This is a genomic window from Kitasatospora sp. NPDC114501, from assembly GCF_055633695.1.
On the sequence record NZ_JBVKDS010000007.1, the window covers coordinates 56,173 to 113,843 of the forward strand.

A 57,671-nucleotide genomic window follows, 5' to 3' on the forward strand; every position below is an offset into this window, starting at 1 on the left:
GCGACCCGATCGCGCCGCAACGGCGGCTTCGACGAGGAGGGCCTGGAGTCCCTGCGGCGGGTGTGGCAGCGGATGGCCGAGCCGGGCCACGAGCCGTACTCGTCCGAGCGGGAGTGGCTGACCGACAACGGGCTGACCAAGGCCGAGCTCGGCGCGCGGCTGAGCCTGGCCCACGTCGAGGCGCTCAACATCTACACCGGCACGGCGTACCCGCTGATCAACGTGCTGCTGAAGTTCGACGGACCGCTGCTGCACACCGCGCTGGGCAAGCAGATCGACGCGCTGCTGGCCGGGCCGGTCAAGGGGGTGCCGTCGGTGCTCCTGGGCCACCCGGTGCTCGGCGGGCTCATCACCCGTCCCGAGCGGGAGCTCCGCACGCCCGAGCACTCCGCGGAGATCTCCCGGATGGCTCGGGAACTGCTGCCCGAGATCGAGAAGGAGCTGCGGATCCACGCCGAGATGATCATCGAGGCGCTGGACCGGCTCCCGGCCGTCACCGGGGTCGTCTACCGGGGCGAGTGGGGGCTGGGCCGCCTGGACGGACCGGAGGCCGTGTTCACGGCGGCCAGGCCGGGCAGGACGCAGAGCAGCACGGGGCTGCTCAGCACCAGCCGACTGGAGGAGACGGCCGAGGGCTTCCTGGCGCCCGACGCCAAGCTGGCCCAGTACAAGCTGGCCCACCGGGTCCTGGCCCGGATCCGTCTGGCGGGCGAGAACGGGGTCGACATCACGCCGTTCTCCCGCTACCGGGACGGGGAACGGGAGATCCTGATCAAGCCCGGTGCCCTCCTCACGGTCACGGGCAGCGGCACCGGCAGCACCGAGACCGGACCGTACGAGCGGATCGACTACATCGAGAGCGGAGCCGCGCGGCCGTTCGAGTGGCGGAACGACTCGCCCCAGTGGCCCCAGCCGCTCCACGAGCAGCTCAGGCACCAACTGGCCCACCTCGCGAACACCTCCGACGTGCGGTTCCACCGGGACCTCTGGCCGCTCGCCAAGGCCGTGGGCGCCCATGCCGGGCTGCCGGACGCGCACCGGGCCCACGCGGACGCTCCGGACGAGGTCCTGGTCCGCCGGGCGACCGAGCACCTGTGGGACGCCGCGCGGATCGCCGCCACCCTGCACGACGCCGTCGGGCACACCCTCGCCGAGCTCACCGGAGTGTCCCTGGTCGCGACCCTGGCCCGGACCGAGCTCGGCCTGCCGCCGGACCACCGGATCACCCAGGACGACCTGCGGCGGTTCACCGCACAGGTGACCGGCGGGACCGGGACGGGCGACCACGACCTGCGCCGGCTCCTGGCCGTCGCCCAGGACGTGGAGCACACCGGCCACGCCTCGACCCTGGACGACCTGCGGACGGCCTGGGCGGCCGTCGGACGGGCCGACGCCGAGCCGGTGGTCCCGGGCGAACCGAACCTCTACCTGTTGGGGGACCGGCCCGCGGACTACGACGCGCTGGTACCGCTCCTGAGGACGCTGCAGTTCCGGGACGACTTCCTCACCGTGGTGCTGGACACCGTCGGCGGACGCCCCGGCCTGAACGGCACCGCCCTCACCCCGGCCGAGGCCGCGCACGCCCTGTTCAAGCTCGTGCAGGACGGCAGCTGGGACGTCCGCAGGCCACTGCGCCTGCTGGCCACCGGCCTGGCGTCGGACGCCCACCGGTCGTACGCCGACCAGATGCTGAGCCACCTGTGGCGGATGAACCGGAAGGTCCTGGCACTCGCGGCGGCGGGGAACGTCTGGATCGTCGCCTCGCCGCTCGGCACCACGCACCTCCTGGTCGCCGAGAAGGTCGGCCTGTCCATGATCGGGGACCAGGTGCACCTGGGCCCCGGAGACTGGCTCTGGCTGGAGCACGGGAGCCGGCCGGAGAAGCTCGGGCCGTACTTCCTGGACGAGCGCACCGAGTTCAGGGTGGGCAACGGCGAGGGCATGCCCTTCGTCGGCCCGTCCCCGCACGCCGTCGGGCTCGGCGTGGACGTCTCCTCCTGGGGTGCGCACCCCGGTCCGGACCCGGCCGAGGACCAGCCGGGGCACGAGCCGGGGCAGGACTCCGAGGGGAGGATCATCGAGCTGGACGACCTGCTCGAGGTCGGCGGCCCTGCCGCGCACGTGCCGCAGACGGGGGACGGGAGCACCGCGGCGGGGCAGCAGCCGGGGCCGGTCGCCCAGGTGCCGCATACCGTTCCGCCGGCGTCCGGCCCGGTCGTGCACCAACTGCCGGGTGCCGGCTGGGTCCAGCAGGGCCGGCCGCTCACCGACACCTCGGGACGGTTCCACGGCTGGGTGCTGGACGGCACGGTGCTGCCGGAGTTCGGGTACGTCGAGGGCACGTACCTGACGTTCGAGATCGTGGGCCGCACCGACGCGGACGGCCTCCCGGTGGTCGACGGGCACCAGGTCACCGCCTGGGAGATGGCCAGGCTGATCGCCGATCTCAGGACGCACCGGTACTGGAACGGGCTGACAGGGCTCGAGTTCGCCATCCCGCGCCTGGGTGCGACGCAGAACGGCTTGTACCTGGCCATGGTCCAGGTCTACCTCTCCATGGCGAACGTGAGCGTCACCGTCCGGGCGCCCAAGGAGGACCTCTGGTTCATACCGTTCCCGGGCCGGCACCTCGACGATCCCGCGCATCCCGGCGGCGGCCGGACCTTCGTCGCCTCGACCTCGGTCGGCTACGACGCCCACGGCTTCCCGGTGGTCGCCACGGGCGGCACGTGGATGGTCGCCCAACCCTACGAGGGGCAGGGCGGCACCAGCGTCTCGATGGCGCCCGCGGTCATCGAGACGCCGGCCGGCTACTCGGGGGTCCCCGCCGAGCGGGTCGTCACGGAACTCCCCTCGGAACTGCGGCTCACCGGACCGGCCCCCACCTCGCCCCCGCCGGCCGAGGCGACGCCGCCGTCGTCGCCGATCCTCCCGCCGTCGTCGCCGGTCCTCCCGGCCCCGGCGGCGACCGGGCAGGACGGGCAGGCCGTGGCGGGCCGGCCGCCGGTGGGCCTGGGCGGCGGCGAGATGCCGGTGCCGGGGCCGCTGCACGAGTGGGTGCAGGCGCTGGACTACCTGTCGCCGGAGGAGCGGCGGCAGCTGGCCTCGGAGGAGGCGTACCTGACGGGTCTGCGGGAGGAGTTGGAGCCGCAGGACTTCGCGCAGGCGGCGGTGAGGCTGCTGATCGAGGTCGATCCGCGGACCCACCAGCCGGTGGCGGCGCGGCGGACGGCCGAGGAGCTGCTGGCGCGGATGCTGGCGGACAAGGTCGTCGCGGAGCGGTTGGTGGCGTCCGGCGCCCGGGTCGTGGTGGTGCCGCGCGACGTCCCGATGACGGACGTCCCGGGGTTCGTGGCGTCCGGGCACGGTACGGGCGACGGCCGGGACTGGTCGGTGGTCCGGGGTGCCAGCGGTCGCGGGCTGGTGCTGATCACGGAGGAGAACCTGCTGGGTGCCCGGACGTCGGTGGGGCCGGACCCGGCGCATGCCGAGGGCTACTCCACGTCGGTGCACGAACTGGCGCACGCGATCCACGAGTTCGGCCTCACCGAGGCGCAGCGGGGGCTGGTCGAGGAGGCGTTCCGGGAGCGGAGCGACGCCGACGCGCTGACCGCGCTGTTCGGTGCGGAGGACGTCACGGCCTGGCCGGACGGCGGTCTGCGGGACGGGAACGGCGACCGGGTGGGGAACTACTCGGCGCGCGACGAGCACGAGTTCTTCGCGCAGCTGGTCACCGCGTACTTCGGGTACAACCACGGGAACGACCCGGCCACGGGGCTGGCGCGCAACAACGGCGCCGAGTGGGTGCGGGAGAACGTGCCCGAGCTGGTGCCGCTGCTGGAGGACCTCTTCGGGCCGGACCCGCGCGCGGACCACCCGGAGCCGGCCAACCAGGTCAGCCGCACCGCGGCCGAGGAGCAACTGTTCGACGGTTTCCGGGAGTTCATGAGCTCGGCCGAGCGGGGCAGCCGGTCGGTCGTGCGGCCGAACGAGGAGGAGCTGTTCGGGCGGTTCCGGGCGTTCATGGAGTCGGTGGAGGGGGAGGGCCGGCCGGTGGTGCGGCCGGGCGAGGAGGAGCTGTTCGGGCGGTTCCGGGCGTTCATGGAGTCGGTGGAGGGGGGGAGCCGGCCGGTGGTGCGGCCGGGCGAGGACGACCTGCTCGACGGGTACCGGGCGTTCATGGAATCCGCGACGCGGACCGAGGGGCCGCACGAGGACGACGGCGCGGTCCTCCAGCCGGGCGACGTCGTCACCGAGGCGAACGGCACGCAGCACACCGTCCTCGGCCCGGTGCTGCCCACCCGTCCGACGCGGATCGACGAGCACGGCCTGGCGGCCTCGGACGTGCTGATCGGCCTCGGCAGCGCCCGCACCCAGCTCCTGGAGCACTTCACCGACCGGTTCGCCCGGGTCCTGCACGGCGAGGAGGCGGCGGCCAGGACGCTCGCCGAGAGCCTGTTCGGCGCGGAGACCCTCCAGGCCAAGCTCACGGCCCTGTCCCGGGGCGAGGTCTGGGACGTCCCCTTCTCGATCGGCACCTGGAGCGGCACCGTCCGGGTCGCGGCCGACCTCGGCCGCAGCACCTTCGTCAGGTCGGCCGACGACTTCGAGTTCGAGTACGGCTCGGAGCGGCAGACCTCGGTCGGGGTGACCGGCGACCGGCTGCTCCAGCTGAACGCCGGTGTCCAGGCGAAGTTCAAGTTCGGCAAGCCGGCCGACCTGACCGAGACCGTCGGCTACCAGCGCGACTGGCAGCACGGCAAGGCCGACGCCCAGGCGAGCCGGATGGTGGCCCGCGGCAAGACCTCGGAGACCGCCGCCCTGTTCGACACCGTCTTCCAGCTGAGGGCGGAGTTCGTCGGCCTCGGCCGGCGCACCCTCGGCGTGTTCGGCGAGGTCGCCTCGGAACCGGTCCCGCCGGTCGACGTGCGGGCGCAGGTGGCCGTCCCGCTCCGGGAGACCGGCGCTCCGCGGCCGGCCGTCCCTCCGCTGCTGCCCCCGCCGGGGGCGGGTCCGGGCGGCGGAAGGCTGTCCGGTTCGCACATCGTGACGGACGTGTGGGCGCTGCCGCACACGCCGGAGGCGACCGTGGGGCCCGAGGGCGTCCAGCTCGTCGACCTGAACGCGGCCGGGGGCGCCAAGGGCATGTCCGGGTTCGTCGCGGGCTTCGAGGCCCAGGCGAGGGAGCACTTCGGCAGTACCTGGCCCGCGCTGAAGGCCAGGCTGCTGGAGCAGGTCGACCTGGGCGCGCTCCACCAGGACCTCAAGGCCCTGATGTCGGGCGAGACCAGGACGATCGAGGTGGACAGCCTGACCGGCCCGAAGGCCGTCATCACCCTGCGGAACGCCCGGATCCACACGATCGGGCCGACGGCGGAGCTGCCGCCCACCGAGTTCAACATCGCCACCGGGACGTCCCGCTCGCACGTGGAGCAGGACACCACCGGCAAGGGGTGGCAGTTCCCGCTGGTGGGCACCGGGACCGGATCGGCGAAGAACGGCGGCGGAGGCCTCGGCGGCGGTGTCAGGACGGGTCGGGACCGGGTCGTGCTGACCGGCGGCGGCGACGAACTGTCCCTGGGCACCAAGGTGAAGACGGCGGGAGTGGTGTTCGAGGGCGAGGCCCGGATCGAGGTCGAGTTCGGGGCCTTCGGCACGGTGCGGCGCGTCCAGGCCCGCTCGGTCGACGCCGGGCTCGGCTTCCGGGTGGTCATCGACCGGTCGGAGACCAGCCCGGCCGCCCCGGACCAGGTCGCCCCCGCTCCGCACCCGGACCACGCCGCGCTGCCGCCCGGCGCGCTGGTCCCGCACCCGCCCGCCGGGATCTGGCACGGCTCGGCCGCCTACACCGGCCTGCCCGAGACCACGGTCGTCCGCGACGTGCGCAGCGTCGCGCCGCTGCACGCCAGGCTGGACGAGATCGGCCGCGCCCAGCTGGGGGCGAAGGCCTGGGCCGGGGTGCGGGAGGACGTCCTGCGGGCGTTCTCGCAGTCGGCCGTCGCCGCCCACCTGGTCGGCATGACGCAGGAGGTCCCGCTGCGCAGCCCCGCGGTCGCGCTCGGCCCGCTGAGCAAGCTCGGCATCGGCGTCACCGCGCACGTCACCGCGTTGACGTACCGGCGGGAGCAGGCGTCCGCGGACCTCAACCCGGTGCGGGAGAGCACGACCACCGAGTCGAAGCGGCTCCTCGACTCCGACACCTGGAACGTCTCGGGCCAGGGCTTCGGCAAGGGGCCGGTGCACACCCGCGAGGACGTGCTGGACGAGAGCGGCAAGCCGTTCACGGACACCCTCCAGGGCACCGCCACGGTCACCCGCGAGGTGCGCGACCGGGACGGCTGGCGGGGCGGTACCTCGGCCAAGAGCTACGCGAGCGGCAAGTACCGCAGCGCGCAGGTGCTGTACGACGCCCGGTTCGAGCTCCAGCTGACGGTGAACGGCAGGCCGCACGGCGAACCGGTCGCGCTGGACGCCGCGCTGAGCATGGAGCAGGCGCACACCCGGCCCGTGGCCCGGAACAGCCGGGTCATCGGCAACCCGTTCGACGGGGCGGCGCCGCCGCGCTCCGACGTCCCGCGGCCGCAGCCGGAGAACGCCGGGCAGGCCCCCGCGAACCTGCGGGTCCCGGACCGGCTCGGCCACTCCGACGTGGTGCTCGGCGTCGGCCGGCGCGGCCGGTCCGTGCTGGACGCGGTCCAGCACGCCCTCGGCACGGCGGGCCCGGTGTCCGCCCAGGCGTCCGTCCGCCTGGCCGCCCGGTTGGACGGGGCCGGCCTGACCGCCTCGCTGTCCCGGCTCAGCCGGGGCGGCACGCTCCGGGTGCCGGTGGACACCGGGCACTGGAAGGGGACGGTGGAGGTCACCGTCGCCCCGCTGGCCCTGCGGCACCAGCGGACGGTGGAGGGCTTCGAGTTCGAACTCGGGAGCCAGCAGCGCACGATGGTCGGCTACAGCTGGGACCGGCTGAACCGGTGGCGGATCGGGGCCGCGCTCAAGGGCACCGTCCCGCACGTGACCGTCACCGGCGAGTACGCCCACACCAGGGACAGCGTGCGGGGCCTGACCATCGAGCGCACCGGCGGTACCGGAAGCCGCGGCAAGAGCGTGGAGACGGCCGAACTGTTCGACGGGGACGCCGTGTTCAGCATCCGGTTCGTGCCGGACCGGTTCCAGCGTGCGCTGGCCGGGACGACCGCGCAGGCCCCGGTCCTGGTGGCCGCGCCGCACCGCGAGGTGGTGCGGCCCCCGGCCGACCACAACCCGGCGGCCCGCCAGCTCCCGGACAAGCGGCTCGGCTCCTCCGACATCGTCACCCGGGTCCACCTGGAGGGCGCGGACGGAACCGTGCACACCGGGCCGGAGGCGGTGGCCACGGTGGTCGCCGCGCTCCAGCCCAAGGGCAGGGCGGCGCTCGGCCGGGACTGGGAGGGGATGAAGGCCAAGCTCCTCGACGCCCTCGACTTCGACGCCCTGCACCCGCTGCTGAAGCCGATGACCTCGGGCCACGAGATCGTGCTGACGCACGGCCGCAGCACGGTGCGGATCACCGCCTCGGTGGACCGGGTGACCAGGTCGGGCGACGCGCCCCAGGTCGAGTTCAACATCGGTGCCAGTACCCAGACCGCCTTCACCAGCTCCGACGCCGGCGGCAACGCCGGCAGCGGGCACGCCGACGCGCTCGGGCTCAACGTGCTGGGGAACCTGGGCACCGGTGTGTCCCCCGTGGTCGGCGGCGGTGTCACCCACACCCGGCGGCAGGACACGCTGGAGTACCGCCGGGACGTCGTGACCACCGGAACGGCCGTCAAGACCAAGCTCGCGGCCGAGGCGCACCGCGCCGTGATCCGGCTCTCGGTGGTGATGGAGCGGCGTCCCGCCGTCCCGCTGCCGCTGGAGACCCGGCCGGTGGTGCCCGCCGCCGAACCCCCGCGGTCCGGACTGCCCAGGGTCGCCCACCGCCTGGCCGGGGCCGGTGACGCCGTCGTCCCGCAGTGGCGGCTGCGCCGTACCGTCGCCGAGACCGTCATCCACGCCGACGTGCTGACCGAGCCCGGCCGCACCACACCGGACGCCACCGTGCCGGGGCGCCGGCGCGGCCCGGCACTGCCGCGGGAGCTGCGGGTGCCGCCGGCCGAGGTCTTCACCTCCGGCCTGCGCCCGGGGGACGTGCTGCGATGGCTCGGCGACACGGCCGGCCTGCGCAGCCTCCTGCGGACCGAGGGCCCGCGCTTCTTCGGCGAGGGCACCTGGAAGCGGCTGGAGCCCGTCGTCTCCGGCGGGCTGAGCCACGCCCAGCTCTCCGCCCTGCTGACCCCGGCGGTCGGAACCCACCACGGGGCCGGCGCGGCGGCCGGCCCGCAGCGGGCGGTCGGCACCCCGTCGGTGAGCCGGCGCTGGTTCGTCGACGACGTCGAGGTGACGGTCAAGGCCTCGCTCGTCCAGCTGGAGTACCTCGGGGACAGCACCAAGGCCGCGCTGAGCCCGGCGAACGAGTCGGGCGGCGGCAGCCGGAGCACGCGGCTGACCGGCCGGCAGTGGAACGTCCGGGGCCAGGTCGGCGTCCAGGGCGACGTCGGCGGCCCGGTCGAGGCCACCGGTTCGGTGCTGCTCGGCGGTGCCCACCGGCAGCGGCTGGGCACCGTCACCGACGCGGGCGGCCGGTTGGTGGCCAACGCCAAGGCGAACACCCCGATGGCCCGCTACACCGGCCACGTCCAGCTCGAACTGACCTTCCACAAGGGCGGCGACCCGACCGGGCAGACCCCCGGCACCGAACGCTCGCTGTCCGGACTGGTGCCCCTCGAACTGGAGATCCCGCACGCCGACACCAAGCCGGGCGTCTCGCCCGAGGACCACTGGACGCAGTTCACGCCCGAGCACCCGGACGGCCAGGCGGTGTCCCGGCGCCCGGTCGGCGTCCAGGTGGCCCGCGCGCTCGCCCCGCACCACGATGGCGGCGTCCACGTCCTGCGGGACCCCCTCGCGGACCGGGCCACGAGCGAGAACCTCGAACGGAGCGTGGGCCGGATCCAGGACGACCCGCGCTACTTCACCGTCGCCTACCACTCCGTCACGGAGAACGGGGCGCCGGGCTGGAACGGCCGGCCGCTGCACCCGGACGACATGGCCGACTCGCTGGCGGAACTCCACGCGGCCGGAACGTGGGACGGCAGGCCGCTGCGGTTCGTCGCCTGCGACGCCCAGGAGTACGTCACCCAGGTGCTGCGGGCGCTGCGCGAGCGGCTGCCCGGCGTGGAACTGGAGGCGTACGCCGCCGGCGGCAAGCTCTGGGTGGTCCAGGACCAGGGCCGCACCCACCTGGTGGTCGCCGGGCGGGTCGGCTGGGACGCCTCCGGCCGGCCCCGGCTGGAGCCGGGCGGGCAGTGGCAGCACCTGAGGCTGCCCGTGGAGGAGGCCGGGGGCCAGGTGCCGCCCGTCGACGACGGGGCGGGCGTCCAGGCACCGCGGCCGGGCGACGCACCGGTCGTCCAGGTCGTCGGGACGCACGGCGCGCAGCTGCACGACCCGAACCCGCTCCCCGAGGCCACGCAGCAGCACCCGATCACCGACCAGCGGGACCTCCAGCCGCTCGGAGTCCCCAAGCAGGCGCTCCACTCGACTCCCGAACACCGGCGGCGCGCCGAGGAGTTCGAGGCCAGGCTGGGCGCCTACGCCTTCGCGCACCCCCGGGCGCAGGCCGCGGCCCGCAACGCCGTGCAGCGGCTCTACGACGCCCTGGTGGCCGCCAACCCGGGTACCCCGGAGGGTGAGCTCTACAAGGTCTTCCTGAACAACGACAGGAAGCCCCAGGAGGGCGCCGCCGGGCAGGTCGGCGAACAGCTCGGCCTGGAGGAGTTCCGCACCATGATGCGGACCGGCAACACCAGGGAGCTGCTGACCGCCTTCTACAACGCGGCCTACGTCAAGGACTCCGCGCTCGGACTCAAGCAGGTGCTCCAGCGCCTGCTGGACTCCCCCGACGCCGCGGCGCGGGCCGAGGCGATGGGGCTGGACCAGCGCGAGCTGAAGAGCCAGGCGGACTTCATCAGGAGCGGGACGCGCTCCGTGCTGGCGGTCGTGCCGGGCCTCAACACGATGTTCGCCAAGGACCACTTCGGCACGGGCACCGTCATCAAGCAGGGCGCGGAGCCGCTCAAGGCCGGCGCGGAGTACCTGGCGAGCCTGAAGGCCCGTCAGGAACGCGACCCGGCGCCGCCCAACGACCTGACGGCGCAGGGCCTCCAGGACCGCGGCATGCCGCTGAGCCCCCGGGAACTGGCGTACCAGCAGACCGTCGGCGACGGAGCGGCGCTGACCTGGAAGCCCGGGCGGGCGCACTTCGTGCTCAACGAGAAGTCCGCCTGGTTCGGCGAGGCCCACCACGACAAGGGCATGCCGCTCAGCACCGGCATCTCGGCCACCACGGCGAAGATGCTGAACGCCTTCCGGCTGCTCAAGGTCGGGGACAGCACCCCGCAGGACATGCTGCTGGCCCTCGTCGGCTGGATGCTCCCGCTGGGCGACCACTCGCTGTACGAGATCCTCAAGGGCGCCCAGCTGCTGGACGAACTGCCGCCGATCCCGTCGAACGCGCTGTCCGACGTGTCGGCGCTGTACCAGCACATCCCCGGCATCCCGCAGCAGGAGGTGCGCACGCGGCTGGGCGAGGACGGCATGCTGCCGCACGAGGCCGCGTACCACGAACTGCTGCACAAGCCGCGCTCCGAGGGCGGCTGGCGGGACGAGGTGGTGGTGAACGCCCAGCGCAACCGCGACGGCTTCACCACGGCCGCGAACGACCTCGCGCAGGCCCCGAAGGTGGTGGCCGACTGGCTGGCCCGCAACCCGCTGACCGCCCGGCAGGTGCTCGACCTGCTGACCCCCGCGCACTTCGACGCGCTGGCGGTCTACACCGGCCCCGCCTACCCGCTGATCAACGTGGCCCTGCGGTTCGGGCCGCTCACCCGGCGCAGGGCACTGGAGTTCCAGATCTCGGAACTGCTGGTCATGCCGGACCCGAACCGCCTGCCGTCGATCCTCAGGCGCGACCCGCTGCTCGACCCGCTGCTCGGCAAGCTGCCCCGCGACCGGACCGCCCAGGACCGCAAGGACCTGGCGAACGCGGTCAAGGAGCGGCTCCCGCAGATCGAGCGCGAGCTCCTGGCCCACGCCGAACTGATCTCCGAGGCGCTGGCCAAGCTCCCCCCGTACTCCGGCGAGCTCTGGCGCGGGGACCGGGTGGTGGGCCGGCCGGGAGGCGTCGGCCGGCGGCTGTCGCCCTCCTACGGAGGGGAGACCTTCGAGAACCCCGACTTCGTCAGCACCACGACGGAGCGCCGGACCGCGATGATGTTCATGGAGACCCGCAAGGAACTCCCGTTCACCTACCGGGCCCTGCTGCACTTCTCGCTGAGCGGCGGCGGCAGCGCGTTCGACATCCAGCCGTTCTCGGACAAGCAGGGCGAGGCCGAGGTCCTGATCCGGCCCGGCAGCACCTTCGACCTCGGCGGGCGTCAGATCCGCGAGTCGGCGATGCGGGAGCCGTACGTCCAGATCGAGGCCACCGAGCGGGTCACGCCCTCGCCGTTCCCGAAGACCGACGAGGCCGACCGGCGCCTGCACGAGGTCCTGGCCGGGCTCGCCAACGTCCCCGAGCTGCGCACCCACGACGACCTGTGGCCGCTGGCCCAGTACATCGGGGCGGACCACGGGCGACCGCTCGCCGACCGGGTCGCCGACCTGGTCTCGGGGGAGGCGGCCCGGCGCGAGGCGAGCATGAACGCCTGGCGCACCGCCAAGCTCGCCCAGGAGCTGCAGCAGGGCACCGACCGGATCACCCTCGCGCGGCTCACCGAGCTGCGGCGGACCGCCGACCTCGTCCGCGAGGCCCTGCGCCTGCCGGCCGACCACCAGGTGACCAGGGCGGACCTGGTCGACTACGTCCGGAGGCTGAAGGGACCGGACGGCGGCGAGGTCGAAGCGGCCGACCTGCGGGCCCTGGTCGACACGGTCGACCAGCTCAAGCGCCCCGGCCGCCCGGTGACCCCGACCGAGGTGGAGCGGCGCTGGCGCGACCCCGGGTACGAGCCCGGCTCGGACCTGACCGAGCTGGAGACCGCGGCGCTGTACTGGGTCGGCGACCGGCACGCCGACTGGCGGACGCTCACCGAGTCGGTGTTCCCGAACCTCCCGCACGCGAACGACTACCTCACCCTGGCCATGCACACCTCCGAGGGCGTGCCCGTGCTGGGCCACGTCGTGGTCGCCCCGGCCGACATCGCGAGCGGTCTGCTCAGGCTCTACGACGAGGGCGGCTGGGACGGCGTCAAGCCGGTGCGCTTCGTCGCCTGCGACCTCAACGCGGTCCAGCCGGACCGCACGTACGTGCACGAGGTCATGGAGCACGTGTGGGCCCGGCTGCCGCAGGCCGTGGCCTACGCCGCCGACGGCCGGGTCTGGTTCGTCCCGCCGGTCGCCGCGGCGGGCGGCACGTCGGGCCACCTGGTGGTCACCTCCGCCGTCGGGATGGACGTACACGGCCGTCCGGTGATCGTCCGGGGCGGCAACTGGTACCGCATCACCGAGCACGCGACCGAACCGCTCGGCCCCTACCTGGGCGGCGGCGACACGTCGTACCCGCAGGCGGACCAGGGCGACGTCCACGGCGAGATCGCCGGAGCGGTGAAGTTCGCCACCGACACACCGCTCGACCAGCCGGTCCACGACGGCGACGGGCCCTCGTCCGCCGCGCGGCCGTCAGCGGCGGCGGCCGTCCGGCACGCGGCCTTCGACGAACCCCGGTACCGGCAGCACGCGGAGGACTTCGAACGCGACCTGGGAGCCTGGACGGCGAGCGACCCCCGGGTGGTCGCCCGGGCCCGCGAGGCGCTGCGCCTGATCGCCGAGGAGACCGGGGCGGAGGGCGCCGCCGGCCTCGTCGCGGGCGGGAGCCTGCACGAGGTGATGCGGGAGTTCCACCGGCTGGCCGGTGACGAGCGGTTCGGGGCCGGCAGGCCCGAGGTCCCGGAGGGCGACGCCGCCCGCCACGCGGCCCTGCGGGAGCAGGGCATCCGTACGGTCGGCGGAGCGGCCTCGCACGCCGCGGCCGTGGCCGTGCACGCGTACCGGCTCCTCGGCCAGGGCGACCACGACCTGTTCGCGCGGGCGCTGTACGGCTGGCTGCTGCCGGACGGCGAGCACTCGCTGCACGAGGTGGTGGCGGGCATGCGGCTCGCCGGCGCCTTCCCCGGACACCGGTACGCCGACGGCGCCGAGCTGTACCGGAACGTGCCGGGAGTCCCGCCGGCGGAGCTGCGCCCGCCGGTGGAGGGCTGGGACGGGCCGGTAAGGCCGGCGTTCGACCACCCCGCGCCGGAGTCGCTGACGGCCGGGCTGCCGCACGAGCGCACCTACCTGGAGTGGGCCCGCACCTCGCGGGAGCTGACCGGACCGGCCCTCCAGGAGGCGCACGACCGCTGGGAGGCGCTGACCGGGACGGACCCGCAGGAGGGACTCGGGGCGCCCCCGTACCTGGAGTGGATGGCCCGCAACGGCGTCGCGAAGGCGACGGACGTGACCGACCTGCTGGGCCCCGCGCACTTCGCGGCCCTGCACACCTACACCGGCCCGGCCTACTCGCTGATCAACGTGCTGCTGGAGCACCGGGGCCCCGATCCCGTCCCCGCGCTGCGCGGGAAGATCGCGGCGCTGATCGCCAAGAGCTACCGCGACCCGGGCACCGCCCTGCCGAGGTCGGTCACCGAGCTGCCCGAGCTGCGCGAGGGCATGCTGGCGAAGGCCCAGCCGTGGAGCCTCGCCGAAGCCCTGACGGCCGACCAACTGGCGGGCATCCGGCACGAGATGGCATTGCACAGCCATCTGCTGGCGGACGCGCTGGCGCTGCTGCCCGCGGCGCGGGGGACGCTGTACCGCGGTGACGGCACCCTGGAGGACCCGATGCGGCCGGCCGGCCGCCCCGCCGGTCCGGGGTACGGCGGCGACGTCATCCTGACCCGGACCTTCGCGAGCTTCAGCAGCAACGAGAACACCTCGCTGGGCTTCATGCGGAGGTACGACGGCCAGGACGAGCACCGGGTCCTGCTGGAGCTGGAGGCCACCGGCCTGCACGGCCGCGACATCGCGCCCTTCTCCTCGCACATGGAGGAGGAAGAGGTCCTCTTCCTGCCCGGTGCCCGGATGCAGGTCGTCGAGCGGACGCTGACGCGGACCGACGACGGCGTCACGTACGTCCGGCTCCGGGCCCGGGAGTCGGCGTCCGACCACACGTCCGACCACACGGACAACACGGCTCCGGTGACCGCGCTCCGGCGAGCCGGGGACGACACGGACGGCACGGAGCTCGCCGAGCGGCTGCTCAGCCACACCATCACGGACGGCACGGGCCGGGAGACCGGGCAGGCGCTCTTCGACGAGGCCGACTGGTCGACCCGCTCGGCGCTGTACCCCGAGCTGAGCGGGATCACCACCTTCGTGCCGCGCTCCGCGGACGGCTTCGCGACCGGGGCGCCGCAGCGGGTGCCGTGGGACGGGAAGCACACCTACTTCTTCGCCGCGCACGCCGGTCCCGAAGGGTTCGTCCTCCCGCTGGCCGACGGCACCGAGGCCCACGGGGTCACCGGCACCGAGGTCGGTGCCCTGCTCAGGCGCCGGCTCGCCGACCTCGCGCTGAAGGCGGTCGACGCGCACGCCGACGCGCCCGGCGGCCCGCACGACGAGGCGGAGGCGGACGGCGACGGCGCCCCGGCCCGCAGGCCCGCCTCGATCACGCTGCTCAGCTGCGAGTCCGCCGAGCACGCCCAGGCCGTCGCCCGGCAGACCGGGCTGCCGGTCCACGCGCCGACCGGCCGCACCGGCGTCAGCGGGAGGCCCGGCGGCCCCGAGGGGCCGTCGACCGCGAGCCTGTACGTCAAGCCGGGACCGGACGGGTCGGCGGGGCTGTTCCGGACCTTCTACCCGGACGGCGCCGGCGACACCCGGGGCGGGACGCCGCCGCCCGCCCCGGGCACCGGCCGCCCCGACGGGCCCGCGCCGACGGCGCACGCGCTGGACAACACGGGCGACGGCGAGGGGTCCTCCCCGACCGGCCCGGAGATCCTCCACTACGAGACCGGAGAGGTGGTCCACCGCTTCCCGGGCGGCACGGAGGTCCACTACCTGGCGGACCGCGAGGTGCACTACCTCGCGGACCACAGGGTGGTCGAGCGCTACCCGGACGGCACGGAGATCCACCTCCACCCGGACAGCACGGAGCTCCACTACCTCCCGGACGGGACGGAGGTCCACCGCTTCCCGGACGGCCGGGTGGACACCTACGACGGCGCCGGACGGCTCGTCGAGCGGTACCGCGCGCCGGAGGCCCACCACCACGGGCCCGGCCTCCGCCCGCTCGACACCGTGCTCGACGAGCGGAACGTCCTCCTGGACCCCGACGCCGGCGAGTCCGGGTTCCCGCTCGTCCCGGGGGATGGAGTGCCGCACGCCGCCCGGTGGCTGCCGGAGCGTCCGGTGGCGACGGACCGGGTCGTCGACCTGGACGCGCTGGGCGAAGCCCAGTCGGTGCCGCTGCTGTGGCGGCAGGACACCGGCCACCTCTACCGCTGGGAGCGGCAGCGCTCCGGCCTGGTCGACTACCCGGACGTCTTCGCGACCGGGCTGCGGCCGCGGCAGGAGGACCGCCACCCCGACCTCCAGGACTACGTGGGGAGCAACGACGCGTCCTCGCTGGTGAGCACGACCCGCTCGCGCACGGCCCAGCACGAGGACTGGGGGACCTGGTACCGCTACGTCATCGACGCTCCGGGCGGCATCGACGTCAGGGAGACCCTGAACCGTCCGGGCCTCTCGGAGGAGGAGCAGGAGGTCGCGTTCCCCGGGGGCATCGACGGCCGGTACATCGTCGGCGTCGAACTGGTGCGGGGCACCGTGCTGGACCAGGAGAGCGGCCGGTACGCGGAGACGGTCGAGTTCGTCCCGAACGAGGACTACTGGCCGGACCACCGGGCCGTGGAGGAGATCGAGGCGATGCGGGCGACGGCGCCCGGCGCGGAAGCGGAGGAGCACCCGGGCGGCCACCCGGCCGACCACTCGGCCGACGACATCGAGAGCGTCCTGAACGGCCTGGGCGGCCTGAGCGTCCAGAACGCCGACGACTCCTCCGTGGGGTCCGACTCCGACAACAGCGCGGTGCCGCCGGGAGGCGGCCACCCGCTGACGCTGGACCAGTCGGACCCGGCCGTCTGGGCCGATCCGGCCAACTGGGCCCACTTCGGCATCGGCGGCACCCAGGCCGCCGACCTGTTCTGGCACTACGGGGGCTGGACCATGGACACCGCGGAGTTCGACGCCATGCCGCGGGCGTTCCGGGAGCGCCTCGCACAGCTGGAGCTGTTCGGGACCGACCAGGAGAGGCTCGGCCGCGACGCGTACTACGACGACCAGGGGCTCGAGCCGATGGCGCAGCTCGTGCGCGAGCTCAGCGAGGCGGAGCAGCAGGCGCTGGAGTTCTACACGGCTCCGAGCGAGACCGGGGACGGCGAGGTCGCCGAGGACTTCTCGTACTTCGAGGTCAAGCAGGCCCGGTGGTGGCTGACCGCCCAGGGCCTGGACCACACCGGACTGCCGCCGGGCCCGATGAGGGACGTCATCGAGCGCCTCGACAACGCCATCGAGCAGAGCCCGGTGACGGGGGACCTCGTGGTCAGCCGCGGAGCGCCGTACGTCGGGCAGGGGCTGCACCCGGACACCCTGCGGGTGGACCAGGTCGTCACCGAGCCCACCTACGTCTCGGTCTCGGCGGGGAGCCGGCTGCACGGGGCGTTCGGCCAACGGCTCATCCGGCTGTACCTGATGCTGCCCGACCGGACCCCGGGGGCCTTCCTCCGCGAGGTCTCGCACAGCCCGGCGGAGAACGAGATCCTGCTCGGCGCCGGACTGCGCTGGCGGCCGGTCCGGATCATCCCCCCGGAGCGCCCCCTGACGGGACCCCTGGACGGCGGGGAGGCGGACGTCCCGCCGGAGAGCCAGTGGATCGTCTACGGCAGGGTGGAGCCGCCGGACGACGGCGACGAGGACTTCGACCCGATGGAGGACGTGGCGGGCGCGCCGTTCGCCCCGAACCCCGACTACGGCCTGACCGACGACTGACCGCCACCCCTCAGGAAGGACCGCCATGACAGCTCCGGGACAGGACAAGGACGAACCGTCGCCCGCCGCGCCCCCGCCGGCCCCCGAGCCGGTGCCCGACCGGATCCTGGCCGCCGCCAGGGCCGCGCCGGGACAGTGGATCGGCCTGGTCGACCCGCACTGGCAGGGGGCGGGGGAGCCGCCGGACTGGGCGGTGATCGGCCGCTGGCGCGCGGGGGAGGACGGCTCCGTCGAGGAGTTCGCGCCGAACCCGGAGTACCGCCCGTCGCCGCTGGCGCTCGAGTGGCCCGCGCCGACCGATCCGGTCGACGCCGCCGTCCGGCTGGCCGCGACCGGGTACGGGCCGAGCGAGGACGTGTACCGCGCGCTCGCCGCGGCGCGGGTCGCCGTGCTGCTGGACGAGTCCGGTACCGTCGGCGGCTTCGGCCTCCCGGACGGCGAACCGGCGGTGGTCGTGTTCTCCGCGCGGTCCTGGCTGGAGGCCGCGGGAAGCCCCGGGCACGCCGTCATCGCTCCCGGCACGCTGCTGGAGCGGCTGCCCCCCGGCCTCGGGCTCGTCGTCAACCCGGGCGCCCCGGCGGCGATGCGGCTGGAGCCCGGCGCCCTGTGGGAGGCCCTCGACGAGCGGGAACGGGCCGGTGACCGGGGCGGCCCGCTCCGTCCGTTCGGCTGAGGCCGGGCCGGCCCGCACGGGGGTGGTCGGCACGAGGGCCCGTCACCGGGGGACGGTGACGGGCCCGGGGACCTGCGCCCGGCTCAGCCGGCCAGGCCGCGCAGGGAGTGGTACACGCCGCAGGCCTGGAGGGCCAGTGGCAGCAGGGACAGCGCGCACAGGGTGTGCAGGATGTCCGCGAGGCGGCCCCAGTAGGGGAGCAGCCGGCGGCCGGGGACGGTCCAGGCGGCGACGAGGAGGGCGGCGGTCACCGTCAGCACGGCGCCGAGCAGGAGCAGCCGGTCGGCGGTGGTGACGCCGGTGGCGGCGCGGGAGAGCAGGGCCAGGCCGCCGAGGACGCCGGGCAGCAGGAGCGCCAGCCGCTGGCGGATGCTGCCGACGGCCCGGGCGTGCAGCAGCAGGAGCACGCTCATCGCACCGGCCTGGGCCGGACCGGCCCACCCGGCCGACCAGGAGAGCACGGCCAGGCAGGCCGCGCAGACGGCGCCGATCGCGGTGTACAGGGCCATCAGGTAGTCGTCGGCGACCAGGGCGCGGGGCAGCACGGAGGAGGCCGGAACGGGATCGATGTTCTCCTGGAGCTCGTCGGCGTTGCGCGGCAGCATCGGCAGGCGCAGCCCGGACAGCCGGAAGGCCAGCGAGGGCACGAACGCGCCGACCAGGACGGCCACCACCGCGACCACCGCGACCAGCTGGTCGAGCGTCATCCCGGCGAGCACCAGCACCCCCGACAGCACCCCGAGCAGCGCGACCAGCGCCACCCCGAGGAACAGCGGCGCGGCCGCGCCGACCGCCGCCAGGGCCAGGACCGCCGCCCCGGCCCCGGCCGAGGAGGCCGACAGGATCCGGGCACCGAGCAGTTCACCGCCGTCCGGCCCGTTCGGCAGCAGCAGGGCGGCGAGCGCCAGGTACGGCACGGCGGCGGCGCCCAGCGCGGCGCCCGCGCCGGCGTCGGCCATCGCCCGCGAGGCACTGGCCGCGCCGAGCAGCAGCAGGACGGCGACCGCCGCGGCGGCGGCCTGGCGCGGGACGGTGGCGCCGGGCAGGGCGAGCAGCACCCACCCGGCCGCCAGCGCGGTCAGTGCCAGGGCCAGCGCGAGGACGCGGGTGAGCGCGGGGCGCCAGGTGTCGCCGCGCTCGTCCATGCCGGTGGCGACACCGTCCACCAGGTCGTCGAAGTGCACCGTCGGCAGAGCGTCGTGGCGGGCCCGCAGGTACAGCGCGTCGCCGTCGTGCAGGCCGAGCGCCTCGGGGGTGCGCTCCTCGTCCAGCGGCTCCTCGCCGAGCCGCTGGAGCACCCAGCCGCCGTGCTCCAGGCCCTCCTCGGCGAGCTCGGGGCCGGCGTGCCCGAGGACGGCGGGCAGCAGGTCGGCCAGCGGCACGTCGGCGGGGACGGCCAGCTCGAAGGCCGTCCCCGGTGCGTGGAACCTCAATCGGCACAGTCCTGCCACGACACTGCTGCTCACGCCGGTCCTCCGGTTGCTGGGATTGGTCCGTTGCTCCGCCCGGATGAACGGACTGCCCGGCGCGCCGCGTTCAAACCGCGCGAGCGGGCCGGGCGAACCGCGCCGCCGCTGAACCTCCGGTGCCGTGCCGTCCGTGAGCCAGAGGGGAACGGCCGTGGTGAGAAGGAGTCCTGAGTGAGCGTGGAGCTGATCAACCGGACGCCCCGGCGTCCGGGGCCCGAGATGCCGGACGGCGAGATCCAGCTCCAGGAGCCGCCGGGCCTGCCGGAGAAGCAGAGCGGCATGGCCAGCATGATCAGCATGGCCCCGATGGCGCTCGGCTCGCTGTCGATGGTGTTCATGTTCCTGCACCCCGGCGGGAGCGGCGAGGGCGGCGGCGGCATGCTCAGCTACGTCGCGATGGGCATGATGGCGCTGTCCGCCGTCGGCATGCTGGTCACCCAGCTGATCCGCGGCTCCAGCGACCGCAAGCAGCAGCTGAGCGCCGAGCGCCGCGACTACCTGCGCTATCTCTCCCAGATGCGCCGCCAGGTGCGCCGCTCGATCGACGCCCAGCGCAAGGCCCTGGCCTGGCGGCACCCGGAGCCGACCGAACTGGGGGCACTGGTCGGCACCACCCGGCTGTGGGAACGGCGCGCAGCCCACCCCGACTTCAGCGACGTCCGGATCGCGCTCGGCGCCCAGCGCCTGGCCACCCCGCTCGCACCGCTGGCCACCAAGCCGGTCGAGGACCTGGAGCCGCTCTGCGCCCACGCGCTGCGCCGCTTCATCCACGCCTACGGCACCCTCGCCGACCAGCCGATGGCGATCCACCTGCGCGGCTTCGCCCACCTGCTGCTGCGCTCCGACGACCCCGAGGCCGCCCGCTCGCTGGTGCGGGCCGTGCTCGCCCAGCTCGCCGTGGTGCACGGCCCGGACGAGCTGCGGGTCGCCGTCGTCACCGACACCGAGCGGCGGGCCGAGTGGGAGTGGGCCAAGTGGCTGCCGCACGCCCTGCACCCCACCGACACCGACGGCGCGGGCCCGGTCCGGCTGGTCGCCGGCAGCCTCGGCGAGGTCGAGCAGCTGCTCGGCGAGGAGTTCACCGGCCGCCCCGGCTTCGAACCGGACGCCGTACCCGACCGGGACGAGCCGTTCACCGTCCTGGTGCTGGACGGCCCCGGCGCGCACACCGGCAGCCGCGCCGCGCTGACCGGCTACCGCAACGCCGTCCTGATCGACCTCTCCGACTCCCTGGAGTGGCGCCCGGCCCGCACCACCCTGCGGCTGCGGATCGAGGACGGCCGGCTCGCCATGGTCGGCTCCGACCGCAACCGCAAGGACGTGGTCACCGAGCTCGGCCGGCCCGACGCGCTCCCGCTGCCCGCGACGACCCGGCTGGCCGCCCGGCTCGCCCGCTACCGGATCGCCGACGGCGTCGACGCCGCCGAGCCGCTCGCCACCGACTTCGACCTGACCGCCCTGCTCGGCATCCCCGACCTGCACGCCCACGACGTCGAGGCGCTCTGGGCCCAGCGCGGCATCCCGCAGCGGCTGCGCGTGCCGCTCGGCCTCGGCCCGGACGGCCGGCCCGTGGACCTGGACCTCAAGGAGTCCGCCCAGGGCGGCATGGGCCCGCACGGCATGCTGATCGGCGCCACCGGCTCCGGCAAGTCCGAGCTGCTGCGCACCCTGGTGCTGGCGCTCGCCGTCACCCACTCCTCCGAGGTGCTCAACTTCGTCCTGGTCGACTTCAAGGGCGGCGCGACCTTCCTCGGCCTGGACACCCTGCCGCACACCTCCGCCGTGATCACCAACCTGGCCGACGAGGCCGCCCTGGTCGACCGGATGCGCGACGCCCTGCACGGCGAACTCGTCCGCCGCCAGGAGGTGCTGCGCGAGGCCGGCTACGCCTCGCTGCTGGACTACGAGACCGCGCGCGCCGCCGGCACCGCGCTGCGGCCGTTGCCCACGCTCTTCGTGGTGGTCGACGAGTTCTCCGAACTGCTCTCCGCGCACCGGGACTTCATGGAGCTCTTCGTGATGATCGGCCGGCTCGGCCGCTCCCTCGGGGTGCACCTGCTGCTCGCCTCGCAGCGCCTCGACGAGGGCCGGATGAGCGCACTGGAGTCCCACCTGTCCTACCGGATCGGTCTGCGGACCTTCTCCGCCATGGAGAGCCGCGGCGTGCTCGGCGTCCCGGACGCCTACCAGCTGCCCTCCCAGCCCGGCAACGGCTTCCTGCGCAGCGACATCTCCACCCTCACCCGGTTCAAGGCCGCCTACGTCTCCGGCCCGTACCGCCCCAAGCGGCGCGCCGCCCAGCAGGCCGCCATCGCCGGGCAGGTCGTCGCGTACGGCACCGACTACGTGATGCCCCGGCAGCGGCCGGTGGCGGAGACCGAGACGGAGGAGGAGCCGACCTCGGCCGGCTCGCTGCTGGAGGTCGCGGCCGGCCGGCTGCGCGACGCCGGACCGCCCGCCCACCGGGTCTGGCTGCCGCCGCTGGACGTCCCGCCCACCCTCGACGAGCTGCTGCCGCCGCTCGTCCCGCATCCCGAGCGCGGCCTCACCACCGAGGACGAGGCCCGCCACGGCGCCCTCGGCCTGCCCGTCGGCGTGGTCGACCGCCCGTTCCACCAGCTGCGCGACCTGCTCACCGCCGACCTCTCCGGCGCCGGCGGCCACATCGGCATCGCCGGTGCCCCGCAGAGCGGCAAGAGCACCCTGCTGCGCACCCTGATCACCGGCCTGGCGCTCACCCACACCCCGCGCGAAGTCCAGTTCTACTGCCTGGACTTCGGCGGCGGCACGCTGTCCGCGCTGCGCGGCCTGCCGCACGTCGGCGGGGTCACCGGCCGGCACGACGGCGAGCGGGTGCTGCGCACGGTGGCCGAGGTCAACGGGATCATCTCCCGGCGGGAGCAGTACTTCGCCGAGCTGGGCATCGACTCCGTCGCGGCCTTCCGCCGCCGCCGGGCCGCGGGCGGCCTGCCCGACGAGGCGCACGGCGACGTCTTCCTGGTGATCGACGGCTGGAACACCCTGCGCCAGGAGTTCAACGACCTCGTCCAGCTGCTCACCCTGATCTCCCAGCGCGGCCTCAACTACGGCGTCCACCTGGTCATCGCCACCACCCGCTGGGGCGAGGTCAGCAGCGGCCTGCGCGACCAGCTCCAGACCCGCTTCGAGCTGCGCCTCGGCGACTCCGTCGACTCCGTGATCAACATGCGGGCCGCCGCCAAGGTGCCCAAGCTGCCCGGCCGCGGCCTCACCGACGAGCAGCTGCACTTCCTCACCGCGCTGCCCCGGATCGACGGCTCCGGGCGCACCGACGACCTCGGCGAGGGCGTCGCCGACCTGGTCGACGCGGTCGCCGCGCACTGGACCGGGCCGCGCGCCCCCGAGGTCCGGATGCTCCCGCTCACCCTGGACGCGGCCCGGCTGCCCGCCCCCGAGGGGCGGCTGCGGGTGCCGATCGGCCTGGAGGAGACCGAGGTCTCGCCGCTCTGGCACGACTTCGAGGAGAGCCCGCACCTGCTGGTCGTCGGCGACAGCGAAGCCGGCAAGACCAACCTGCTGCGGCTGATGATCAACGCCATCACCACCGCCTACACCCCGGCGGAGGCGAGGATCATGCTCGTCGACTACCGGCGCGGCCTGTACGACGCGGTTCCGGAGGATTACCGGCTCGGCTACGCGGTGGCCGTCGACAAGCTCCGCCAGATCGTGGACGGCGCCTCCCGGGCGATGAAGAACCGCATCCCGCCCGCCGACATCACCCCCGCCCGGCTCCGGCTGCGCGACTGGTGGACCGGCCCCGAGCTCTTCGTCCTCGTCGACGACTACGACCTGGTCGGCTCCAGCAGCGGCGCCCACCCCTTCGCCGCCCTGCTGGAGGACCTCTCCCAGGGCGCCGAGATCGGCCTCCACCTGGTCGTCGCCCGCGGCGCCAACGGCATCGGCCGGTCGCTCGGCGACCCGCTGATCCGCAAGCTCCAGGAGGTCAACTCGCCTACCCTGCTGATGTCCTGCCCGCCGTCCGAGGGCTACCTGTTCGGCAACCTCAAGCCCCGCCAGTACCCGGCCGGCCGCGGCCTGTACATCACCCGGCGGCGGTCCGTGCTGGTGCAGACCGGGCAGCTGGCGGAGGAGGCGTGATGGGCGCCGCGACGCTGCGGGCGCTCGGCCCGCACTACGTGATCGCACCGCCCGGCGCGGAGGCGGACGGACTGGCCGAGGCGCTGGCGCCGGTGCGGGCGCAGCCGCGGGCGCTGCTGCTGCTCGCCGCCGCCGCGGACGCGGCGCCCGTCCTGCTCGGCTCGCTGGACGAACTCGCCCGAGCGGCGCGCGAGCGGGACGCCGAGGTGCTGGTGCTGGCCGCCTCCGGGCTGGCGGCGGTCGGCCCGGACGGCCGGCGGCCCGCCGAACTCCTCGCCCGGCGCAGCGGGTTGACGGTCGTCGCGCCGGACACCGTGGTCAGCGTCGAGGCGGACGGCACCCTGCCCGCCGTGGACGGCACGTGGTGGCGCTGCCGTCCCGGCGGGGGAGCGGAGCCGCTCGGCGGCCGCTGGCCCGCCGCCGCGACCGTCACCCCGCTGGCCGGCGGGGCGTACTGGATCACCGAGGCGGCGGTCGGGCCGGTCCGACCCGCCGTGCTGGACCGGGCCGTCGCCCCGGCGGACGGGCTGCTGCTGATCATCGGCGAGCCGGCCGGGCCGCTGCCCAGCGGAGCCCAACTGGCCAACGCGGCGGTGCTGTTGCAGGAGACGGCCGGGCGGCGGGAACGCCTCGTACTGAGCGCGCCGTGGGCCGCTCCGGTCGAACTCATCGAACTGGCGGCGGTGCTGGCGGCCTCGCTCGGGCAGGAGGTGCGGGCGGCGGTCGGCGTGCCGGTCGGCACGGTGGGGGCGTCCGGGTTCGGCGTGCGGCACGTCCACCCGGCGGCGGACGGCGGCGAGGGCTGGGAGCCGTACCTCACCGAGCTGGTCGCCCGCCCGCGCGAGCGCACCGTCACCGCCGTCGGCTGGCGCACCCGCCCCGACCTGCCCGCGGCCCCCGGGGCGGCGCGCTACCCGGCCTTCCCCGGCTGGGAGCTGGAGGCGGTGGCGGCCGGCCTGTGGCTGCGCCCGGCCGCCACCCCGGACCGCGGGCCCCGGCTGCGCCGGCCGGACCCGGCGCAGCCGGTGCTGGTCGTGGGCACGCCGGGCCGGCCGGTGCCGGAGACGGTCTGGGACCACCTCGGTGCGGTGCTGGGCTCGCTCCCGACCGGGCCGGTACGGCTCGCGCTCGCGGTGGCGGGGGTGCTGGACGCGGGGTCGACGGCGGTGGGGCGGTTCTGCGCGCGGCTGTACGGGCTGGACTGGATCGGGGCGGAGGCGGGGGACGGGGCTGCGGTGGAGCCGGAGCCGGCGCTGGAGCCGATGGCGGTTTCCGAGCCCGAGCTGGTCACGGTTCCGGAGCCCGAGCCGGTGACGGTTCCCGAGTCCGAGCCCGAGTCCGAGCCCGAGTCCGAGCCCGAGCCGGTGACGATTCCGGAGCCCGCCACGATGGTGGCGACGTCGGGAGGGGCGTTCGTGGCGGAGGCTCCAGGGGAGGTCGACGAAGGGCCAATCTTGGCCCCTGAGACCCTGCCGGAGGAGCCCGAGGCGGAGGAACCGGTCACCGAGACCCCGGCCGTCGAGCCTGAGCCGGCCACCGAGCCTGGGCCGGCCGTCGAGCCCGAGCCGGTCCCGGAACCCGAGCCGGTCCGCGAGCCCGAGCCCGTGGCGCCGGTCGTCACGCCCCCGCCCCCGGCACCGTCGGTGCCCACCGAGCCCACCACGCCCTCCACCCCCGCCGCGGACGGCGCGGCCCTGGCCGCCCAACTCGGCCCCGCCTACCAGCGCCTGGCCCGGCGGGCCGAGGATGTCGCCACCCGGCTGCCCGCCCTGCGCGCCCGGGCGGAGGAGGGCGAACAGGGCCCCGAGCTGGTCGCCGTCCTGTTGCAGCACGGCGATCCCGGCCCGCTGGCCCCGCGGGCCGAACTGCTCGCGGCGGCCCGGTCCGGCGCGCCCGGCCCCTACGGTCCGTACCTGCGCTGCCTGGCCGCCGGGCTGCGGCGGTTGCCCAGCCACTACGGCGGCGTCCTGGTCGCCGGCCCGGCGCAGGCGTGCGACCTCGCCGCGTACGCCCCGGGCACGGTGCTGACCGAGGCGGCCCCGGTGACCGGCCTGGCGGCGCCCGGCGTGGACCTGGGGGAGGACGTCGGGATCGAGTTCGCCATCTGGTCCGTCGGCGGCCGCCGCAGCTCGGCCTTCGGCGAGCCGGGCGACCAGCCGACGGTGATCTTCGCCCCGGGCACGGCGTTCGAGGTGGTCGAGGTCGAGCCCGCCGACCCGGAAGAGGGCCGCCCGCCCCGGGTGCTGCTCCACGAGATCGGCGGCGTCCGCCCGGGCCCCGACCGGCTGCGCACCTGGCTCGCCCGCCGCGACGCCGTCGCCCCCGCCGACCGCGTCCGTCCCGCCGACCCCTCCCGTTACACCCTCGCCCTGGGCGCGGGTACCACCGGCACCGGCACCGAGTGACGGTCGAAACGACGGGGCCTGGTGCCGGACATGTCCGAGGTCGGTGTTCGTCGCCGGGCGGACGGGCCGACCGTACGGGTGGTCAGGAGGCGGCGCGGTCCTGTGCGTTGGGGGGCATCCTCCCGTGCGCGTAGCGGCAACCACGGTGACCACGATGGACGAGACTCCTCACCCGAACGCCACGTACGGAACACCGGACGTCGCAGGTGAACGGCAGGGAGGTCGTTGTGTCCTTGGTTCGTCAGCGTATGGCCCGCGGCTGGCACGTGGTGCCGGCCGCGTTCGCCGGGCTGGTCCTGGTACTGGCCGGCACGCCGAGTCCGGCGCAGGCCGCGGAGACGGAGTGGATCAGCTTGGACGGGGGTCAGTCCCGGGTGCTGTCGGCGGTGTACTCGGTGACGATCGCCGGCGCCACGTACGACGTCACCCGGGGCACGGACAACAACGTCTGGTTCCGCCACAACGGTGGGAGCTGGCACCCCCTCGGCGGCGACAACGCGTCCCGGACCACATCGCCGCCGCGGATCGTCGAGTACCCTCCGGGGCGCGCGATGGTCGTCATCCGAGGCCTGGACGGGGAGATCTGGTACAGCCAGGCGAACAACGGATCCCTGAACTTCTGGACGAACTGGGTCCGGCTCCCGGCCGGTGCCAACGCGATCGGCAGCCCGATCCTCACCATCAGCTCGGCCACCCGGGACCTCATGATCGAGGTGCCGAACACCTACCGGCGCATCAACATCACGTTCCTGAGGAACTACAACGGGACACTGACGGCCGACGGTTGGGGGGTGACCTCGCACGCGCTCCTCGGCACCAATGCCACGGACATCGAGGGTGACAGCCAGATCGCCGTCTACGGCACCGAGTACTACGAGTCGGTGCTGCGCAGCTTCTTCACGGGAACCGACCACCGTGTGTGGCGCGAGACGACGAATCCCACGACCGGTGCGGTCCTGGGCCTGTCCGAGGTGAACGGCGGTGGCGAGTGCGCCAGCGGCGTGGGGGCGGCGCGACTCGGAAACCAGACCACCGTGGTCAGGCCCGGTCAGACGGGCTACTCCGACCAGCAGCGCGTCATGATCTCCTGCATCGGAAACGACGGATACGTGTGGGAGACCACGTCGAACGACGGCGGCCGAACCTTCGACGGCTGGCGCCGCCCGGCCGGCGCGCAGGCCCCGTCGCTCTCGACGCCGGCGGTGTACCCGACACCCGTGGGGAACCTTTCATGGACCGTCACGATCAGGTGGAACGGCGCCAGGGGCACCCTGTTCCCTGACAACGCGGCGGTCGCGAAGCGTATCTGGTAGATCTGCCGGAGGCGCTTCCGGCCGTGGTCACGGAACCCCGACGGCGGTCCGCCGCTCCCCGGTGAACCCGGTGCCGCCGTCCGTCCGTCGGACGGAACGTAGGGATGTGGCCGACTGGAGGAGTACGGGGATGAGCGAGACGGTGCGGGGCGGGTTCCGGCTCGCGGCGGTGTTCGACGCGGTGGATCCGGTGACCGGGCCCGGGTTCGCGCCGGACCGGCCGCGGCTGGCGGCGGGGGCGGAGCGCGAGGCCGTCGCCCGGTACCTGCGGGCCGGGACGGCGGTGCTGCTGACGCCGATGCTGATGGACGACGTGGTCGACCCCGGCCGGCGCGGTGTCGTACCGATGGGCTTCCGCACCGACGGCCGGTGGGTCTGGACCGACACCGTCACGTACTACCTGGAGGAGTACGGGCTGGCGCCCGACCCCGAGCTGCTCGCGCACGTGCGCGAGCAGGGTGACGGGCCGTGGGCGGAGCCGTCGGCGGAGGTGCTGGAGCAGGCCGTGTCCTTCGTGCTGACCCCGCCGGAGGCGGCCGCGGAGCCGGTCTGGACGGTCGGCTCCTGAACCGCGCCGATCCGGCTGAACCGGTTCGGGCACGCCGTCCGTACCTCCCCACAGGAGTGTCGTCGAACGCAGGGGATGCATGGTGGGCGAGGAGCAGCGCGGCGAGCCGGAGCGGAGGTCGGGCGGCTTCCGGCTCCCGGCGGTGAACTGGGCGTTGGCGGCCGAGGCGGCGCCCGAGGAGGAGTCCGCGAGCGCCGCGACGGCGGTGCTGCCCGCGCCGCCGGCCGCCGGGGCCGCGGGCGGCGCGACGACGGGGGCGCGGACCGCGCCGGAACCCGAGCCCGGGCCGGAGGCCGAGTCCGAGGCGAAGCCGGAGGCCAGGGCCGGGATCGGCCCGGCGACCGTGCCGTCCCCCGCCGCGAGCCGGGCCGCCTCGGCACCCGCCGCGCCCGAGGCGGTGGCGCTCGCCGCCGTCACGACCGCCGAGCCGGGCGGTGAGGGAGCCGCGGACCAGGGGCCGCGCCCGGGCCGGGTCTCCCGTCCGATGATCGCCGCGGCCGTCGCCGTCGGCCTGGTGCTGGTCGGCACCTCCGTGGTGGTGACCCAGCTCGGCGGCAACGACCCCAAGCACGGGCCCGCCCAGGCCGACGTCCCGCCCGGCTACGGGCAGGGCGGCGACGGCGGCAACGGCTACGTCCCCGGCTTCGACGCGCACGGCGGCAGCATCGATCCGGCGAACCCCACACCCGACGGTCAGCCGGGCGCGATGGTCCCGCCGGTCGACGGTTCGGGCTCCCCGACTCCGGGCGACCAGCCGGCCGCGGCCCCGAACGGAACCGGCGGTGCGGCGAACGCCCCCAGGCCCGGCGGTGCGGCCAACCCCGCCGGGAGCGCCGGTGGTTCCGCCGGCGGGGCGGACCGGCCCCAGGGCGGATCGGGCTCCGCCTCGGGCGGTTCGGGCGGCTCCGGCGGCGCGATCCCGGCCCCCAACCAGCCGGCCCCGAACCAGCCGGCCCCGAACCAGCCCGCGCCGAACCCGCCGGCGCCCCAGCAGCCCGCGCCCCCGGCCGCCAAGCCGCCCGCGCCGGTCACCATGGTCGCGGGCCCGTACTGCAAGCCCGGCGGCACGTACAAGGCCAACGGCTGGTTCGACCAGGGTGACAAGGGCTGGCGCACCAACTCCGGTGGCTACAGCGGGGACGGCTGCACCGGCAACTTCGTCTCGATGCCGATGTCCGGTGACGCCGACAAGGACGACAGCGGCAACTCGGTGGTCTGGACCTTCACCGTGGACAAGGTCACCAGCTGCACCCTGTCCGTCTACATCCCGGCCAGCGGCGACGTGAAGCAGGTCGGCGGCAACCCGAGCTACTACACGGTGCAGAGCGGCGGCGGCCAGATCGGCTCGTTCTCCGTCAACCAGACAGCCAGTCGCGGCAGTTGGGTGAACCAGGGGCCCTTCACCTACCGTGGCCCGATCTCGCTGACGCTGCACAGCCGCGGCCTGGACTTCAAGGGCAGCACCGATACCTACGCCCACCACGCCGCCAGCGCCGTCCGGGCCACCTGCACGGGCTGACCCACGCCCCGGACCCGCCGTGCCGACCTGAACCGAACCACCGAACCACCGAACCCCACCGAACCACCGAACCACCGAACCACAACGCCCCACGACGAAGGGAACCCCAGGCAATGTCGCGCCCGGTGCTGACGGTCTGCGCGGAGCAGCGGGAGCCCGGCTCCTACCGCACGATCGGCGAAGCCCTCCAGGCTGCCCGCAGCGGCGCGGTGATCTCGGTCCGCCCCGGCCGGTACGACGAGAACCTGGTGCTCACCAAGGTGGTGAGCATCACCGCCGAGGACGTCCGGGGCAGTGTGCGGATCAGCCCGCGGCGCGGCTCGGTGGTCCAGGTGCTCACCGAGGCCGTCCAGCTCACCGGCCTGGTGCTCCAGGGGCAGGACGACGACCTGCCCGCCGTGGACGTCCCGCGCGGCCAACTCGCCATGCAGGACTGCGAGGTGATCGGCAACGCGTGGACCGCCGTGCTCACCCGCCAGCAGGGCGAACTCGCCATGCGCGGCAGCCGGGTGACCAACCCGGCCGGCGCCGGGCTGGTCGAGACCTCCACCGGTGCCAGCGTGATCGAGGACAGCGTCATCGAACACCTCGGCACCTCGGCCGTGGTCATCGGCGAGCGGGCCAACCCGACCGTACGGCGCTGCGTGCTGCGCGACGCGCGCGGCAACGGCCTGTGCGCCAACGGCGAGTCCCGCGGCCTGGTGGAGGACTGCGAGATCTCCGCCACCGACAAGCCCGCCGTCGCCCTGGAGGAGCAGAGCACCACCCGCCTGCTGCGCACCGAGATCCGGGACAGCGCGCTCGGCGTCTTCGTCGGCTCCACCGCCCGGGTCGTCCTGGAGGACTGCACCGTCACCGCCGTGCGCGGCCACGGCTACGTCCTCACCAACGGGACCGACCCGCTGCTGCGCCGCTGCCGGGCGGTCCGCCCGCAGGGCCACGGCCTGCACATCGCCGGCCGGGCCCGGGGCACCCTGGAGGACTGCGAGGTCACCGCCCCCGCCCAGGCCGGCATCCACGTCGGCGAGTCGGCCGGGCCCAGCCTGGTGCGGGCGGTGGTGCGCGACGCCGGGACCGAGGGCGTCGAACTCACCGGGGAGAGCTCCGCCGAGTTCGACCGGCTGGAGGTCCGCGACGCGGCCGGCGTCGGCATCGTGGTGCGCGAGGGCGCCAACCCGCTGCTGCGCCGCAGCACCGTCACCGCCGCCGGCGGCCACGGGATCGAGGCGCTGCACGACGGGCGCGGCCGGCTGGAGGACGTCACCGTCATCGACGCCGGCCGGCACGGCGTGCGGATCGCCGACGGCGCCAACACCTACCTCGGCGGCAGCCTGGTGCGCGGCAGTGGATCCTGCGGGATCTCGGTCGGCCCGGAGGGCGTCGCCACCCTGCGCGACGTCGAGTCCACCGACAACGCCCTCGACGGCGCGAGCGTCGAGGACGGCGGCGAACTGACCGCCACCCGCACCCGGCTGCGGACCAACCGGCGGCACGGGCTGCACCTGCTGCCCGGCGCCCGCGCCACCCTGACCTCCTGCCAGCTCGTCGACAACACCGTGGACGGGCTGCGCTCCGAGTCCACCGAGCCGGTCCGGCTCACCGACTGCGTGGCCGCCGAGAACCAGGGCGCCGGGCTGCGGCAGACCGAGCCGACCGAGCGCCTCGCGCTGGAGAACCTCGACAGCCGCGACAACCGCTCGCCCGACGCCCACGGCACCGCGGCCGTCGCCGCCACCGAGCCCGGCGCCGTCCCCGCCGTCGACGGCGCGGACGCCCCGGCCGAGGGGACCGCCGGGTCCGGCGCGGCTCCCGCCGCACCGCAGGGCCCGCAGGCCGTCCTCCAGACCCTGGTCGGCCTGAAGGGCGTCAAGGAGCAGGTCGCCACCCTGGTCAACCTCAACAAGCTGGCCCGCCGCCGCGAACAGGCCGGGCTGCCCGCCCTGCCGATGAGCCGGCACCTCGTCTTCGCCGGCCCGCCCGGCACCGGCAAGACCACCGTCGCCCGGCTCTACGGCGCGATCCTCGCCGAACTCGGCGTGCTGCGCAGCGGCCACCTGGTCGAGGTCGCCCGGGCAGACCTGGTCGCCTCGATCATCGGCGGGACGGCCATGAAGACCACCGAGGTGGTCAAGGAGGCGCTCGGCGGGGTGCTGTTCATCGACGAGGCGTACACCCTGTCGGCGGGCTCCGGCGGCACCGGGCCGGACTTCGGCCGGGAGGCCATCGACACCCTGGTCAAGCTGATGGAGGACCACCGCGACGACCTGGTCGTGATCGTCGCCGGGTACGAGGCCGAGATCCGCGAGTTCCTGGCCTCCAACCCGGGCCTGGCCTCCCGGTTCAGCCGCACCGTCGAGTTCCAGAACTACAGCGTCGACGAGCTCACCACGATCGTCGAACACGCTGCCGGCGGCCACGGCTACGAACTCTCCGAGGGCACCCGGGAGGCGCTCGCCGCGCACTTCGACCGGATGCCCAAGGGCGCCGACTTCGGCAACGGCCGGGCCGCCCGCAAGGTGTTCGAGGAGATGGTCGACCGGCAGGCCTCCCGGCTCGCCGAACTGGAGCACTTCGACAACGACGCGCTCACCCGGCTGCTGCCCGCCGACGTCGGCGAACAGGCCGCCGCGGCCGCCGCCGGCGAGGAACGGGCCGAGGAGCCCGGCCTGCTCGACCGGCTGCGCGCCATGGTCGGCCTCGCCGCCGCCAAGGAGCAGGTCGAGGACCTGGTCAACCTGACCAAGCAGACCAGGCGCCGGATCGAGGCCGGACTGCCCGCCGCCACCATCAGCCACCACCTGGTGTTCTCGGGCCCGCCCGGCACCGGCAAGACCACCGTCGCCCGGCTCTACGGCGAACTCCTCGCCGAACTCGACGTGCTGCCCTCCGGCCAGCTGATCGAGACCGCGCGCGCCGACCTGGTCGGCCGTTACATCGGCCACACCGCCCAGCTCACCCGGGACGCCTTCGAACGGGCCCGCGGCGGCGTGCTGTTCATCGACGAGGCGTACACCCTGACGCCCCGCAACGGCTCCGGCGGGGACTTCGGGCAGGAGGCCGTCGACACCCTGATGAAGCTGATGGAGGACCACCGCGACGAGGTCGTGGTGATCGTGGCCGGCTACCAGGAGGAGATGCGCGGCTTCCTCGCCTCCAACCCCGGCCTGGCCTCCCGGTTCTCCCGGGAGATCACCTTCGACCACTACGCGGACGAGGAACTCGTCACCATCGTCCGGGTGCAGGCCGAGACCGCCGGCTACACCTGCGCGCCGGAGACCCTGGCCGCGCTCGGCACCCTGTTCGGCGCCGTCCCGCGCGACCGCTCCTTCGGCAACGGGCGGTTCGCCCGGCAGGTGCTGGAGGCGATGATCACCCGGCAGGCGGGCCGGCTGTCCCGGCTCGACGTGGCGGACCTCGACGAGCTCAGCCTGCTGCTGCCGCAGGACATCCCGGTCGAGCGGATCGGCAGCTTCGCATGAGGAGGGCGTCCCGCGGCCGGGCGGTGGACGGACCGTCGGGCGGTCGGCTCCCGTCCGCCCGGCTCTCGTCCGCCGGGCCGTCGGCCGCCCGGCTCACGGCCGTCGGGCTGCTGACCGCCGGGACGCTGGCCTCCGGGCTGGTCCCGGCGGGCACCGCCGCGGCCGACGCCCCCGACGCCCTGCCCGGCGTCAGCCAGCAGCGGCGCGACGCGAGCGGACGGCCGGCCGGCTGCCTGCCGCCGTCCTCCAAGGGCACCCAGCTCACCCCCTGGCCGCAGACCTTCCTGCGGCCCGACCGGGTCTGGTCGCTCAGCCGCGGCGAGGGCGTCACCGTCGCCGTCCTCGGCTCCGGGGTCAAGGACGGCAGCGGCCTGCTGGCCGGCCGGCTCGACCTGGCCCCGCTGCCGGGCGGCCCCGACCCCGCCCAGGACTGCGTCGGCCACGGCACCTTCCTGGCCGGCCTGATCGCCGCCGACCAGCGCGAGGGCGCGGGCTTCGCCGGCCTGGCGCCGCGCGCCCGGATCCTCGCCGTCTCCGTCACCAACGACGCCGGAACCGCCTCGGCGGACCTGCTGGCCCAGGGCATCACCGCCGCCGCCGACCGGGGCGCGCGGGTCATCGCGGTCGCCGTGGCGCTGCCGACCGGCACCGACGCCCTCGCCGCCGCAGTCCGTACGGCGCGCGCCAAGGGCGCGCTGGTCGTCGCCCCGGCCGCCCCCGACACCGCGCCGACCGACGCCTCCGGAACCGTCAAACCCGGCCCCGCCTACCCGGCGGCCTACCCCGAGGTGCTCGCCGTCCGCGACCTCGCCCCCGGCGGCGTGCTCCCGGACGGCCCCTCGGCCGTCCCGGTCGGCGGCCGCATCGACCTCGCCGCCCCCGGGGACGCCGTCACCGGCCCCGGCCCGGCCCCCGGCGGCTACTACACCGGCGCCGGCCCCAGCTTCGCCACCGCCTTCGTGGCCGGCGCCGCCGCCCTCGTCCTCGGCTACCGCCCCGACCTGACCGCCGACCAGCTGGCCCAACGCCTGGAGGCCACCGCCTACCGCAGCCCCGGCCCCCAGTACGGCCACGGCACCGTCGACCCCGTCGCCGCCGTCACCCGCCTCGCCGCCCCCGCGGCCCCGGCCCCGCCCACCCCGGCGGCCGCCCCCACCATGCCCCCCGCCCCGCCCCCGAGCGACACCGGGACCCAGGCGAGCCTCATCGCGCTCTCCTCCCTCGCCGTCATCGCCCTGGTCGCGGCAGCCGGCGCCGTCGCCCCCCGGGCCCGCGCCCGAGGCTGGCGCCCGGGCCGGGCGGAGGAGAGCTGACGGGGCGGTCTTCGGCGGACGGCCCGGCCTACGCCCCGACCCATGCCCCGACCCATGCCCCGACCTATGCCTCGACCTGTCGGTAGAGCGTCACCAGGACGCCGTGCACCGGCTCGCCCTCCGGATCCTCCTCCGTCTCGTCGACCAGTGCGGCCAGCGCCTCGGCGAGCCTCGCCGCCTTGGCCGGGCTGAGCCGGAGGTGGCGCAGCGACAGCAGGTGGTCGACGGGTGAACGGTCCAACTCCTGGGCGACGGCGCCGAGCAGCGCGGCGGTGCCCTCGGCCTGCGGTTCGGCGACGAGGAGCCGCTCGGTGCTCCGCCGGTAGTACTTCTCGGTGCCGCCGCGCACCCGGCGCGTCCCCGCGTCCTGGACCAGCCCCGCCTCGCACAGCACCCTGAGGTGGTGGGAGACGCTGCCCTTGTTCACTCCCAGCTGCGCGGCGAGCCGGCTGATCGTCGACGGACGGCCGCCCAGGGCGAACAGCAGGCGCTGGCGCAGGGGGTGGGCGAGTGCGGTGTGCTGGAGGGACGTGTCGATCTGCTGGACGGTCTCGTCCGGTTGGTGGCTCACCAGATCAAGCGTTAAGTACGTTTGACGCTTTGGCAAGCCGCTGGTCTACTCCCTCCCATGACCTCCACCACATCGCCGTCCGCGCTGGACACCGTCGCTGCCACCGCCGCCGTCGTCGAGTCGATCGCCGACCTGGTCGCCGGGAACTACGTCTTCCCCGATGTCGCCCGGGAACTGGCGGGCCTGCTGCGGAGCCGGAGCGCCGAGGGCGCCTACCGGGCCGGATCCGCCGAGGAGTTGGCCGAAGCGGTCACCGCGGACCTGCGGTCCGTCAACGGCGACCTGCACCTGGCCCTCAAGCACCACGAGGTGCCGGTGCCGAGTGAGCGGGGCGCGGCGGTACTCGCCGCGATGCGGAGGGACTTCGAGGCCTCCCTGGGCGGCGTGCCGCGCGTGGAACTCCTCGACCGCGGCGTCGCGGTGCTGGAGATCGGACCCAAGATGTTCCCGCTGGACTGGGCCGCGCAACCGCTGGCCGCGGCGCTCTCCCTGGTGGCCCCCGCCGACGCCCTCGTCCTGGACCTGCGCCGCAACACCGGGGGCGACCCGGACACGGTCGCCTTCGTCTGCGGCTACCTGCTCGACGGCCGCACCCACCTCAACACCCTGCTCTCCCGGCAGGGGAAGGTGGCCGAGCAGTCCTGGACGCCCCCGTTCGTGCCGGGCGCCCGCTTCGGCGGCGGCAAGCCGCTCTACGTGCTGACGAGCGGGAACACCTTCTCCGCGGGCGAGGAACTCGCCTACGACCTGCAACAGCTCGGGCGCGCCGAGATCGTGGGGGAGGCCACCCGGGGCGGCGCGCACCCGCGCGAGGGCTGGACGGTGCACCCGCACCTGGAGCTGAGCGTGCCCGTCGCCCGCGCGGTCAACCCGGTCTCGGGCACCAACTGGGAGGGCACCGGCGTCCAGCCCGACGTCCGGTGCGACGCCGACGCGGCGCTCGACCGCGCGCTGTCCCTGGCCGTGGCGCGCCTGGCCTGAGCCCTCGCCACCCGCCGCCCCCCTCGGGCCCGGTGCCTACAGGACGACGAGCAGCTTGGTCCCCGGCACCAACTTCCGGTTGACGGAGGTCGACTGGACGAACACGGTGTACGACGGGTTGTCGCCCGGCTTCACCGTGGCCTCCGCCGCGGGCAGGCCGAGCAGCTGCCGGGCCGCGGGGCCGGAGAACACCCTGCCCGTCATCCGGCCGGTGGCCGGGTCCTTCTCCGCCACGGCGAGCTGCTTGGTGCCCTGGACCTTCTCGCGCTTGGACAGCTCGTAGAAGGCGCAGCCGGTCTTGTACGGGTGCCCGGAGCTGGTGACGAAGTCGCGGATCGGCATCGGCTGGTCGACCGGGACCAGGATGTACTTGCCGGTGTCCAGGGCGTCGAGGTTGGCCTTGACGTCGGCGGTGCTGAGGTCCTGGCCCATGGCGAACAGGTTCCTGGTGCCGCGCACGCCCTGCTCGCGGCCCCGCAGGAAGCTCGTGGCGGCCGACTTGACCGTGCCGATGGCCTCCTCGACGCCCTTGCTGGAGTCCGCGTCCCAGATCGCGATGTTGCCCGCCGGGAAGCCGTACTCCTGAGCGGTGCGCTTGGCCAGGGAGTTCGGGACCAGGATCGCCGACGTCCAGTGGTCGGGGAGACCGTCCATGGCGCCCTGGATGCGCTCCATCCACCCGCGCAGGACGGTGGCGCCCCGGCCGGAGGGCATCCGGGTGTGCATCTGGCCGGTCTCCGAGTAGCCGGAGGCGTTCTCCTCGCCGTCGGTGACGACGACCTGGAGGAACGAGTGCTCCCCGTACCCCTCCCAGATGTTCTTCAGGTCGTCGACGGACTTCACGGCCGCCTCGATCAGCGCCGTCGCGCCGGTGTCGACCTTGTAGAGGCCCCGCAGCGACGGCAGGTGCTTGACGTCCATGTCCCAGACCAGGTTCTGCACCTCGTGGTCGAAGGCGTAGAGGCTGATGCGGGTCTCGTGACCGAGCCGGTCGGACTCCTCCTGAAGCCCCTTCACGAACTCGTCCACCACCCGGACGAGCTGCGCCTCGTGCTGGCGCATCGAGCCGGACTTGTCGACCACCAGCGAGACGTGGTTGACCTTGTGCTTGATCCTGTTCGCAGCCATTGCTTCCGCCCCTTCTCCGACGCCCGTACGGCGTCCCCGGCGCCTCCCCGGCGCCCCTGCAACGTTGATCCCACACTACGAGGGGGGACTGACACCCTGTCCGGGCCTGGACCCGGGCCCGGGGCCGGTGACGGCGGGCCCAGGTTAATAAATGAACCACCATTTACTAACCTGGTACAGTCGGCCCTGAGAGGAGGGATCGATGCCACGACCCCGTGTCACCAGTGACACCGACATCCTTGCCGCCACCGGACGCGCCATCGGCGCCCACGGTCCCGGCAGGCTCACCCTGGCGCAGGTCGGCGCCGAGGCGGGCGTCTCCCCGGCGACCCTGTCGCAGCGCTTCGGGTCCAAGCGGGGCCTGTTGCTGGCGTTCGCCGCGAACGCCGCCGCGGAGGCCGCCGCGCCGTACCGGAGGGCGCGGGCCGAGCACGACTCGCCCCTGGCAGCGCTGCACGCCGTCGCCGAGGAGTTCGCCGGCCTCATGTCTACCCCCGAGGAACTGGCCAACCACCTCGGCATGCTCCAACTCGACCTGTCCGACCCCGAGTTCCGCGCCCACGCCGCCGCGCACACCCACGCGGTGGAGGCGGCCGTGCGGGAACTGCTCACCGAAGCCGTCGCGACGGGCGAGCTCCCGGCCGGCACCGACGTGCCGAGCCTCGCCCGCGCCGTCAAGATCACCACTGACGGCTCCCTGCTGCGATGGGCCCTCACCGGCGACGGCGATCCCGTCGCGCTGCTCCGCGACGACCTCGACCACCTGCTCAGGAGGACCTCATGACCTTCACCGCGACCGTCTTCATCGGCACCAGCCTCGACGGCTACATCGCCCGCCCCGACGACGACATCGAATGGCTGACCTCGCGCGGCGAGAAGGCCGGCGACCTGGGCTTCTTCGAGTTCCTCGACTCGGTCGACGCCGTGGTCATGGGTCGCAACACCTACGACAAGGTGATCGGCTTCGGCGAGGAGAACTGGCACTACGGCGACCGTCACGTGGGCGTCCTGAGCACCACCCTTCCCGAGGACGCCGACCCGCGCGTCACCGTCTACCGCGACCTGGACACCCTCTTCGCCGACCTCGACCGGCGCGGGATCGAGCACGTCTACCCCGACGGCGGGCGCCTCGTCCAGAGCTTCGTCCGCGCCGGTCGCGTCGACGCGTTCGTCATCAGCGTCGCCCCGGTCCTGATCGGGGCCGGCCACCGGCTCTTCGGCGAGCTGACCCACGACGTCCCGCTCCGCCTCGACTCGACTGCCGCCGTCGGAGGCTTCGCCCAACTGCGCTACACCGTGGAGAAGTAGCGGCTCGTCCGGCGCCCGGTCGAACCCGCCCGCCGGGTAGGGTACGTACCTGCCGATCCCGGCAAGTTCCCTCCTCCGCTACCACCTTGACGTTTGGGGCTACGGTGACCCACCATCCGGATTCCGTCGAATCGGCCAGGCAGCTCGCCGTGGGCTGGCGCGCCATGGTGCTCGACCGCGACGCCGGCGCGGACGTGCGGGACCTCCCCGGCATAGCCGTGCGCTGGGCCGACTGCCGGTTCGCGTTCTGGAACTGCGTCACGCTGACCGACGTCGGCGCGGATGCGGAACTCGTCGGGGAACGGCTGCGGCAGGCCGCGGACATCATGCGCGGCAAGGAACACCCGGGATTCCTCTGGCTGTTCGAGGACCTGCTCACCGACGAGGCCCGGGCGGCGCTGCCCACGGCCGCCGACGAGGCTGGCCTCCAGTTCGCCTTCCCCGGGACGGGCATGGCCGGGGACATCCTGCCCGTCCCGGAACCCGTCCACCCCGAACTGACCTTCGTCCGGGTGACGACCGACGAGCACCTGCGGGCCTACGCGGACCTCAACTCCCGTGGCTACGGCTTCCCCCTGGAGGACGGCCGCGACGGACTCCTCGGATCCGCCCTGTGGAAGAAGGGCGTCCACGCCTACCTGGCCCTGCGCGACGGCGTCCCGGTCGCCTGCGCCGGCACCGTGGAAACCGACGGCCGCCTCTTCGTCGTCCTGGTCGCCACCGACCCCCAGTGGCAGCGCCGGGGCTACGGCGAGGCGGTCACCCGCAAGGCCCTCCACGAGGGCGCCCGCGCCACCGGGCTGACCCGCGCCACCCTGCACGCGACCGTCGCCGGAGCGCCCGTCTACCCGCGCATCGGCTTCGAGGCGAACTCGCCGATCCACTTCTACGCCCTGAAGGCCTGACCCACGGGGCGCCTTCGACCCTGCTGCCCGGGCGCTGCCCTGACCTGCGGAGGTGCGACACCGGAACCCTGCCGTCACACTTGAGGTCGTCGGCGCGGCGGGAACGGTGGTCTCCCCTCGCCCGAGGATCGTGTCGGACTGTTCCGGCACGATCCGTCCACGGAAACGGGGTGAACGCGATGCCTCTCGAGGGCGAGTACGAGCCGAGTCCGGCGCAGTGGGTGCGTGAACAGGTCGAGCTGTACGAGAGTTCGGGCGGCACGCAGGGCGCGACGCTCTGGGAGACGGGCCTGCCGGTCGTCATCGTCACGATGCGTGGCGCGAAGAGCGGCAGGATCCGCAAGATTCCGCTGATGCGCGTGGAGCACGAGGGGCGGTACGCGGCGGTGGCCTCGAAGGGCGGCTTCCCGCGCCACCCGGCCTGGTACTTCAACCTCAAGGCCGATCCGCGGGTGGATCTCCAGGACGGCCCCGAGCGCTGGGCCATGACGGCCCGTGAGCTCACCGGGGACGAGAGGGACCAGTGGTGGCGGCGCGCGGTCGCCGCGTATCCGCCGTACGCCGAGTACCAGGAGAAGGCCCACCGCGTGATCCCGGTCTTCGTGCTCGAACCCGAGCACCTGGCCGGGTCGGCGAAGGATCCGGCGCCGGCCAGGAACTGAAGGAACCGAGCCTCGGGGCCCACCCGAACCGGTTGCCGTGCAGACGGCCGGCAACCAGTCGGCCCCGCCGTCCGGCTCGCGTGCCCGTCGCCGACCAGGCGCTACGTTGCGCCTGGTCGGCGACCGGCCGTGCCGTGCCGGCTACCCGACCGCGCGCAGGGCGTTGACGATGCCGAAGCCGTAAAAGCCGTTGACGCGCTCGCCGCCCGCGCAGGTGGCGTCCACGACGCCGTCGCCGTTCCCGTCGTACGGGGTGGCCGGACATCCCGGGTTGTCCGCCTGGGCCTTGAGCAGGGCCCGCAACTGGGCCGGGGTCGCCCGCGGGTGGGCGGACTTCAGCAGTGCGGCCACACCGGAGACGTGGGGCGTGGCCATGGACGTGCCCTGCTGGTAGCCGTACTGGTTGTTCGGCAGCGTCGACAGGATGCCGCCCTCCTTGGACGGGGTGTCCGCGGCCTGGTACATGTCGCCGCCCGGCGCCGCGACGTCGATGACGCCGAGGCCGTAACTGGAGTAGTACGACTTCGTGTTCCTGGCGCTGGTCGCGCTGACCGTGACGACGCCGGGCAGTTGTGCGGGCAGTTGCCGGCAGGTGTGCGGGTCGACCGTCCGGTTCGTCGGGGTGGAGTCGTTGGGGCTGCGGCGGTCGGTGACGGCGTCGGAGTCCAGGTCGTGGTTGGAGTTGGCCGCCCCGGCGACGTTGAGGGTGCCCTGACGCTGTGCGTAGAGCTGGGCGCGGTCGACCGCGTCGACGATGGCCTTCTGGTCGGGGTCGTCCAGGCAGTTGTACTGCCACGGGTCCACGTAGTAGCTGTTGTTGGTGATCTGTACGCCGTGGTCGGCGGCGAACACGAAGGCGCAGACGACGCTTTCGGCGTAGATCAGCTGGCGCGGGGTGGGCTGGGAGACCGTGATGCCGGAGACCCGCACGCCGGGTGCCACGCCCGCGACGCCGATGCCGTTGCGGGCCGCGGCTATCGTGCCCGCGACGTGTGTGCCGTGGAAGTGGTCCGGAGTCGCCGGCCGCCAGGAGCCGTACGTGGTGTCGGCCTTGCCGCTGACGCAACTCGCGGACTGCGACGGGGAGAAGTTCGCGGCGAGGTCCGGGTGGGTGTCGTCGACGCCGGTGTCTATCACGGCGACCGTGACGTCCCTGCTGCCCGGGTCGATCTCCGCGGCCTTGTCCGCGCCGATCGCCCGCAGGTCCCACTGATCGGCTTCGAGGGGTTCGGTGCCGGCGCCGGAGGCCTGCCCGATCCTCGTGGCCCCGGCCTCGGAGAGGTACCGCACCGCACCGTCGCCGGTCGTGCCCGCCGCGCTCAGCGGTGCGGTCCGCGTGGCACCCGCCGACCGCACTCCGCGCACCGCGCGCAGCCGCTCGCCGAAGCCGGGGTCGGCCGAGTGGGCGACGATGACGCCGATCCTGTCGTAGGTGACGACGACGGTGCCGCCGGCCGCGGTGACGGCCCGCTGCACCGCGGCGATCGTGTGACGGTCGGTTTCGGTGTTGATCACGTACGCCAGGGAGTTCGGGTCCTCGGCCTGCGCGGCGGACGGTATTCGGGGCGTTGCCGAGGCCGAGGCGGGGAGGAGTCCGAGCGAGGCGGTCAGCGACAGCACGATCGGTACGGCCAGGCCGAGCCGGAGTAAGGAACGTCGTCGAGCCATGTGGTCTCCGCATCATCCGTGTGGGGCCGGCCCGGTGACAGTGTGTCGGCCGGGCCGGGAGAGAACGGGTGGTACGGGAGTGAAGCTATCCCGCCGCCTCGCCGACCATCAATGACCCGGTGCTGACTTGATCGGACCCGCGACGGACCCGCGGCGGACCGGGATGGACGGAGACGGACGATCCAGGCCCTCGCCCAGGCCCGCGAGCAGGCGGAGTCCCTCCTCGGCGGGGCTGCCGGGGGCGGCGGACAGCACCAGGAGTTCGATGCCCGATTCGTCCGGCAGCGCGAAGTTCTCCTGGTGCAGTTCCAGCAGCCCGACCATCGGGTGCCGGTAGGCCTTGCGTCCGTGGGTGCGGGCGCGCACGTCCGCGCGGGCCCAGAGACGGCGGAAGCGCTCGCTGCCCATCGCCAACTCGCCGATGAGGGAGGTGAGTTGGGGGTCATCGGGGTACTGGCCGGCGGCCAGGCGCAGGTGGCCGACCACGTCGAGGGTGCAGGCCTCCCAGTCCGCGTAGAGGCCGTGCTCGGCTTCCTCGAGGAAGATGTGCCGGGCGGTGTTCAGGCCCGGCGTCGGGCGGCCGAGGAGGAGTCCGGCGAGGCGGTTCGCGGCGAGGACGTCCAGGCGGTGGTTCATGATCAGCGCGGGGGCGTCGGCGACCAGGTCGAGGACGCGCAGCAGCTCCGGCCGGACCCGGCCGCCCGGGGTCCTCGCGCGGCGGCGGGGCTGCCGCGCGAGGCGGTGGAGGTGCCCGCGTTCGGTCTCGTCGAGGTCCAGGACGCGGGCGAGCGCGTCGAGCACCTGCTCGGAGGGCTGGGTCGCGCGGCCCTGCTCCAGGCGTACGTAGTAGTCGACGCTGACGCCGGACAGGTGCGCGACCTCCTCGCGGCGCAGCCCGTCGACCCGTCGGCGGCTGTCGGCGGGGATGCCGACGGCCGCCGGATCGACCCGGGAACGCCGGGTCCGCAGGAAGCCCGCAAGATCGTCCATGCCCTCCAGTATGGCGTCGGCCGCGCCCGCGAGGGTGGTCCTGCCGGTACCAGGAAGTCCGGTCCGACGGAAGCGGCGCCCCTGAACGCCGGGCGCCGCGGCGTCCAGGATCGAAGGCGTCCAGGGTCGAAGGAATCCGATCCGAACCATCCGAACCATCCGAACCGTCCGATCCCGAGGAGTTCCCGTGAAGACGCTGATCGTCCACGCCCACCCGGAGCCGAAGTCGCTCAACAGCTCGCTGAAGGACCTCGCGGTCTCCACCCTGGAGAGCGCCGGCCACGAGGTCCGGGTGAGCGATCTGTACGCGATGAACTGGAAGGCGGTCGTGGACGCCGCGGACTACGGCCCCGAGGCGTCGAGCCCGCTGAGGGTCGCCCGGGACTCGGGCCGGGCCTTCGAGGCCGGCACGCTCTCCCCGGACGTCCTCGCCGAGCAGGAGAAGCTGCTGTGGGCCGACACGGTCGTCTTCCAGTTCCCGCTGTGGTGGTACACGATGCCCGCGATCCTCAAGGGCTGGGTGGACCGGGTGTTCACCCACCGCTTCGCGTACGGCGTCGGCGAGCACAGCGACACCAAGTACGGCGAGCGCTTCGGTGAGGGCACCCTCGCGGGCAGGAAGGCCCTGCTGTCGGTGACCGTCGGCGGCCCGCGGTCGCACTACGCCGCTCGCGGGATCAACGGCCCCATCGACGATCTGCTGTTCCCGTTCCAGCACGGCGTCCTCTACTACCCGGGCATCGAGGTGCTGCCGCCGTTCGTGCTGTACGGCACCGACCGGATGACCGACGAGGACTACCCGGACGTCGCCAGGGCCTGGCAGCGGCGCCTGCTCACCCTGGAGACGACCGAGCCGATCGCGTTCCGGCGGCAGAACTTCGGCGACTACGAGATCCCCTCGCTGCACCTGAAGGAGGGGCTGGAGGCCGCGGGCCGCACGGGTTTCGGGCTGCACGTGCGCGGCTGACCGCGGTCGCGGTGCCGGGCCGCGGCCGCTCAGGCCCGGCGGTCGGCCATGGCGTCGCCGACGAGGGCGGCGAGTTCGAGGTATTCGAGGAGGGCGCGGGGGCGTAGGCCGGCGGGGGTCGCCCGGGAGTGGGCGGGGAGGGTGAGGGCGCCGCGGCAGCGGGTGCGGAAGTGGGGGAGGAGGTCGCGGTCGGCGATCGGGCGGTCGGTGGGCGGGGCGGGGGTGAAGGCGGCGGCGGCCCCGCGGACCAGGCCGTCGTGGCCGAGGGCGCTGAGGTGGTCGAGGAGGGTGTCGGCGGTGCGGGCCCCGGTGGCGGAGGCCTGGGCGCAGAGGACGAGGTGGTCGGCGTGTTCCGCGGCGGCGAGCTGGACCTCGGCCGGTGCGCCCGTGGTGTCGGCGAGGACGACCGGATAGTGGCCGCGGGCCTCGCCGAGGGCCTCCCGCAGTGCGGTCGGGTCCGGCCGGACGGACCGCAGGACGAGCCGGCCGCCGGTGCGGCACTCGCTGCCGGCGGGCCCGGTGGTGGAGACGACGAGGACCGGGTCGGCGCGGTGTTCCGCGAGCAGGGTGCCGAGGACGGCGGCGACCCCGTCGGCGGTGCCGCCGAGGACGGCGGTGCGATGGCAGTCCCGTAGCGGCACCCGGATGCGTTCGAGCAGGCGTTGCCGCCGGGTCTCCCCGCCGCCGGGGAGGGCGAGCCGCCGGGTGCGCGGACGGTCCGTCCCGGAGCGCAATACGGGTGACTCGGAGGGTGCGGGCGGCGCGGGTGGCGCGGCCGGCGCGGGCAGTGCGGGCAGTGCGGACGGTACGGGCGGCGTGAGCGGTACGGGCGGTACAGGCGGTACGGGAGGCGCGGCCGGTGCGGGCAGCGGGCCGGGAGCGGTCCGGGCGGTGCCGCCCCCGGCGGGCGGCTCCGTCGCGGGGACCGCCGGTCGCGGTGCGGCCACGGTCGCTTCGGCGGTCGACACCCGGGTGAACAGCTGCCGTTCGGCGGCCGGGATCAGCACGGTGCCGAGCGGGTCGAGCGGGCGCCGGGGCAGGAGGGCGACCGGCTCGGGCCAGGCGGCCGGCGAGTAGTCGGGTGCGGCCGGGGTGGTGCCGCCCGTGCCCGCGGTGCCGTCGGAGAAAGCCATCGGATGACCTCCCGGTCCAGGGTGCGTCGGACCGGTGCCTCCGGTTCGGCCGGCCCGTACAGCCGGGAGTACGGGTGAAGGAGTCCTTCCGGTTCACTGAACCGCTCGTGGCGGAGGGCCCGTTGAGCGGGGCAGGGCGCACCGGGCGCCCCCTGTGATCGGGAGGGGCCGCATCGAAAAACCCTCCGCCCGAGCGGCTACCGATGGGTACCGTCATTCGGTGGCACCCGGCGCCCGTCGAGTGCCACCGAGTCGGAAGGAGCGTGAGTCCCGTGAACGGGACGGGGGAGGGACGCGGTATGGCCGCGGACGGACCGGAGGCGCGGGAGTTCGTCGCGGCCCTGGTGCGGTCCGGGGCGCCGAGCGTCGCCGGGCCGGCCGGGCTGGCGGTGCCCGAGGCGGCGGCGGAGGAGGTGATCGCGCTCGCCCGGCGGTTGGCGCTGCGCGCCGTGCCGGAGGGGCGGCTGTGGCCGCGGCCCGCACCGGGGCTGTTGGGCATGGCGACGGCGCTGGTGGTGGACGAGCACCCGTCGGCGCCGCGCTGGTCGGCGGCGGAGCGGCAGCGGCTGGCGACCTGGGTCGCGATGCTGATCGAGCACCGGGGCGAGGACGGGGTGCGGGAGCTGCTCCGGGCGCTCGCCGGGGGCTGACACCGGCGGGCCGTACGGCGCCCGGCGGGGGGGCCGGGCGCCGTACGGCGACGTCGGAAGGGGCCGCGGCTCACGGCCGCTAACGACCGGCCAACGGTCGCCGGCGCCCGCCAACGGTGGCACCCGGGGCCGGGTCGAGTGCTCCGGACCGAGGCGTTGGCGGATCCTTGGTGCGGACTTGGCGGCCTCCGGCAGTGTGCTGTCGCAGCCACCGCCGGGGTGTCCGGTCGGTGCCCAGCATGTCCTGCCCGTGCTGCGCCCCCTGCCCGACCTGAGAGGTAGCGCGTGTCGATGCCGTCCGTCGCCCAGCCCACGTCCGTCACTCCGCCGTCCGAGGGTCCGGCGGCCGCGCCGGAGGGCGCCGCCGCCCCGGCCCGGCCGACCCTCGACCCGGACACGCTCGCCGAGATCCACCGGCTGCACGGCGGCTACCTGCTGCGCGCGCTGCTGCGGGCCACCGGCGGGGACCGCGGCAAGGCCGAGGACATCCTCCAGGAGACGCTGCTGCGCGCCTGGCAGCACCCGGAGGCGCTGGCCGCCGGGCCGGAGGCGAGCCGGCCGTGGCTGTTCACGGTCGCCCGGCGGATCGCGATCGACCACTACCGGATGGCCGCCGCCCGCGCCAAGGAGGTGATCGGCGAGCCGGTGGAGGACAAGCCGGTCGCCGACGACCCGTACGAGCGGGTGGTGGTGGCCCGGGACATCGCGCTGGCGCTGCGCCGGGTGCAGAAGCACCACCGCGAGGTGCTGGTCGAGCTGCACCTCAAGGACCGCTCGGTGCTGGAGGCCTCGGCCCGGCTGGGGGTGCCGCCGGGGACGGTCAAGTCCCGCAACTTCTACGCGATCCGGGCGCTGCGCCCGGTGCTGGCGGCGGAGCACGGGTACGCCCCGGCGGAGCGCGGGACCGCCTCGGCCGCCGGCTGACGGCGCGGCGGTAGGGCGGTTGAGGCGGCTCCGGCTGCCCGGGCCGCCCGTCCGCCCCGGGCCGCTCGCCCGTCCGGGTCCGCGCGGGTTCAGCCGTCCGTCGGACGCTGACCGGTACGGAGGTTGAGCGACTCCTCCAGGCTGGTGGTGAACTCGCTGAGGTACCCCGCCTGGCGGTCGTGCGAGCGGAAGCGGTCGAGCGCCGTGCGCAGCCGGCCGCGCACCTCCTGCTCCCGGCCCCGCGCCAACAGGTGGGCGGCGTAGGACTGTTCGGCCACCGCGTGCAGGTACAGCAGGCCGGCCTCCTCGCACGCGGCGAGCAGCCGGTGCCAGACGAGGTCGGCGGCGTCGTCGCGGACGGTCGGCGCGAGGGCCTGCGCCTCGGTCAGCAGCGACCACAGGTGGACCTGGGTGACGGGCGTGGGCGGCAGCAGCTCGCGGGCCTCGCGGGACCGGCGCTGGGCGCCCTCCCGGTCCCCGACGGCCAGGCTCACCCAGCCCTGGTGCACCTTGGCGTCGACCAGCCGGCGGCGGTCGCCGGACTCCAGCGCGAGCGCGGTGGCGGAGGCCGCCAGCCGCGCGGCCTCGGCGGAGTGGCCGAGCATCGCGGTGACCAGCGCCAGCGTGGCGAGCGCCCGGACGCGGGCGGACGCGGCCGTGGGCCCGGCCGCGGACTCGGCGGCGGCCACCGCCCTGCGGGCCGCCTCCGCGGACTCCTGACGGCGTTCCAGCGCGACCAGCGCCTGCGCCCGGCAGTTGAGCAGCAGCGCGACCGCGACCGGGTCGCCGCACCGTTCGGCCGCCGCCTGCCCCAGCCGGGCGCAGGTGAGCCAGTCGGTGAAGCGGCTGGCGCCGTAGTAGAGCGAGCCGCAGGTCAGCGCGAGCCGCCAGGCGCGGTCCGGGTCGGTGTCGGGGGACGCGATCAGCGCGGAGACCGCCGGTTCCTCGGCGTCGAACCAGTCGAGCGCGGTGCGGATGTCGACGGCGGCCGGTACGGCCTGGGCCGGACCGGAGGGTGGGGCGGTGTCCTCCTGGCCGGGGTCGAGGAAGGCGCCGCAGTGTCGCAGGGACGCCAGGTAGTGGTCGGCCAGGCGTTCGCGGAGCAGCCGCCGGTGCCGTTCGGGCCGTTCGGCGAGCAGTCCGGCGCCGTACAGCCGGATGAGGTCGGTGCGGGCGTGGCGGCCGGGAGCGGTGCCGGTGAGCAGGTGGTGGGAGGCCAGTTCGCCGAGCGCCCGGTGGGCGGTGGCGGTGGCACCCCCCAGCAGCGCGGCGCTCGCCGGGGTGTCCACCTCGCGGCCGGGGTGGGCGGCCAGCGCGGCGAGCAGCTCGGCGGCGGGTGCCGAGAGCCGGCGGTGGGTCAGCCGGAGCCGGGCCGTGACGGAGAGGGTGCCGTCGGCGTCCAGGACGGCCAGCCTGGTGCGCTCGTCGGCGAGTTCCGCGACCAGCTCCGCGATCGTCCAGTCCGGCCGGGCGGCCAGCCGGGCGGCGGCGATCCGCAGGGCGAGCGGCAGGTGGTCGCAGAGCCCGGCGAGCCTGGCGGCGGCCCCGGGCTCGGCGCGCACCCGCTCGGGCGTCAGGGCGCGTTCCAGCAGGTGCAGGGCGTCGTCCTCGGGCAGTGCGGCCAGGCGCAGCAGGGTGGCGCCCTCCAGGGCGACCAGGCCCTCCAGGGGGCCCCGGCCGGTGACCACGGCGGTGCCGGCCGGGCCGGCGGGCAGCAGGTCGGCGACCTGGTCGGCGTCGTCGGCGTCGTCCAGCAGGACCAGCAGCCGCCGGCCCCGGGTGCGCTCGCGGTAGAGCGCGGCCCGGTCGGCGCGCCCGGCGGGGATGCCGTCCTCCGGGACGCCGAGCGCGCGCAGGAAGCCGGCCAGCACGGCCTCGGGCCGGGCCGGGCCGCCCGGTGCGGACGGTCCGTCCGGGGTGAGGCCGTGCAGCTGGGCGTGGAGCAGGCCGTCCGGGAACCGGTCGGCGCCCCGGTGCGCCCAGGCGGTGACCAGCGCGCTCTTGCCGACTCCGGCCGGGCCCACCACCAGCACCGGGCCGTCCCCGGCGCGGCCGGGCCCGCAGGCCCGGTCCAGACGGGCCAGGTCGGTGGTGCGTCCGACGAAGTCCGGGTGGCGGCGGGGGAGCCGGCGCGGGACCGCCGGAGGCTGCGGCACCGGTTCGGGGGCCGGGGAGGCGAGCGGCAGCGGCTCCACCGTACGGTCGTCGGCCAGCACCTCGGCGAGCGCCGCCCGCAGCGCCGGGCCGGGGTTGATGCCGAGTTCGTCGTCCAGCCGCACCCGGGCCTGGTGGTAGGCGGTCAGCGCCTCGGCGGGCCGTCCCGCCTGGTGCAGGCAGCGCATCAGCAGCGCCACCAGTTCCTCGCGCAGCCCGTCCGCCCGGACGCCCTGCTCCAGCAGCGGCACGGCCGACGCCCCGGCGCCCTGGCTCAGCCGCAGCCCGGCCCAGCGGAGCAGGGCGGCGGTGCGGGACTGCTTCAGCCGGTCCACCGCGGCGGTGCGGAGCGGGGTGTCGGGCAGGTCGGCCAGCGCCTCGCCGCGCCACAGCCGCAGCGCCTCCTCCAGCAGCGCCACCGCCGCGGCGCAGTCGCCGAGCCCGGCCTGCCGGTCGGCCGTGCCGGTGAGCTCCTCGAAGCGCAGCGCGTCCACCGCGCCGGCCGGCCCGGCCAGCAGGTAGCCGGAGTCCCGGGTGTGCAGCTCGAACGGGGTGCCGGCGAGCACCTTGCGCAGCGCGGCGACGTGCCCCTGCACGGCCGCCCGCGCGCTCGGCGGCGGCTGCTCGTCCCACAGCAGCTCGCACAGCTGGTCCACGGTGACCAGGTGCCCCAGCCGCAGCGCCAGCAGCGCCAGCACGGCCCGCCGCTGCGCGCCCGCCACGCTCGCGAAGCCCGCTGCCCCGACCCGCAGCTCCACCGGCCCGAGCAGCCGAATCCGCACCAGTACCCCCACCTCACCGCAAACCGCGCATCGCACCCGAAGCGACCCTCGGGCCTCGGGGTGGAGCAGTGTAGTGCGAGAACATGTCCGGTCCGCGCAGGTCGGCTGCTCCTGCCCTCGAATAACGTCCGGCGGCGGCCGGCGGTTGCACCGGCGGGCGAGCGGGCAGGCGGGCGTGGGGCGGGCAGGCGTGGGGCGGGCGGCCGGGCAGGCGGACCGGACGACCGTGTCGGACCGCCCCGGTACGGTGCCCGAGGAGGCGCCCGGCCCGGTGGGGAGGCCCCGGCCGGGCGAGGAGCGCCTGGTCGGACCTATCCTCGATCCGGCCGGGGAGTCGATGGTGGGGAGGGGAACGGGCGCGTGCACATCGATCTGCTCGGACCGGTGGTGGTGCGGCGGGAGGACGGGACGGCGGTGACGCCCTCGGCGCCCAAGCGCCGGGCGCTGCTGAGCGCGCTCGCCGTCCAGCTGAACCGGACGGTGACCACCGAGGAGCTGATCGAGCTGGTCTGGGAGGGCTGCGCGCCGCCCACCGCGCGGGCCGCCCTGCAGGGCCACGTCGCGGCGCTGCGCCAGCTGATGGACGGCACCGGGCTGGAGCTGGACACCCGCGGGTCCGGCTACCTGCTGGCCGGCGAGCCCGACCGGATCGACGTGCTGCGCTTCGGCCGGCTCTGCGAGCAGGCGGGCGTGCTGCTCCCCGACCCCGCCACCCCGGCCGGCCCGCCGGACGGCGCCTCGCCGGACCCGGCACTGCCGCTGCTGCGCGCCGCGCTGGACCTGTGGCGCGGCCCGGCGCTCGCCGACTGCGGCTCCGCCCTGCTGCGCGAGCGGACGCTCCCGTACCTGACCGACCTGCGGCTGGGCGCCCTGGAACGGCTGGCCGACGGCCTGCTCCGGGCCGGCCGGGGCGGCGAGCTGGCCGCCGAGCTCGCCGAGGCGGCCGACGGACACCCCGCCCGGCAGGCGCTGGCCGCCCGGCTGGTGCGCTGCCTGGAGCAGGACGGGCGCGGCGCCGAGGCGCGGGAGCGCTACGAGCGCGCGGTGGCCCGGCTCAGCTGGCCGCCCGGTCCGGAGCTGCGCCGGGCCGGCGAGCAGTCCGGCGCCCGGCTCGCCGCCGACCGCCGGTTCGTCGGCCGGAACGCCGAACTCGCCCGACTCGATCAGGCGTTGCCCGCGGCGCGGGACGGCCGCCCGATCCTGGTCACCGGGCCCGCCGGGGTCGGCAAGACCAGCCTGGTCCGGCAGTGGACGGCCCTGCGCGGCGACGCCTACTTCCCGGACGGCGTCCTCCGCGCCGAGCTGAACGGCTTCGGCCCGGACGGGCCGCGCGAACCCGCCGAGGTGCTGGGCGAGTTCCTCACCGCCCTCGGCGTCGCCCCGGACGCGCTGCCGGCCGACCCCGAGGACCGGGCCCGCCGCTACCGCGAACTGGTCGGCGGCCGCCGGATGCTGGTCGTCCTGGACGACGCCGCCTGCTACGAGCAGCTCGCCCCGCTGCTGCCCGACCCGCCGGCCACCGACAGCGAGCCCGCCCCGGTCACCGTCGTCACCAGCCGCAGCCGGCTGCGCCACGTGCTGGTCCGCGCCGGCGGCATCCCGCTGCCGCTGGGCGTGCTCGGCCCCGACGAGGCCGTCGCCCTGCTCGCCCGCACCCTCGGCGCGGAGCGTACGGCCGGTGAGCCGGAGGCCGTCGCCGAACTCGCCGAGCGCTGCGACCACCTGCCGCTCGCGCTGCGGCTGGCCGCCGCCCGGCTGGCCGCCCGGCCCGACTGGTCCGTGGCCGACCTCGCGGCCGAACTCGCCGACGGGCAGACCGGCCTGACCGCCCTCTCCGGCACCGGCACCGCCCGCGGCCCGCTCGGCCTCACCACCGCGCTGGACCGGACGTACCGCACGCTGGCGCCGGACGCCGCCCGGCTGTTCACCCTGCTCGGCCTTCACCCCGGCGCGGAGATCGGCTCCGACACCGCCGCCGCCCTCGCCGACCTCCCGCCCGCCGCCACCCGCACCCTGCTGACCCGCCTCGACGCCGTCCACCTGCTGGAGGAGACCAGCCCCGGCCGGTACGCCCGGCGCGAGCTGGTGCGCCGCCACGCCGCCGCACAGGCCGCCGAACTCGCCTGTGACGACCGGTACCTGGCCCTCGACCGGCTGATCGCCCACTACCTCGACGTCACCGCCGGCTGGACGGCCGAGGGCGGCGCCGCGGCCGACGGCGAGGCACGGGCAGCCGACGGCGAGGCCCGGGCGGCCGCCTGGTTCCGCCGCGAGGAGAGCGCCCTGCGTGCCGTGGTGCTCTGCGCCGAGCAGAAGGGCCGGGCCGCCGCGGCCTGGCAACTCGCCCACCGGGTCAGCCTGTTGTATGAGGCCACCGGCCACGACCGGGCGCACTGGCGGGCCGTGGTGGAGGCCGGGCTGAGCGCCGCGTACGCGGAGCGGGACGAGGCGGCGGTCGCCCGGCTCGCCACCGACCTCGCCGTCCTGCACGTCGACCGCGCCGCCCACCGCACCGCCGCCGACACCCTGGAGCGGGCCGTCGAGGCCGCCGACCGGGCCGGCGACGCGGTGCTGCGCCACCACTGCCGCAGCCGGGTGGCCGCCGCCCTGCTGCGGACCGGCCGGTACGAGCGGGCGCTGCCCATGCTCGGCGACCTGGTGGCCGCCGCCCGCACCCCGGCCACCGACCACCTGCTGGTCCGCTCGCTCACCGACCTCGCCGACGCACTGGTCCTGGCCGGCGATCCCGGGCCCGCCCTGCGCCACGCCGACGAGGCGGTGCGCGCCGCCACCACCCGCTCCGGCGGCGCCGAGGCCGTCCTCGCCACCCACAGCCGGGCCCGCGCCCTGCACGCCCTCGGCCGCCGGGACGCCGCGCTCTCCTCGGCCCGGCTCGCCGTCGCCCTCGGCCGCACCGTCGGCGACCCGGCCCTCGAAGCCCGCTCCCACGGCCTGCTCGCCGACCTGCTGGACGCCCTCGGGCGCACCGTGGAGGGTGCGGAAGCGAGACGGCTGGCCTGAGTCCCGGTCGGCCGCGGGTGGCGGAAAACCGCTGTTCGACCAGCGGAACCACAGGCGGAACTATCGGCGGTTCGACTCCCGCAGAAACCGCCCCCGCCCGGCCGTCCCGCCCGAGTGCGACCCTCCTGACCTGGGCGGATACCCTGAGGGAGGGCAGGGTACGAGGAACCTGTCCGGCCGGGCATACTTCTGCCTGGGACGAACCGCCGGAGACGACTCCAGGCAGAAGTGCGGAACTGCGCAGGACCGAACGAGTGGGGGCGGGGCATGACGGCCGGGGCCGGCACGGACACGGACACGGACATGGACACGAACGGGTTCAGCCGTCTGCTGGCCGGGCACCGGGTGGCGGCGGGGCTGACCCAGGAGGAGCTCGCCGCGGCGGCCGGGGTCAGCCTGCGCGCCCTCGGGGACATGGAGCGCGGCCGCACCCGCGGACCGCAGCGGCGCACCGTACGGGCCCTGGCCGAGGCGCTCGGGCTGGACGGCCCGCAGGCGGAGGCGCTGGACCGGGCCGCCCAGTCCGGACGCCCGCGCGGGGTGCGGCCGGGCCCGGCACCCGCCGGGAGTCCCGCCCGGCCCCGCCGCTCCGCCCCGCGCGAGAACGCCGTCGGCGAGAACGCCACCGGCCGGCCCGCCGAAGGCCGGGACACCGCCGGCCCGGACACCGCCGGCCCGGACGCCCCGCCGGCGATCCCCGTCGAGGCCGAGCAGAGCGCCCTCGCGCTGCCCCGCGACATCGCCGACTTCACCGCCCGCGAGGAGGCCCTCGCCCTGCTCGCCCGGATGGCCGAGGACGAGCGTCCGGCCCACCCGCGCGTGGTGCTGATCAGCGGTCAGCCCGGCCTCGGCAAGACCTCCTTCGCCCTGCACGCCGCCCACGCCCTGGCCGAACACTTCCCGGACGGTCAGCTCTCCCTGGACCTCGGCGGCATGTCCCCGCAGCCGCTGCCCGCCCGCGACGCGCTCGGCCAGGTGCTGCGCGCCCTCGGCGTCGCCGACGCCGCGGTGCCCGCCGGGACGGAGGAGCGGGCCGGGCTCTACCGGGCGCTGGTCCGCGAACGGCGGCTCGTGCTGGTGCTGGACAACGCCGCCGACGAGAGCCAGGTGCGCCCGCTGCTGCCCGGCTCCGGCCCGGCCGTGACCATCGTGACCAGCCGCAACGTGCTGCCCGGCCTGGAGTCGGTGCACCGGCTGAACCTGGACGTGCTCTCCCCGGCCGAGGCGGCCGGCCTGCTGGCCCGGATCGCCGGCCGGGAGCGGATCGAGGCCGCGCCCGACGCCACCGCCGAGCTGGCCAGGCTCTGCGGCTACCTGCCGCTCGCGCTGCGGATCGCCGGGCAGCGGCTGGTCGCCCGCCCGCAGCAGCCGGTCGCCCACCTGGTGCGCCAGCTCGCCGCCGAGGAGAACCGGCTGGACCTGCTGGAGACCGGCGACCTGGCCGTCCGCCCGGCCTTCGAGCTGTCCTACCGGCGCCTGCCGGTGGAGTCCCAACTCATCCTCCGCCGCTGCGCGTTGACTGCGGGGAAGGACTTCACCGCGGAGATCGCCGCGGCGTACGCGGGCCGGTCGGCGGCCCGCACCGAACTGGTGCTGGAGCAGCTCGTCGACGCCGGACTGATGCAGGCGGCCACCCCGGACCGCTACCGGCTGCACGACCTGGTGCGGCTCTACGCGGGCGAGCGGCTGGCCGCCGACGAGACCGCCGAGGAGCTGGCCGAGGCCCGTACCCGGGCGGGCCGCTGGATCCTCGGCCGGGCGGCCGAGTTCGGACTGCGGTTCGACCCCGACCACGCCACGGACGGCGCCGGCACCGGCGGCTCCGCCCCCGCGCACCTCACCGAGGCCGCCGCCTGGCTGGAGTACGAGCACCCGGAGTGGCTGGCCGCCCTGCACCAGGCGCAGCGGGCCGGCCGGTACCGGGAGGTGGTGGACACCGCCGAGGCGATGCACTGGTTCTCCGACCGGCTGCTGAGCTGGGGCATCTGGGCCGAGGTGTTCCAGCTCTCGGCGGACGCCGCCCGCGCGATCGGGGACACCCGGGTCGAGGCGGTGCACGTCAACTATCTGGCCTGGACGTACGTCACCTGCCTGCACCGCTACCAGCGCGGCATCGAACTGGCCACCGAGGGCCTGGAGTTGGCCCGCGCGGTGGGGGACCGGGAGCAGCAGGGCTGGGCGCTCACCTACCTCGCCTCGGGCCTGCGCTACCTCCAGCGGCACCGCGAGGCGACCGACGCCTTCCACCGGGCGGCCGACGCCTTCGCCGACGTCGCCAGCCGCTCGGCGATGATCGGCCGGCTGGTCACCCTGCGGGGCGCCGCCAACTGCCTGCGCGAGTCCGGCCGGGCCGAGGAGGCGGTGGAGTCGCGCCGGCGGGCCCTGGCCGGGGCGCTGGAGCTGGTGGAACGCTGGTCCTCGCCGCTGATCCACCTGCTGGCGGCCATGACCGCGCACGAACTCGGCCTTGACCGCGCGGCGTTGAAGCGCTGGCCGGCCGCCGAGAAGGCCTACCGGCAGGCCCTGGTGCACTTCGAGGCGGTGGGCCGCCCGGACAGCATGACCAAGACGCTGACCGAACTGGGCACCGCGCTGATCGAGCAGGGCCGCGCCGAGGAGGCCCGCGAGCTGCTCACCGAGGCGCTCACCGACCTGAGCGCGGAGGGCCCCCGCTCGGCGGGCGCCCGGCACTGACCGGCGTCGCACGAGCACCGCGCCGCACGGGGATCGTCCCCCACGAGGACCCGCCTCATGAGGACCGCCCCGCACGACGACCGCGCCCGCCCCCGGTCGGAACCGGGGACGGGCGCGGCGGGGAGGGCCGGACGGCCGGTCAGATCCGGGTGTCCTCCACCACGGGCAGCGAGTTCACCGGCAGCGAGCCGACCGGCAGCGAGTCGGCCGGGGCCGAGGACGGCGCGAAGGCCGTCCGCGGGGCGACGGTGGGCTGCTTGCCGCAGAAGGCCGGCTCCAGGGTGTTCATCAGCCCCTGCGTCACCGCGCCGTTGTTGGAGGCGTTGGCGAAGACCACCACGCTGCGCCGCCCGTCCGGGGTGGTGAAGGACTGGCTGTTGAAGCCCTGCACGATGCCGCCGTGGCCGTACACGTCCCCGCAGGAGAGCGAGATGCGGCGCAGGCCCAGACCGTAGGAGATCTTCGCGGTGGGCGTGGGCAGGGCGGCGGTCATCTGCTGGAGCGAGGCGTCCGAGACGAGCCCGCCGTTGCCGCCGGCCATCAGCGCGGAGAGGAAGCGGTCCATGTCCTCGGCGGTGGAGATGACGGCCCCGGCGCTCCACACCCAGGAGCCGGTCTGCTCGGTGGAGTCCAGCAGCGGCTTGGTGCGGTCGTCGTTGGTGAGGTAGCCGGTGACGTGGGCGCCGAGGATCTCCCGGTCGGGCACGACGAAGGAGGTCTTGCGCAGGCCGAGCGGCTGGATGATCCGCTCGTTCAGCACCTCCGGGAACGGCTGGCCGGTGAGGTGCTCGACGGCCAGGCCCATCAGCACGTAGTCGGTGTTGGAGTAGGAGTAGCGGCTGCCGGGGGTGTACTGCAGGCCGTGCTTGACCGACATCGCCACCAGCTCGCGCGGGTCGTACACCGTGCTGCGGATGCGCGCCTCGAACGCGCTGGTGGTCTCCTCGCCGGCCTGCTCCAGCAGGTCGTTGGTGTGGTCGAAGATCCCGGCCCGGTGCTCCAGCACCTGGCGGCCGGTCATGGTCCAGCCCTCCGGCAGGGTGCCCTCGGGCAGGTACTCCCGCAGCGGCCGGTCGAGGTCGATCCGGCCCTCCTGCGCCAGCTGCATCACGAGAACGGCGGCGAACATCTTGCTGTTGCTGCCGACCCGGTACCTCCACGAGGAGTTCATCGGAGTCCCGTCCAGGTCGGCCAGGCCGACGCTGACCGAGCGGGTCCGCTCGGTGCTGCCGTGGTCGCGGATCACCGCGAAGGCACCCGGGGCGCCGGCCGTGGTGGTGGCCTGGAGGGCGGCGCGCACACCGGCGAGGTCGGGGGCGGTCGCGTCGGTGGTGTCCTGGCCGGCGGCCGCGGCGGGCAGTGCACCGGCCGCCACCAGGACGGCGCCGGCGGCGGCTACCGCGAGCGGACGCAGAAGGCTGGTCTTCGCCATGTTCCTCGGTTCTCTCGTCAGCTGACGCGGTGTCCGACCGCGCCGTTCGAAGATCACTATCACCGGCCCGGGCGGTCGATGGCAATGTGAACCGGTTCGCCCGCATTTCCCGTTGTCGATGGTGATTTCGACGGTCTCACCGTCCGTTTCCCGCTCCGGGGCCAAGGTTTCACCTGCAGACGGCTACCCGAGTCAAGCGGCACGCCTCATGCTGTTCGGGCGCCGCCGCGCACTCCGGTGCGCTCGTCCCACCGGCTTCCCCCTCACCGACCACGGAGCTTCCCCTCCCGACGGCAGGCACCTCCGCCCCTCGCCCGGCTTGCCGGGTCGTCTCCTACCCGAGGAATTGTCATGACTTCGTCCACGAAGCCCCTGAGCCCCCGCTCCCGCCGGACCGCGACCGCGATCGGCTCCGCCGTCGCCCTGGCCGCCGCCTCCGCCGGCCTCTGGGCCGCCACCGCCCCCACCGCCCAGGCCGCCGCGCTGCCCACGCCCGACCACATCGTCGTCGTGGTGATGGAGAACCACGCCTACACCCAGGTCATCGGCAGCAGCAGCGCACCGTACATCAACAACACCCTGAAGGCGGGCGGCGCCAACCTCACCCAGTCCTACGGCATCACCCACCCGAGCGAGCCGAACTACTACGCGCTGTTCTCCGGCTCCACCCAGGGCCGCGTCGACGACAGCTGTGTGACGGTCGGCGGCTTCCAGAGCGCCAACCTCGCCTCCGAGGTCATCGCCGCCGGCAAGACCTGGGCCAGCTACAACGAGTCCCTGCCCGGGCAGGGCAGCACCGTGTGCAGCAGCGGCAGCTACGCCCAGAAGCACGACCCGTGGTTCGGCTTCGGCAACGTCCCGCTCAGCTCGGCGAAGACCTTCGCCCAGTTCCCGACCGACTACACCACCCTGCCGAACGTCTCCTTCGTGGTGCCGAACCTCTGCAGCGACATGCACGACTGCTCGGTCGGCACCGGCGACACCTGGATCAAGAACAACCTGGGCGCGTACGCCAGCTGGGCCCAGACCCACAACAGCCTGCTGGTCGTCACCTTCGACGAGGACAACAAGCTGTCCGGCAACCGCATCCCGACCGTGATCTACGGCGCCCACGTGACGCCCGGCAGCAGCAGCGCCACCACCTACAACCACTACAACGTGCTGCGCACCCTGGAGGACCTGGCCGGCACCACCGGCCACGCGGGCAACGCGGCCTCCGCCGCCGACATCACCGGCATCTGGAACTGAGGCGCGGTGATCAGGCCCTGATCCCGGTCTGGTCCTGGTCCTGGTTCGGGGCCTGATCCGGAGCCCGGTCCTGGGTGCGGTCCCGGGCCGGCGGCTGTTCGGTCGCCGGCCCGGGTGCCGTCCCTGCCGTGGCCCCGGCCCTGGCCCCGGTCCCGGCTGCCGCCTCGGCCGCCGGCCGGGCGCCGTACCGCCGGACGCCGGGTACCGCCGCCGTGCCCGCGCAGACCAGCGTCACCAGCCCCGCCGCCACCAGCAGCGGCACCTGGCTGCCCCAGGCGTCGGCGGCCAGCGGCGCCAGGACGAACCCGAGCGGGGCGCCGGCCAGCGAGAGCAGCCAGTCGTACGAGGTGACCCGGGCCAGCACCCCGGGCGGGAACTCCTGCTGGACCACCGTCTGCCAGACCGGGTTGAGGA

At 75.0% G+C, this 57,671-nt stretch carries 29 protein-coding genes (2 of these 29 only partly in view); 20 read left to right on the forward strand and 9 right to left on the reverse strand.

Annotation, left to right across the window (positions count from 1 at the left end; genetic code table 11):
- Positions 1-17,163, forward strand: the 3' portion of a protein-coding gene (locus ACZ7RU_RS14685; RefSeq protein WP_470341561.1) for a scabin-related ADP-ribosyltransferase. It extends 6,693 nt beyond the left edge of the window; only the last 17,163 of its 23,856 coding nucleotides appear in the window; the start codon falls outside the window, past its left edge; its stop codon occupies positions 17,161-17,163.
- Positions 17,164-17,188: 25 nt separating this feature from the next.
- On the forward strand, positions 17,189-17,836 hold the full coding sequence (locus ACZ7RU_RS14690; protein ID WP_470341300.1) for a type VII secretion system-associated protein: 648 nt from the start codon (positions 17,189-17,191) through the stop codon (positions 17,834-17,836).
- A gap of 83 nt (positions 17,837-17,919) precedes the next feature.
- Here ACZ7RU_RS14690 and eccD read toward each other — a convergent pair whose 3' ends face one another.
- Positions 17,920-19,269, reverse strand: coding sequence for a type VII secretion integral membrane protein EccD (eccD, locus tag ACZ7RU_RS14695; RefSeq protein WP_470341301.1), 1,350 nt, complete (start codon positions 19,267-19,269; stop codon positions 17,920-17,922).
- A 255-nt stretch (positions 19,270-19,524) separates the two neighbouring features.
- Here eccD and eccCa point away from each other — a divergent pair, with 255 nt between their 5' ends.
- The 7 genes from eccCa to ACZ7RU_RS14730 all read left to right on the forward strand — a co-directional run bounded on the left by eccCa (position 19,525) and on the right by ACZ7RU_RS14730 (position 34,039).
- The gene (gene eccCa / locus ACZ7RU_RS14700) at positions 19,525-23,442 is read left to right on the forward strand and encodes a type VII secretion protein EccCa (protein WP_470341562.1); all 3,918 of its coding nucleotides are present in this window, start codon (positions 19,525-19,527) and stop codon (positions 23,440-23,442) included.
- On the forward strand, positions 23,442-25,847 hold the full coding sequence (locus ACZ7RU_RS14705; RefSeq protein ID WP_470341302.1) for a hypothetical protein: 2,406 nt from the start codon (positions 23,442-23,444) through the stop codon (positions 25,845-25,847). Before eccCa ends, ACZ7RU_RS14705 begins: the two co-directional genes overlap by 1 nt.
- 206 nt (positions 25,848-26,053) lie before the next feature.
- Entirely contained in the window at positions 26,054-27,160 is a 1,107-nt protein-coding gene (locus tag ACZ7RU_RS14710; RefSeq protein ID WP_470341303.1) for a PLL family lectin, read from the forward strand.
- 130 nt (positions 27,161-27,290) lie between these two features.
- Positions 27,291-27,728 (forward strand): hypothetical protein, encoded by a 438-nt coding sequence (locus tag ACZ7RU_RS14715; RefSeq protein ID WP_470341304.1) that lies wholly within the window; start codon positions 27,291-27,293, stop codon positions 27,726-27,728.
- Positions 27,729-27,807: 79 nt separating this feature from the next.
- Complete coding sequence (locus tag ACZ7RU_RS14720) at positions 27,808-29,247, forward strand: hypothetical protein (protein ID WP_470341305.1); 1,440 nt, start codon at positions 27,808-27,810, stop codon at positions 29,245-29,247.
- A gap of 113 nt (positions 29,248-29,360) precedes the next feature.
- On the forward strand, positions 29,361-32,726 hold the full coding sequence (locus ACZ7RU_RS14725; protein ID WP_470341306.1) for a right-handed parallel beta-helix repeat-containing protein: 3,366 nt from the start codon (positions 29,361-29,363) through the stop codon (positions 32,724-32,726).
- Positions 32,723-34,039, forward strand: a complete 1,317-nt coding sequence (locus tag ACZ7RU_RS14730) for a S8 family serine peptidase (protein WP_470341307.1) — start codon at positions 32,723-32,725, stop codon at positions 34,037-34,039. Before ACZ7RU_RS14725 ends, ACZ7RU_RS14730 begins: the two co-directional genes overlap by 4 nt.
- 64 nt (positions 34,040-34,103) lie before the next feature.
- Here the strand turns inward: ACZ7RU_RS14730 and ACZ7RU_RS14735 are convergent, their stop codons facing one another.
- Positions 34,104-34,610, reverse strand: a complete 507-nt coding sequence (locus ACZ7RU_RS14735) for an ArsR/SmtB family transcription factor (protein ID WP_470341308.1) — start codon at positions 34,608-34,610, stop codon at positions 34,104-34,106.
- 57 nt (positions 34,611-34,667) lie between these two features.
- On the opposite strand from ACZ7RU_RS14735, the gene ACZ7RU_RS14740 reads away from it, so the two are divergent.
- Positions 34,668-35,591 carry a S41 family peptidase gene (locus ACZ7RU_RS14740; RefSeq protein WP_470341309.1) on the forward strand — a complete coding sequence of 308 codons (924 nt, stop codon included), beginning with the start codon at positions 34,668-34,670 and terminating at the stop codon, positions 35,589-35,591.
- A 36-nt stretch (positions 35,592-35,627) separates the two neighbouring features.
- On the opposite strand, the gene ACZ7RU_RS14745 is transcribed toward ACZ7RU_RS14740, so the two are convergent.
- Positions 35,628-36,719, reverse strand: coding sequence for a vWA domain-containing protein (locus ACZ7RU_RS14745; protein ID WP_470341310.1), 1,092 nt, complete (start codon positions 36,717-36,719; stop codon positions 35,628-35,630).
- 202 nt (positions 36,720-36,921) lie between these two features.
- Between ACZ7RU_RS14745 and ACZ7RU_RS14750 the strand changes: the two genes are divergently transcribed.
- The 4 genes from ACZ7RU_RS14750 (at position 36,922) to ACZ7RU_RS14765 (ending at position 39,594) form a co-directional block, all read left to right on the forward strand.
- Positions 36,922-37,503: a TetR/AcrR family transcriptional regulator gene (locus tag ACZ7RU_RS14750; protein WP_470341311.1), complete on the forward strand. Its 582-nt coding sequence runs from the start codon at positions 36,922-36,924 to the stop codon at positions 37,501-37,503.
- Complete coding sequence (locus ACZ7RU_RS14755; RefSeq protein WP_470341312.1) at positions 37,500-38,027, forward strand: dihydrofolate reductase family protein; 528 nt, start codon at positions 37,500-37,502, stop codon at positions 38,025-38,027. Before ACZ7RU_RS14750 ends, ACZ7RU_RS14755 begins: the two co-directional genes overlap by 4 nt.
- Positions 38,028-38,191: 164 nt before the next feature.
- Positions 38,192-38,932: a GNAT family N-acetyltransferase gene (locus tag ACZ7RU_RS14760; protein ID WP_470341563.1), complete on the forward strand. Its 741-nt coding sequence runs from the start codon at positions 38,192-38,194 to the stop codon at positions 38,930-38,932.
- 179 nt (positions 38,933-39,111) lie between these two features.
- Entirely contained in the window at positions 39,112-39,594 is a 483-nt protein-coding gene (locus tag ACZ7RU_RS14765; protein WP_470341313.1) for a nitroreductase family deazaflavin-dependent oxidoreductase, read from the forward strand.
- A 141-nt stretch (positions 39,595-39,735) separates the two neighbouring features.
- Here ACZ7RU_RS14765 and ACZ7RU_RS14770 read toward each other — a convergent pair whose 3' ends face one another.
- The gene (locus ACZ7RU_RS14770; RefSeq protein ID WP_470341314.1) at positions 39,736-41,262 is read right to left on the reverse strand and encodes a S8 family serine peptidase; all 1,527 of its coding nucleotides are present in this window, start codon (positions 41,260-41,262) and stop codon (positions 39,736-39,738) included.
- Between the two features lie 108 nt (positions 41,263-41,370).
- Entirely contained in the window at positions 41,371-42,252 is an 882-nt protein-coding gene (locus ACZ7RU_RS14775) for a helix-turn-helix transcriptional regulator (protein WP_470341315.1), read from the reverse strand.
- 187 nt (positions 42,253-42,439) lie between these two features.
- Between ACZ7RU_RS14775 and ACZ7RU_RS14780 the strand changes: the two genes are divergently transcribed.
- Positions 42,440-43,219: an NAD(P)H-dependent oxidoreductase gene (locus ACZ7RU_RS14780; protein WP_470341316.1), complete on the forward strand. Its 780-nt coding sequence runs from the start codon at positions 42,440-42,442 to the stop codon at positions 43,217-43,219.
- 29 nt (positions 43,220-43,248) lie between these two features.
- Here ACZ7RU_RS14780 and ACZ7RU_RS14785 read toward each other — a convergent pair whose 3' ends face one another.
- Positions 43,249-44,352, reverse strand: a complete 1,104-nt coding sequence (locus ACZ7RU_RS14785) for a hypothetical protein (RefSeq protein ID WP_470341317.1) — start codon at positions 44,350-44,352, stop codon at positions 43,249-43,251.
- A 299-nt stretch (positions 44,353-44,651) separates the two neighbouring features.
- Between ACZ7RU_RS14785 and ACZ7RU_RS14790 the strand changes: the two genes are divergently transcribed.
- Positions 44,652-45,002, forward strand: a complete 351-nt coding sequence (locus ACZ7RU_RS14790) for a hypothetical protein (protein WP_470341318.1) — start codon at positions 44,652-44,654, stop codon at positions 45,000-45,002.
- Between the two features lie 291 nt (positions 45,003-45,293).
- On the forward strand, positions 45,294-45,926 hold the full coding sequence (locus ACZ7RU_RS14795; protein WP_470341564.1) for a sigma-70 family RNA polymerase sigma factor: 633 nt from the start codon (positions 45,294-45,296) through the stop codon (positions 45,924-45,926).
- Positions 45,927-46,015: 89 nt separating this feature from the next.
- On the opposite strand, the gene ACZ7RU_RS14800 is transcribed toward ACZ7RU_RS14795, so the two are convergent.
- Positions 46,016-48,862 (reverse strand): AfsR/SARP family transcriptional regulator, encoded by a 2,847-nt coding sequence (locus ACZ7RU_RS14800; RefSeq protein ID WP_470341319.1) that lies wholly within the window; start codon positions 48,860-48,862, stop codon positions 46,016-46,018.
- Between the two features lie 360 nt (positions 48,863-49,222).
- On the opposite strand from ACZ7RU_RS14800, the gene ACZ7RU_RS14805 reads away from it, so the two are divergent.
- Both ACZ7RU_RS14805 and ACZ7RU_RS14810 read left to right on the forward strand, forming a co-directional pair.
- A complete protein-coding gene (locus tag ACZ7RU_RS14805) occupies positions 49,223-51,883 on the forward strand; it encodes an AfsR/SARP family transcriptional regulator (RefSeq protein WP_470341320.1) in 2,661 nt (886 codons plus the stop codon).
- Between the two features lie 303 nt (positions 51,884-52,186).
- The gene (locus tag ACZ7RU_RS14810) at positions 52,187-54,577 is read left to right on the forward strand and encodes an ATP-binding protein (RefSeq protein ID WP_470341321.1); all 2,391 of its coding nucleotides are present in this window, start codon (positions 52,187-52,189) and stop codon (positions 54,575-54,577) included.
- A 139-nt stretch (positions 54,578-54,716) separates the two neighbouring features.
- Here ACZ7RU_RS14810 and ACZ7RU_RS14815 read toward each other — a convergent pair whose 3' ends face one another.
- Positions 54,717-56,009 carry a serine hydrolase domain-containing protein gene (locus tag ACZ7RU_RS14815; RefSeq protein ID WP_470341322.1) on the reverse strand — a complete coding sequence of 431 codons (1,293 nt, stop codon included), beginning with the start codon at positions 56,007-56,009 and terminating at the stop codon, positions 54,717-54,719.
- Between the two features lie 351 nt (positions 56,010-56,360).
- Between ACZ7RU_RS14815 and ACZ7RU_RS14820 the strand changes: the two genes are divergently transcribed.
- Positions 56,361-57,257, forward strand: coding sequence for an alkaline phosphatase family protein (locus tag ACZ7RU_RS14820; protein WP_470341323.1), 897 nt, complete (start codon positions 56,361-56,363; stop codon positions 57,255-57,257).
- A 10-nt stretch (positions 57,258-57,267) separates the two neighbouring features.
- On the opposite strand, the gene ACZ7RU_RS14825 is transcribed toward ACZ7RU_RS14820, so the two are convergent.
- Positions 57,268-57,671, reverse strand: partial view of an MFS transporter gene (locus tag ACZ7RU_RS14825; protein ID WP_470341324.1) — the 3' portion only. It continues 952 nt past the right edge of the window; the window shows 404 of its 1,356 coding nt (coding positions 953-1,356); its start codon lies off the right edge, out of view; the stop codon is at positions 57,268-57,270.

Bases quoted from the DNA above. Each gene is read 5' to 3' on its own strand.
- ACZ7RU_RS14690 (WP_470341300.1), top strand. From the start codon at position 17,189: ATGACAGCTCCGGGACAGGACAAGGACGAACCGTCGCCCGCCGCGCCC.
- eccCa (WP_470341562.1), top strand. From the start codon at position 19,525: ATGCCGGACGGCGAGATCCAGCTCCAGGAGCCGCCGGGCCTGCCGGAG.
- ACZ7RU_RS14705 (WP_470341302.1), top strand. From the start codon at position 23,442: ATGGGCGCCGCGACGCTGCGGGCGCTCGGCCCGCACTACGTGATCGCA.
- ACZ7RU_RS14715 (WP_470341304.1), top strand. From the start codon at position 27,291: ATGAGCGAGACGGTGCGGGGCGGGTTCCGGCTCGCGGCGGTGTTCGAC.
- ACZ7RU_RS14720 (WP_470341305.1), top strand. From the start codon at position 27,808: ATGGTGGGCGAGGAGCAGCGCGGCGAGCCGGAGCGGAGGTCGGGCGGC.
- ACZ7RU_RS14725 (WP_470341306.1), top strand. From the start codon at position 29,361: ATGTCGCGCCCGGTGCTGACGGTCTGCGCGGAGCAGCGGGAGCCCGGC.
- ACZ7RU_RS14730 (WP_470341307.1), top strand. From the start codon at position 32,723: ATGAGGAGGGCGTCCCGCGGCCGGGCGGTGGACGGACCGTCGGGCGGT.
- ACZ7RU_RS14740 (WP_470341309.1), top strand. From the start codon at position 34,668: ATGACCTCCACCACATCGCCGTCCGCGCTGGACACCGTCGCTGCCACC.
- ACZ7RU_RS14745 (WP_470341310.1), bottom strand. From the start codon at position 36,719: ATGGCTGCGAACAGGATCAAGCACAAGGTCAACCACGTCTCGCTGGTG.
- ACZ7RU_RS14750 (WP_470341311.1), top strand. From the start codon at position 36,922: ATGCCACGACCCCGTGTCACCAGTGACACCGACATCCTTGCCGCCACC.
- ACZ7RU_RS14755 (WP_470341312.1), top strand. From the start codon at position 37,500: ATGACCTTCACCGCGACCGTCTTCATCGGCACCAGCCTCGACGGCTAC.
- ACZ7RU_RS14760 (WP_470341563.1), top strand. From the start codon at position 38,192: ATGGTGCTCGACCGCGACGCCGGCGCGGACGTGCGGGACCTCCCCGGC.
- ACZ7RU_RS14765 (WP_470341313.1), top strand. From the start codon at position 39,112: ATGCCTCTCGAGGGCGAGTACGAGCCGAGTCCGGCGCAGTGGGTGCGT.
- ACZ7RU_RS14770 (WP_470341314.1), bottom strand. From the start codon at position 41,262: ATGGCTCGACGACGTTCCTTACTCCGGCTCGGCCTGGCCGTACCGATC.
- ACZ7RU_RS14775 (WP_470341315.1), bottom strand. From the start codon at position 42,252: ATGGACGATCTTGCGGGCTTCCTGCGGACCCGGCGTTCCCGGGTCGAT.
- ACZ7RU_RS14785 (WP_470341317.1), bottom strand. From the start codon at position 44,352: ATGGCTTTCTCCGACGGCACCGCGGGCACGGGCGGCACCACCCCGGCC.
- ACZ7RU_RS14790 (WP_470341318.1), top strand. From the start codon at position 44,652: ATGGCCGCGGACGGACCGGAGGCGCGGGAGTTCGTCGCGGCCCTGGTG.
- ACZ7RU_RS14795 (WP_470341564.1), top strand. From the start codon at position 45,294: ATGCCGTCCGTCGCCCAGCCCACGTCCGTCACTCCGCCGTCCGAGGGT.
- ACZ7RU_RS14810 (WP_470341321.1), top strand. From the start codon at position 52,187: ATGGACACGAACGGGTTCAGCCGTCTGCTGGCCGGGCACCGGGTGGCG.
- ACZ7RU_RS14815 (WP_470341322.1), bottom strand. From the start codon at position 56,009: ATGGCGAAGACCAGCCTTCTGCGTCCGCTCGCGGTAGCCGCCGCCGGC.
- ACZ7RU_RS14820 (WP_470341323.1), top strand. From the start codon at position 56,361: ATGACTTCGTCCACGAAGCCCCTGAGCCCCCGCTCCCGCCGGACCGCG.